The sequence below is a fragment of the Algoriphagus machipongonensis genome (assembly GCF_000166275.1).
Classification (GTDB): Bacteria; Bacteroidota; Bacteroidia; order Cytophagales; family Cyclobacteriaceae; genus Algoriphagus; species Algoriphagus machipongonensis.
Map to the genome: position 1 here is coordinate 1 of NZ_CM001023.1, position 57,671 is coordinate 57,671.

Here is a 57,671-nt window from a genome sequence, read left to right on the forward strand (position 1 = left end):
ACCGTAATCGTATAGTTCAGGGTCGCCGGTGCACTGATGCTCGTCGGATCAACCGTCTTGGTGATGTCGATCGCAGCACTCTGTGTGATCGTCGTAGTCGCACTCGCCTCATCCTGTTCCGTCTCGTTGCTGTTCACAAACGCCGTGTTCACAATGTCGTCTCCAGCGTCAATATCATCCTGGTCGGCATCATAGCTCGCATAGTATACCCATGTCTCATCCAGATCCAACTCCCCGTCGTTGTCCGTATCACCGTTATCCAATACCAGCGGAGTCACTCCGTCTGTGAATGGATCGGTTACCACCACGCCGGTCAAGCTTACGTTGCCCTCGTTGGTTACCGTAATCGTATAGTTCAGGGTCGCCGGTGCACTGATGCTCGTCGGATCAACCGTCTTGGTGATGTCGATCGCAGCACTCTGTGTGATCGTCGTAGTCGCACTCGCCTCATCCTGTTCCGTCTCGTTGCTGTTCACAAACGCCGTGTTCACAATGTCGTCTCCAGCGTCAATATCATCCTGGTCGGCATCATAGCTCGCATAGTATACCCATGTCTCATCCAGATCCAACTCCCCGTCGTTGTCCGTATCACCGTTATCCAATACCAGCGGAGTCACTCCGTCTGTGAATGGATCGGTTACCACCACGCCGGTCAAGCTTACGTTGCCCTCGTTGGTTACCGTAATCGTATAGTTCAGGGTCGCCGGTGCACTGATGCTCGTCGGATCAACCGTCTTGGTGATGTCGATCGCAGCACTCTGTGTGATCGTCGTAGTCGCACTCGCCTCATCCTGTTCCGTCTCGTTGCTGTTCACAAACGCCGTGTTCACAATGTCGTCTCCAGCGTCAATATCATCCTGGTCGGCATCATAGCTCGCATAGTATACCCATGTCTCATCCAGATCCAACTCCCCGTCGTTGTCCGTATCACCGTTATCCAATACCAGCGGAGTCACTCCGTCTGTGAATGGATCGGTTACCACCACGCCGGTCAAGCTTACGTTGCCCTCGTTGGTTACCGTAATCGTATAGTTCAGGGTCGCCGGTGCACTGATGCTCGTCGGATCAACTGTCTTGGTGATGTTCAATACTGGATTTTGAGGTAAATTAACAGTCTCGCTATCCGTATCAATTTCAGATTCATCTGAATCAGCTGTTGCAGTATTGTCTACTTGACCCGTGTTGATATCATCTTGAGTCACCGCATAAGTTGCAGTATAAATCCATGTTTCTCCAACTTCTAAAATATCATCATCTCCCGTATCTCCACTCACATAATCAATACTTGAAAGCCCTGGAAGGGGATCTGTTACAGTAATAGTTGTCAAGCTTACATCTCCTCCATTACTTACTTCAAATGTGTAAGTAATGGTCTCCCCTACGTTGGCATAAGTATCATTGTTCTCATCATTGAAAACACCCGTTTTAATAATCTCAATAACTGGATCTTGACAAATAGGGACAATAGTTGGGTTATCATTGTCAGTTGCTGAACCCGAAAGGTCTTCAACTGTATGCCCGTTTGCCACACCACTTACGGTAGCTTGGTTTTCAACTTGTCCATTTTGAATATCTGTTGCGGTAATAGCATAGGAAGCTTCGTAAACCCAAGTTTCACCAACCGATAAAATATCATTCACATCCCCATCGCCATCATCAGTTCTTGTTAATGAAACAATTGGGTTTGGAGCTTCAAAAAGTGGATCTGTAATCTGAATATTAGAAAGATCATAAGTTCCATTATTAGTGACAGTAAAACTGTAGTTAATTGTTGGGTTAGTAGTTGGATCCAAGCAATTATCCGGGCTAAGTACATTTGTATACTCTTTCACTAAAGCAATACTACACTGAGCCACATTCACGGTAACTTGAGCCATACCACTTTCGCATTCAGTTCCGTCGATTCTCGTTTGAGTAATATAATAAGTATAAGTATCTGCTGTCGCTGTTGAAATTGTCGGTGCTACTGCTAATGGAAGCATATTTTCATCATACCAAGTGATTTCGTAGTCAGAAGAAATAGGCACCACAGATAATAATTGATCTCCAGAGTCTACACAATAATCAAATGATGCAGGTGAAGGCATTGGAGAAGGATCAGGCTTAATAATTAAAACATCTATAGTTTCAGAACAAGTTTCACCATCAGTTACCAAAACGGTATATGTTCCTGCGGATAAACCTGTCTGATCTTCAGCATCAGTAACTAATCCAGATCCATCTAATGTGGACCATTGAAAAGTATAATTGCCATCACCGCCAGAAACAGTTATATCAATCGAACCTGTATTGGAATCAGTACAATCATCATCAACTTTATTTGAAACAACTATTTCTATTGACTCATTAAGGACAACTGTTTTCTCCAATGATTTTGTAATTCCTTCACTTTCCACTTCCAAAGTAACAGAATATGAACCTGCCTGAGTAAAGTCAATATTTTGAGGATCTGAAACAGAGGACGTTGCTGGATTACCATTTGTAAACGTCCATGTATAAGTATAGTCGGCAGGATCTCCACCTGTTGTTAAATCAATAAAATCAACTGTGAAATCATCACAGTTGGTTACGAAATCAAAGTTAGCTACCAAAGGAGTTCTAACTAAGAGTCCTGGCTGTGTATAATAACACTGTGAATTCCTTAATATCGCAGAACAAGACCCATCACCTGCATTTCCAGTGGTCCATGTCATGTAGATATTTTTGATTTCAATTTTATCTCCATAAGTCCAATTGAAATCAGATATTTTGTAAAATAGTCCAGTTTGGTTTGGAACATTTTGACCTGAAAATAAACAAAGAGCATTTGTAGGCACTTGCGGAACATCATTTACAACCACATCGTACTGAAGGTACAGGTTATAAGCATTGCTAGAACTACCTCCGAATTTTACCCAAATCTCTCCTTCAACATTATCACCAATGTTATAGTTTACGTTATAGGGGTCTAAAATATTCCCATCAGTATCCCTAAACTCTACATCCGAAATGGTCACATTATTCTGCGGACAGCCCGGAGGACTATTTGGATCGATGTTAATTGGATAGGTTCCGACAATTTGGGAATAAACCGTCTGACCCGTCACGAAAAATAAAAGGAACATCAAACCAGTAGCTAAAAATCTTTTTACACTTTGGTAAGCTTTCCCCTTTTCGAAAAATCCACTCTTATGTGGTCGGGCCTTGAATTGACAATTGGATAAAGTGTCCATATCGTATTTATTTAAAATTTTTCGAGTTCGTAAAACTTTCGTCGATAATTACTTTTTTAATTTTTAATTGGACTTTAAAAGATTTTTTAAAAATCATCTGGTACAAATCCAATATAAAATATCACTTAGATTTCTAGCCTTCTGCCTTCAGCAAGCCTTGGACATACGCTTATCAATCCTTAATTGCAGTAAAAATACATTTTTTTGCTTTTCATATCCAAATAAAGTTGGAAAAAAGTTTTTACGTAATGCAATTTTTTATTTATGAAATCAATTTTAAAGTATTTAAAAGTGATTTATAGCGGTTTGAAATGCTAAATGAAGTGCATAAAAATCATTTAAAGGCACTTATTGATATCTGTCAAAAAATATTTCATGAATACTCCTTTTTGAACTTAAAAATTTATCTTCTCACCAGATTTTATGAGAAATCTTTCATATCCCCCTTTTTACACCCTTAAGTCCTTCGTACAAACACCAATAAATAAGCTGACGCAGTGGATACTCCTGATTTAATAAACAAGACCTTTCTAGCCCAAAATAAAACCGCCCTATCATGGCGGAACTCTACTACAGACCAAAGAATTGAACGCCTAAAAAAAATCAAAACCTGGGTACTTGAAAATGAAAAAAAGATTCAAGATGCGCTATTTGAGGATTTCAAAAAACCAGCAGCTGAAACAACCTTAAGCGAAATTTACCCACTAACCTCAGAAATCAATCATGTAATAAAAAACCTGGCAACTTGGGTAAAACCAAAAAAAGTGCCCAGCACCCTGGCAATGGCTGGCACAAAATCTAAAATCTATTATGAGCCAAAAGGGGTTTCCCTCATTATTAGCCCATGGAATTACCCTTTCAATCTAGCCATTGGCCCACTGATTTCAGCTTTGGCAGCAGGGTGTACAGCTATAATTAAACCTTCTGAACTTACTCCACATACTTCGGGACTAATTAAAAGTATGATAGCAGAGCTTTTTGAAAGTTCAGAAGTGGCCGTATTTACGGGAGATGTAGAGGTTTCCAAAAACCTTTTAAAATTTCCTTTTGACCACATTTTCTTTACGGGTAGCCCTACAGTAGGTAAGATAGTTATGGAAGCGGCCTCCAAAAATCTCAGCTCCATTACACTTGAACTCGGAGGAAAATCTCCCACAATTATTCATGATTCAGCTGACTTAAAAGATGCGGCTGAAAAAATTATCAAAGGAAAATTTATCAATTGCGGGCAGACTTGTATCGCTCCGGATTATGTTTTGGTTCAAAATCAAGTCAAAGAGGAATTGATGATGGAAATGAAAGTAGCCATTCAGAAAATGTATGATCCGGAATATAAAGGGATTGAGCATTCTAAAGATTTGGCAAGAATTATCAATCAAAAAAACCACATAAGGCTGGAACAGTTAATCCAAGATGCGATTGAAAAAGGAGCAAAATTTGAATTTGGAGGAAACATCACTCCTGAAACTCTTTATATAGAGCCAACCATCCTTTCTAACCTAAATGAAAATATGGACTTGATGAACGAGGAGATTTTTGGTCCTATCCTGCCTATTTTAACCTATGAGGATATCCAAGAGGCCATTGACCTGATCAATTCTAAACCAAAACCTTTAGCACTTTATTATTTTGGTAAGGATGATGAGACTACAAACAAAGTAATTTCAGATACCAGTTCAGGTAATGCTGTAATAAACGATTGTGTATTACACTACCTTCATAAAAATCTACCTTTTGGAGGTGTAAATAATAGTGGTATTGGAAAAGCTCATGGACATTATGGATTCCTTGCTTTTTCAAATGAAAAAGGGGTTCTTAGACAACGAGTTGGTTTTAACAATTCAAGTATGATTAAACCTCCTTATGGGATCAAGGTTAATAAAATCATCTCCTCACTTATCAAATGGTTATGAAAAATCGATTTTTTAAATTTAATCTTGCCCTAATAATTCTAGGAGCAACCTTTTTATATTCCTGTAATTCTGACCCAGAAAGCCCCAGATTAGACCCTCTTCAGGCCATAGATCTAATAGATGAATCCTACGGGGAATCTTCTTCCAATACCATGGATGTTTTTCTACCAGCGGGCAGATCTGAAACTGAGACATCTTTAATAATCTATATTCATGGTGGAGCCTGGATATCAGGAGACAAAAGCGAGTTTTTAGAATTCAAACCCGTCATGGAAAACTCATTTCCAGAGTATGCATTTATATCTATTAACTACCGATTACTCAATCTTTCATCCGGGGATGGGAAATTTCCCGATCAAGAAAATGATGTTATTGAAGCGATTGAGTATGTTCTTTCTAAAACCAAGGAATGGAATATTTCGGATCAGATAATACTAGCTGGGGCAAGTGCTGGTGGTCATTTAGCTTTGCTTCATAGCTACAAACATCAAGAAATTGGAGATATTCAAGCTGTCTTCGCCTTATTTCCCCCCACAGATCTTAGTAGTTTATATGATTTTAACTCCGTAACCAAACAGGGTTTAGAGGTATTATTAAGTGGTACACCAGACTCGCAAACTGCAGCATACATGGAGTCAAGCCCAATCGAATATGTGAGTTCTAACTCAATCCCAACTATCTTTTTTCATGGAACTGAAGATACTGTAGTACCCATTTCACAAAGTGATATGCTGTCAAACAAATTAGAAATTGCAGGAGTCCCTTTTTATTATGAGTCTATTCCTGGAGAAGGGCATGGATTTAAAAACTCAGTTTACCCTGTAATTATTCAAAAAGCGGCAGACTTTATTAATGAAGAGCTATAAAAAAACCCTGCATATGCAGGGTTACCATTTTCAGACTTTTTCTAGTCCCGTAGACTGTGCCCTCGATTTGATGGCGTTTACTACTTTTTCGGAAGGTTGAAGCTTGATTTGATCTAATTGCTCTATTGTGCTCAGCATCTCCACATATTCTTGCATCAGTGACTCATCACTATGCAAGGCCTGCACTAAAAGCTCTTGCTCATCCTCCGTCATTTCCTGATAGATATATCGTATCAGGTCATTTGGGGTAAATAATTTTATCATAGGCAACATTAAGGTGTTTCATTTTCTTTCTTAAGTGGATTAAAGCATATCGCATTCTTCCTAATGCAGTATTGATGCTAACTCCTGTTTTATCTGCGATCTCCTGAAAACTCATGTCCATATAATGCCTCATGATCAGGACTTGCTTTTGATTCTCAGGTAATTCATCAATAAGCTTTTTTACCAACTCTATCGTTTCATCCCTCATTTGTCGATCCTCAACCGTATCCTCAGCAAAATTCAATGAATTGAAAATATTCGATCCATCTTCCATTCGGATGGTCGGATATCTTTTTGCTTTTCTGAAATGGTCAATCGCCAAATTATGAGCAATTCGCATTACCCAAGGTTGAAATTTCCCCTCCTCATTGTATTTGTCAGATTGTAACGTATTTACAACTTTGACAAATACCTCTTGTAAAAGGTCTTCAGAAATTGCCTGATCCTTCACAATCAGGAATATCGTTGTGAATAATTTATTCTGGTATCGATCTACTAATAGATCAAAGGCAGCATCGCTCCCATTTCTGTATTGAGCTATCAACTCGCTGTCTTTTGGACCTCTTCTATTACGCATTTTAAGTTGGTTTATGAAAAACGTAGAAGTCTATACCATAGTATGATTTATAGTGAAACAAATTGAAATAGCTTTAAAAATATAATTTCAATTCTATCCTTGCAAAGAAAATCTTTGTTTTCCAGAAGCAAAAAAAGAGGAAATTAAGGAATCCAAATATTATTTTGAATAACTAGCAAATAACACTCTTTTTAAAAACATTTATTGAAATTGGAACAAACATTAAATCAATGACTATGCCAAAAAATGTTAAATTTTGAAACTAATATTAAGGAATTTAAACAATCTCAGTCAGGAGAATTACAGTCCTTTGATTACCTTCGTGATTGCATAAAAAAATTGATTGAAAATGGAATTAAGCGGAAAAATTATCCAAGTATTACCTGAAGTTGGGGGAAATTCCAGAAATGGAAATGCATGGAGAAAACAGGAATATATACTGGAAACTGGAGGAAACTATCCTAAAAAAGTATGTCTATCTCTATGGGGAGACAAAATAGACCAATTTGGAATGCAGGTTGGAGAAGAAGTAACCTTAGGAGTAGATGTAGAGAGTAGGGAATACAATGGAAGATGGTACACAGATGTACGAGCTTATAAAGTAGATAGAACTGGCGCTCAAAATCAGGCCCCATCTACTAATTCAATGCCTGAAGTAAGTAGCTTTCATTCTGACAGCGAAGAAGACACTTTACCCTTTTAAAAATTAGGAATCATGTGGGATGACTTTGATGACGATTCGTCCTGGGATGAAGAAGATGATGATGGTCTTGACCATGAACAAAAAAGGATTTATGGACATCCTTTAATGAAAAAGGCTCAAGACATTGTCAGGTTGACTCATGCATTAGTGGGCAGTCTGGACGAAGCAAGGAAAGAACTGTATGGGGGAATTATGATGGAAGATGCAACCATGATGACCTCCAAGTTTGCAGGCGCTGAATCTTGTGAAGATTACGTGCAAAAAATGGAAAATGCGGTCATTATGAAGGTGCATGCCAAAAGTCTTCGAAGTATGTCTTATCAACTGGCGGTAGAATCGACTCATGCTGAAGAGCATCTTCAACTTTTGCGAGACGCAATTGAGGATTATCGAAAATTATTTGTGACTTGGATCAACGGCTTTGACAGTTCTGAAAAAATGGATGATGGCTGGGGAATCTTTACCGGTTAAATTTTCCCTCCACCAAATTTAAAACCCATCCAGGCTCCACCTAACATCAAAATAAGGGTAATCACCAGCAAGAGAATGAGAATATTCAATGGAATCTCCCATTTTTCTCCTCCCACGGTAAATCGAATTGGTTTTTTCCAGTTCATATGATATAGTATAGGCTGTCTCCTATTAGTGTTGTGACACATTGAGTGTCCCGACAAAGTACTTGATCGAAATGTTTCTTATTTCGTTTTATTAGGCCTTCGCTATACGCGACTCACGTCGCTCCTCTGCTCAGGCTGACAAATTTGAGACTTTTGAGACAGCCTCTTTTATTTTTTCAAAATTTCTTTCCAGCCTTTCTCTTCAATTTGACTTGCAGATTTTTCTACTTTCTCTCGCAAGCTACTCTTGAACTCATCCATTTTTTTGCCTACTTCCTGATCAAAGGCCCCAACCATAGAGGCTGCTAAAATCCCAGCATTCTTGCCACCGTTTAAAGCGACTGTAGCAACAGGAATACCTGAAGGCATTTGTAATATAGATAAGATACTGTCCCATCCATCTATGGAATTTGAACTCAAAATCGGAACTCCTATTACAGGTAAACTGGTCAAAGAAGCAACCATCCCAGGTAAATGGGCAGCTCCACCCGCTCCAGCAACAATCACTTTAATCCCTCTTTCCCGAGCACTACCCGCATAATCTATCATTCGCTGAGGAGTTCTATGTGCTGAAACCACTGTCAGTTCATAGCCTACACCAAGTTCTTCTAAAAATTGAGCCGCTTCCGCCATTATTGGCAAATCAGACTGGCTTCCCATGATTATTCCTACAGATGGTTTCATTAAATAGATTTTATTTTAATAATGCCTTTTACTTTCATCGCTTTTTCCTTCAGTTTGGTAATATCATCATCCAGAACCGTAACATGCCCCATTTTCCGAAAAGGCTTAGTCAATTTTTTACCATACATATGAATGTATACGCCTTTTTCTGAAATCGCCACTTCCTGACCTTCGACTACAGCAGGTCCAGTAAAACCTTCCTCACCCAATAAATTGATCATGGCGGCAGGGCATCTTAAATCGGGATTCCCAAGTGGCCAATTCATGACCGACCTTAAATGTTGCTCAAACTGCGAAGTAAAATTTGCTTCAATGGTATGATGCCCAGAATTGTGGGGTCTTGGCGCGATTTCATTTACTAAAACCTCACCCTCTTTGGTCACAAACATTTCTACTGCTAAGATCCCAACCATTCCCAACTTCAAAATGACATCTTTGGCTATTTCCTTTGCCTTTTCCTCCACATCAGAAGCTATCTCTGCCGGGGCAAATAGAAACTCTACCAAATTTGCTGTAGGATGAAATGCACATTCTACAGCTGGATAAACTGTCAGGTCTCCCGCTTCATTTCTGGCTACGGTGACCGCAATTTCCTTCTCGAAGTCGATTAATTTTTCAAGTAAACCTGGAGCATCAAAAGCATTTTCTAGATCTTCCTCACTTTTGAGGATCTGAACTCCCCTACCATCATAGCCTTCTTTTCCTAATTTATTGACTGCAGGAAGGAATCCTTTATTGTGGATAACTTCTTCCTTATTTTCTGTCAAAATAAATTCTGCTGTAGGAATTCCCTGTTCCTTATAGAATTGCTTTTGCTCTCTTTTATCTTGAATAAGCTTTAAAATATCAGGTTGTGGATAAACCTTCTTCCCCTCTAGCTCCAATTTTTTAAGCGCCTCAGCATTAACACTTTCTATTTCAACAGTCAATACATCACAATTCTGTCCAAAAGCATAAACCGTGTCAAAATCCTTCAAGGAGCCTACCGTAAACTCTTGACATAAATCCTTACATGGGGCATTTGGATCGGGATCCAAAATGTGGATATCTTGATTGTAATTAATTGCAGATTGAATAAGCATTCTGCCTAACTGTCCTCCACCGAGGACTCCTAATATGGGGGAATGTGATGTTGACTTCATAGCAAAATTTGATGCACAAAAATAGGACAATCTAAGCGAAGGAAAAACCTTTTAGGATTCTTGGAATCTGATGCCCATCAACTCCATTAATTTATGGGCATTAAAACTAGGGCATGGACCCGATTTCAATTTGTAGTCAAAGTTGATAGTTTCATCCAAAACTTCGGAATGAAAACTTAGGTTTACCACACTAGAAAGTTTCTCTTCTAAATCAGCAAGCTCAATATCATGGGTACTCACTATCCCCAAACCTTGTGTCTTGGCCACTTGTTTTATTAAGGCTTCACTTCCCGCCACTCGATCCACGGTATTGGTTCCTTTTAATATTTCATCCAATAAAAAGAAAATCCGCTCATTTTTCTCCAGTCGCTCAATTAACTGATGGATTCTACTTAACTCTGCGTAAAAGGAACTCACACTCTCTCCGAGGTTATCGGTATTCCGCATACTGGTATAAAGGTTAAAATCCCCCATAACAAATTCCTTGGCAAATGGTCTTAAGCCGATATTAGCCATCACACAATTGATTCCAACAGTCCGCATAAAAGTGGTTTTCCCACTCATATTTGCTCCGGTAAGCAAGACAAAGCGATTTTCTTCTCCAAGCTTAAAATCATTTGGCACTGCTTTTTCGGGTAGGAGAAGAGGATGAGCCATCTCTTGGCCAGATATCATTGTCTCCTCTTTCCAAACTAATTCTCCCTTACTCCCTATTTCCTGTTCGAAGGCTCCCAACGAAATTAAAACTTCCCAATCCTCTAAAATCTGTGGAATTTCAGATAAATCCTCTCCATGCATATTTATCCAAGATTGGAGTTTGGAGACTATGAATAAATCTGTCCAAAAAAGAAGGTTAAAAGGAATATAGAGGAGATTGATCCTGTTATCAATCACATTCCCCAATCGATCAAGACTTCTGAAAAGCTTAGAAGCACTTCCTTCTTTGCTCAAAATTACTTTTTGCTTTTCCTGTAATAGAGGGGATACAAACTTCTTCTTTTCTATCTCGAAGAGCCAATTAGTAATAGCCTTTAACTGGTTTCTAGAAGGAAGCAATTCTGAGGCTGCTTTCAACTCTTTGAAAACTAATCCCAAGGGAATCATTCCTATCAATATCCAAACTCCTATTATTGCCGAAGGTAATACTCCTATTCCCACAGCCACAAAAAGGCCTAAACCAAGGACAGGTCCTAAATAGGCAAGAATAGAAATGAATAATGGGGTAGTTTTTTTCTGTTTTAAAAAAGATTGCCAACCTGCTGTAGGCTTTTCATTAGTGTAGAAAGCTATACCTATACTCTCCATGGCTTTAAGAAAATCCTCATCTTCACTTAACTCATCACTCGCTTCTTGATATTGCTTGGCTTTAATCTGATCGAACTTAGCTTTCATCAAATCAGCCAACTTATCTTTTGCCCCTTGAGAAATGGTATGATTTAAAAGTTGAAATAAAGAGTGTTCTCCAAAAAGATCTAAATCGTTGGCAAAGGGATGAGTTTTTTCAAGGTATTCTGCTCCTGGGTCTATTCCATGAAGCTCTCGAAGTTTTCTCTTTGCTTCTAGCTCCTGTAATTTCTCTAAAGCTAAATAAATTGATTCCTGACTTTTAAGGTGGTTATACTTTTGTATTGAAATCACAAAAAAACCTGTAATTGCTATTAGGGGAAGTGCCCAAAATATTGTCTGGGAAAATGTCAACACAAAACAAATTACTATTCCTATGAAAAGCATCAACCTAACTAAAGACAAACTACCTGCCTTTGATTTTATCTCACTTTTCTTTGCTGATATATTTTCAGTCCCAAAATCAAATCCTGCCATGCGCAAAGATAGCAGAAGCCCTCATGCCTTAAAACAAAAAAATCTGTCGAGCTTTGATATTGTCCATCATTGAAACAAAAAGAACTCGGTCAATTTTACTAAATTGATGAAATCATGAAAAATTCAAAACCCAAAAAAAGCAAAAGCCCCAAAGAAGAAGTTCCAAATGAATGGGATTTGAGTCAGGGAATGGGGATTTTTCCGGAGGATGTTTCATTTACACAAAACATAGGCTGCGTGGGAGGAAAAGGCAAACCAAAAGATGAAAAACCCGCCAACAACAAAGAATAATCCCGATTACTCCTTCATAAATTAGCTCCAGTAGTAAACTAGGCATGATTTTTAGAGTCTAACCAAATATCTATTTTTAATTCCAAACCTTATCCACACATGAAATACACACTTAAAAACGTTACATTTTTGATGCTGGCTATGCTTGCAGTCATTGGATTCTCCTGCAGTTCGGATGATAATGATAAGGATCCAGTAGAGGCGGATACATCAATTGTTGTTGATGTGTCTGAAGTCAACCAAAAATTTGAAGACCTAGATAATTTAACCTTGGCAATTCTGGAAAATTCTGGTTTAGGAGCAAGAAAAACCACTTCATTTTCCGGAGATTTTTGCGCTACAACAGAGTTTGACTACCAAGATGATCAAAAAACAATCATCGTTGATTTTGGAGATGGCTGCGTGAGTCCAAATGGCATTTCTAGAAAAGGTAAAATCAAGTTGGTTTATTCTGGCAGTTTATTGATTCCTGGAGCAACTATCGTCACCACTTTTGAAGGCTATGAAGTAAATGGCTATAAAGTAGAAGGAACAAGAACTTTGACGAATGTTGGCTTAAATATCATCACACAAACTGTCACGATAGCAGTTAAGGTAGAAAATGGAAAAATCACCTGGCCTGATGGCGGAGTCGTATCAATCAATTCTGACCAGGAGAGAGTTATTGTTTTGGAAGATACTGGTTACGATGCTACAATCTCTGGCACTTTATCTGGAACATCTAAAGATGGGAGTCCTTTTTCAGCCACCATTACTGACAATTTAAAAATCACTCAAAGTTGTGTTGAATCAGGAGTTTATAATCCAATCAGTGGCCTCATTGATTTTACCTATAAAAATGTAAAAATGACATTGGACTATGGTACTGGTGACTGTGATAAAAAAGCCACAGTAACTTACCCCGGAGGAGTGAAGGAAATCAACTTTGATTAACTGATTCATACATTTTCTTAAAAACGGCTATCTTTCGAGATAGCCGTTTTTTGTTATGGAAAAGAAAAATATTGAAGGATTCGATCATATCAGATACCAAAGACCTAGTGTTTCGAAGGAGGATTTATTAGTCAAATCAAAGGAATTTTTTGAAATGATGGATCAACGAAGGACTGTCCGTGAATTTGACAAAAAGGAGATTCCTGTAGAGGTATTAGAAAATATCATACAAACAGCTAGTACAGCCCCTTCAGGTGCTCATAAACAACCTTGGACCTTTTGCTTAATTTCTAATCCTGAAATCAAGAAAAAAATAAGACTCGCCGCCGAAGAAGAAGAGAAAGTGAGCTACGGAGGCAGGATGAGTGATACTTGGAAAGACGATCTCAAGCCTTTAGGTACCAATTGGGAAAAGCCATTTTTGGAGGAAGCTCCTTACTTAATTGTCGTATTCAAGCAGTCCTATGGAATGGAAAATGGTAAAAAAGTGCAGCACTATTATGTCAACGAATCGGTAGGAATAGCTTGTGGATTTTTAATTGCAGCAATTCATGAAGCTGGTTTAGTAGCTGTGACTCACACTCCTAGCCCGATGAATTTTTTAAGCAAAATATTGGATCGCCCTTCTCATGAGAAACCCTATTTGCTGGTTCCTGTTGGATATCCAAAAGAGGAAACTTATGTGCCGAATATCAGCAGAAAAGAACTGAGTGAAGTATTGATTAAATATTAAAAAAGGCCTTCACAATAATATAGCTATCGGGAAGGCCTCTATTAATCTAAAATCCTAAATACCTAGGAGTTAACTTGGGCTATCTGTTTTCTGAGGGATTTGATGAACCACTCTCTGAGGGAATGGAATCTCAATGCCATTTTTCTCAAACTCAGTGTTAATAGCTTCCATTCCCGCAAAATACATGGGCCACATATCGGCTGATTTTGCCCAGACTCTGACCACTATATCCAAAGAGCTATCTCCGAAATTATTTAAAGCCACAAATGGAGCTGGATCTTTTAATGCTCTTGGGTCATTCTCAAAAATATTTAAAATGATTTCTTTGGCTTGTTTGATGTTAGTGCCATAGGCTACCCCAACTTTTAATTCCGCTCTTCTAGTTTCCTGAGTACTCATGTTGATAATATCAGAATTAGCAAGATTACCATTTGGAATAATCACTTCTTGATTATCAAAAGTCATCAAGTGAGTATATAACACCTGAACTCTATTAACAATACCTGTATGACCTTGAGCAACAACAACATGCCCAACTTTGAATGGTTTAAATGCTAAAATCAAAAGCCCCCCTGCAAAATTGGAAAGAGACCCCTGAAGTGCTAAACCAATAGCCAAACCAGCGGCACCAAATACAGCTAAAAACGAACTGCCCGGTACGCCTAAAATCATAAGCACACCAACGAACAGAATAAAGTATAAAAGGATCTTAGAAAAACTGTTTAGAAATTCATTTAGTGAAGGGGTGTCATCCCGTCTCTCTAAGGTTTTTGCAATCGTATTTAAGACTTTCTTAACAATAGCCCTACCTATAAAGTAAAAGATTAATGCGCCTAAAATTCTTAAAGCTACTTCTACAGCTAGGCTTATGCCTTCTGCATAAAGAGCGTCAGTGGTTTCTTGAGAGATTCCGAATTGTTCCATAGTTGATAGTTTTTGGTTGATTATTTACTTAAATAAAATATTTACTTGCCAGCGAAAAGCCCAATGCCAGCTTATGTTAAACTTATCGATTCCTGCAGACCGAAGGATTCTTTCCCAGTCTGATTTAGAAAAACTCCTTAAAACAGATAATGATGCATCGTGTTGCACCATTTTAGACTTACTGAATACTCTTGTGAGAAATTTGATGCTATAAAATGCGAACCAATGCCTATGAAGGTCATTGATCACAATTCCAAGGCGGGATTTAGCTCTGAGAGATTCTAAAAGTCCGATTAATTCTCTATCAGTAAAATGATGTGTAAAGAGCGTGCAAGTAGAAATATCTACTTTTTCTTCGGAAAATTCTTCATTAAAAACATTCTGAACTCTCCAGGTGACTTTGGGTACGTCAGCTAATCTAACCCGTGCCAAGTCAATAATGTTCCTATTGGCATCGATTCCTATAAATTTAATTGCTTTTTTTTGATCTACTGCCCATTTCTGCATTACTTTAATCATATCACCACCTCCACAGCCAATATCTGCTATAGTATAGGAGCTTTGTGGATGGCTTTTGAAAATCTTTGAAAGCCCATTGGTAGTCACATAATTTCCTCCAAGCCAACGATTTATCGTTTTGAGTTCTCGCAAGGTTTGGGTAAGTTCTTCCCCTGAGCAATCAAGGTCATCCATCAATTCTTTTTCCTCACTTCGCTTGGCAAATAGACTCATCTCTTATCCAATAATAGGGTTTCTAGGGTCAGTCCGGGACCAAATCCCATTGCCAAAATCTTACCCTGAATTTTAATGTCATTCATCATTCTATGCAAAACAAAGAGAATAGTACTGGAAGACATATTTCCAAATTCAGATAACACCGCCAACGCATGTTCATTAGCTGAATCAGGCAGCTGGAAAGCTTCTTTGACCTTTTCCAATATTTGCTTGCCTCCTGGGTGAATGGCGAAATGTTTTAATGAGGATAAATGGTACCTGTTTTCGAATTTTTCCAATAATTGCTGAATCCCCTTATCAAGCAATGAGGGTATATACTTACTCAGACGCATTTCAAATCCAAAATCACCAATTCCCCAAGCCATATCAGATTCTCCTTCCCTAATCACATTGCTTTGGTATCCTTGCAGCCTCATTCCTTGATCTGAATTCATTACTAAAGCTGCTGCTGCTCCATCGCCAAATAACGAGTTCGCAAGCACATTATCCTCCGTATATTCTTTTTGAAAATGCAGGGTACAGAGTTCTACGGAAACCAAAAGCACCCTTGATTCGGGCTCTGCCAAAAGTATTTTGTCCGCCAATTTTAAACCAGTAAAAGCTGCATAGCATCCCATAAAATGCACGCAATATCGTTCAACAGAATCATCTAAACCTAAACGCTCCATAAGTTGTAATTCTACTCCAGGAGCCATCATCCCAGTACAGGAGACCAAGATCAAATGGGTAACTTCCGATGTCTCAATTTTAGGTTTTGATAGGCATCTTCTGGCTGCAGCTTCACATAAATCGACTGCAGTCTTGCTAAAGACATCCATTCTGGCTTTAGTCCCCGGAAAAGGTTCGAAATTCTTACTTTTCGGAAAAAAGGTGAATTCAGATGAATCAGATTTTTCAAAATCATCCAATACACTATAACGTGAGTTTATCCCTGATTTGCGGTATAAAAAACTTAGCTTTCGAGATTCAACCTCATCTAATTGATGAGCTTTTTGCATAAAGCCAGCTATGGTAGATTGCTCGATAGGCTCTCCTGGATTTGCCAGGCCAATACTCACGATACTGCTCGTCATAAATTGATTTTTCTAAAAGTGATTAGTGATTCAACCTGAAAGACAATGCATTGTTTTTGCAAAATAATTTAATCTCTCAAGTTAACAGATTATATATCACTTAGAATAAAGTTAACTTGTATAGCCTCAAAAGAAAGGAATACTTATACCCATTTACGAAATGATTAGCCAATCCAGCCTTAAGCACCTTCGAATTCCCTTTTCTTTTTTCCTTTTTCCGGTATTCTTGTTTGCTCTGGCTTTCACTCCAAACCTGAATGGATCACGCTTATTATGGGTTTTTATAGCACTTCACCTTTTCCTTTACCCTTCAAGCAATGGCTATAACAGTTACTTTGATAAAGATGAAGAAAGTATAGGGGGGTTAAAGCATCCTCCAAAAGTAACTTCAGACCTTTATTGGCTATCATTAGTCTTTTTTATGATTGCCATAGCCATTGGCTGGACGATCAATTTTAGCATTGCAATAATGATTCTTGTCTATGGATTAGTCAGTATGGCTTATTCGCATCCCATTATACGGATCAAAAAATACCCTTGGCTGAGTTGGTTTATTGCTGGACTATTTCAAGGTTATTTCACTTTCGCGATTGCGTACGCAGGAGTCAGTAATTTAAACTATGAGGTGTTATTTAAGCCGCATGTTTATATCCCTGGTTTATTGACAAGTTTGATGCTTTGGGCAACCTACCCATTAACACAGGTATACCAGCATGGAGAGGATTCTCGTCGTGGAGATCGCACCCTAAGTTTGCTTCTTGGAATCAAAGGAACCTTCCTTTTTTCTTCAATTTTCCTTTTACTGACAGGTCTGGGATACGTCTGGTTTTTTATCAATAGAAATCAAGAAGAATCCATGTGGTTATTTTTAGTGGCGATGGCTCCCGTAATGATCTACTTTTTTGTTTGGTTTAATTTCGTTCGGGTCAATTCTGAAAAATATGCCAGTTATTCTTGGGTCATGGGTATGAATCTAGTTGCTGCTTGCATGCTGAATATTTTCTTCATCTATTACTTTTTTGAAAATACTCAAATTCATCAGGCTCTAGGTTACTAAATGACTTTCCCATGAGTTTGACGAATGATCAGCTTCGCAAAACCTGGGAGCTTAGAAATCAAAGTCTGGGCAAAGCCAGAGGCGCTTTGATTTCCAAAAAGGCGTTGAGTATTCCTACCTACCCAGAGCCTTCTTTCAAACTTTGATTTCCAGACTTTTTCGTAACTTTTTTCCACTCCTTCTCTACTTTTCCCTTCCAGTATGGCTTCCGCTGCAAGTTTCCCGGAATGAATGGCCATAGCCATCCCATTGCCACAGAGAGGGGTGATTAACCCTGCGGAATCACCAGCCATGAGAATATGATTTTCTACAGGCTGCTTTTTTTCAAAATTTATCTCATTGATTACTTCAGGTTTTTCCAACAGAAACTCACTTTCGGTAAATAATTTCTTCAGGTGTGGGTTTTTCCATAACACTTCTTTTTCCATGGCTTCCAAAGAACCAAAATGCCTCAAAGCTTCCCTTTTCCCTAAATAGCAAAGATTTCCTTTCCCCTCTTCAATAGCATTAAGGCCGCAATAACCTCCTTCAAAATTATGTAGGACGACCGCACTGGAGTCAAATTCCGTTTTTATATGGTACTTCACTCCAATGTAAGGGCTTCGTTTTTCAATAAATGGTCGTTGAAGGGTTTTATCAAGCTTTGATCTTTTTCCAAATGCCCCAATGACGTAATCTGCTCGGTATTCTTCTCCAGTTCTAAGCCCAACATGAAATTGATTTTCAGAGGTATCAAAGGTTAATTTTTCTACAGTTGCTCCAGTTTGTGAAGAAGCTCCCATTTCTTTTACTCGCTGAAAGAGGTAAGCATCCAAGACAAACCTGCTGATTCCAAAGCCTCCTAAGCCTAAAGGAACTTTTGCTGTATTCCCAGAGGTATCCGAGAATAGAAAGTGAGTCATTCTTGGTAGATCATAAACTGTTGGCAATAGCTCTTCTCTCATGAGAAATTCATATACCTCGTTTGAAACATACTCTCCACAAACCCGATGAAAAGGGTAATTTTTCTTTTCGATCAACAGTACCTTTTTGCCTCCTTTCGCAAGCAAAAAACTAGCTACCAAACCGGCCAGTCCACCTCCCACAATGATTACTTCGTACTTATCCACTTCTGATTGCCTTTGATTCGTTCAATATACCGTTTATCAAAAATGGAAAATCCTTTCCAATCCATTCAAGAAATTCACGGTTTAATTATTTCTTACACAAAATCATAAAAATGAGAAATACCCTACCCAAATTACTGAAGAGACTAACAATGGTTTTCGCTGTAATGGGAGTCATGATGTATTCTACAGATTCTTTTGCACAGAAAAAAAAGAAAAAGAAGAATGCAAAAAAGGAAGCCTCAGCACCTGCAGCAAAACCATCAAATGGCAGCAAAGATTCTGGCCCAAAGCCATATAGTGAGGTCATTACTTCCAAAGCCAAGTCTAAAGATGGTTTGTTTAAAGTACACCAGATCGAAAACAAATACTTTTATGAAATCCCTGATTCTTTATTGAATCGTGATATGCTCATGGTGACTACCATCGCCAAAACAGCAGATGGAATTGGTTACGGTGGTGAGCGTACCAACACGCTTATGCTTAAATGGGAGAAATACAATGATGAGATTCATCTTAAGATTTCTTCTGTAAACAACTTTGCAGCTGATTCATTGCCGATTGCATTGGCCGTAAAAAACTCCAACTTGGAGCCATTGCTGCAGAAGTTTGATATCAAATCAAACAAAACCGATTCTACTGGAATCGTCATTGAGGTGACAGATCTTTTTGCCAAAGACGTACAAGCTATTGGTCTACCAAAAGGACAGAGAACTCGCTATAAAGTGACTCGTCTAGACACGGATAGATCTTATATCGATCATATCAACACTTACCCGATCAATATTGAGTCGAGATACGTGATGACTTATTTGGCAAACGATCCTCCATCCAATAGCTCTACAGGCTCAATCACTCTTGAGATGAATTCCTCAATGCTTCTTCTTCCAAAAGAGCCAATGAAGCAAAGACTAAGCGATCAACGAGTAGGTTGGTTTAGCAGATCTATTGTGGATTATGGTTCGGATGCTCAAAAGGCGCAAAGACGTTCTTTCCTTGATAGATGGAGACTAGAAGTAAAGGATGAGGACATCGAAAAGTTTAAGGCGGGTGAATTAGTGGAGCCTAAAAAGCAAATTGTTTATTACATCGACCCTGCAACTCCTAAACAATGGGTTCCTTACCTGATCGCTGGTGTTGAAGATTGGCAGGCTGCATTCGAAGAAGCAGGATTCAAGAATGCAATTGTTGCTAAACTAGCTCCAACTCCAGAAGAAGATCCAGATTGGAGTCCAGAAGATGCACGCTATTCTGTGATCCGTTATTTCGCTTCAGATATTCAAAATGCCTATGGACCTCACGTATCTGATCCAAGATCAGGAGAAATCCTAGAATCTGATATCGGATGGTATCATAATGTAATGAACCTATTGAGAAACTGGTTCTTTATTCAAACTGCCGCGATCAACCCAGACGCAAGAAGCGTACAGTTCAAAGATGAAGTGATGGGTAGATTGGTAAGATTTGTATCTTCTCACGAAGTGGGACATACCCTTGGTCTTCCTCATAACTTTGCCTCATCTCATGCATATCCTGTAGAGAAGCTAAGAGATGCGGCATTTACTGCAGAAATGGGAACGGCTCCATCTATTATGGATTATGCAAGATTCAACTACATTGCCCAGCCAGGTGATGAGGGAGTAAGCCTGATGCCAAATATTGGTCCTTATGATAAATATGCTGTTGCATGGGGATACAGACCCATTCTAGATGCTGATACTCCTGAAGATGAATTGATGACCTTAGACGAGTGGATTATGGAAAAGCAAGACGATCCTGTTTACCGATATGGTCGTCAAGGAAATAGCTATGACCCAACTGCTCAAAGCGAAGACTTAGGAGATAACTCCATGAAAGCTTCAGAATATGGTATTGCCAACTTGAAAAGAATTATTCCAAACTTAATGGAATGGACTGCTGAGGAAGACAAGCCTTATAAGAATTTCGAAGATTTGGAAGAAATGTATGGGCAAGTGGTTACTCAGTATAACCGCTACATGGGGCATGTGAAAACCAATGTTGGTGGTGTTGCTGAAGTTTATCGAGCTTCAGGGCAAGAAGAGCCAGTTTATACTCACACTTCTAAAGATATCCAGAAGTCTGCTGTTGATTTCTTAAATGCTGAGCTTTTCGCTACTCCTGAGTGGTTAATGCAAGATGAAATTTTTGCAAGAACTCAAGATTTCGGTGCTCTTGAAAGAATCCGTAGCGTTCAGGCAAATACACTAAACGCAGTACTTGATTTAGGAAGATTGGGTAGAGTGATTGAAAATGAAGCATTAAACGGTGACGAAGCTTATAAAATCACAGAGCTATTTGATGATCTAAGAAAAGGTATTTGGACTGAGCTTCCTGGAGGTAGAACTATTGATGTTCACAGAAGAGCTTTGCAAAGAGCCCACATTGAGCGTTTAGAATATCTTATGACAAGTGATGGACCAAACATTCCAGCAGCTTACAGAAGCTATTATGGGCCTCAAATCAATGCTTCTCAGTCAGACATCAGACCTATGGCAAGAGGAGAACTAAAAACCATACAAAGAAATATTAATTCAGCGATCTCAAGAACTTCTGATAGAATGTCCAAGTTGCATTTAGAAGATTTATCTGCAAGAATCGAAAATATATTAGATCCGAAATAATTTGGGTTAAATATCAAATAATAAAGAGGCTCCCGATTGGGAGCCTCTTTCGTTTTATAGCATCAATATTTTCTTGTAATTTAGCATGATTAATACTTGTTATGATAAACCCACACTCCATATTACAAAGTCATAAACTGCGAATTACCGATTGCAGGCTGGAAATCATTCGTGAATTTTTAGACAAGCAGGTGGCATTGGCACATTCTGATCTGGAAGAGTCACTGGACAACCAGTTTGACAGGGTCACGATTTATAGGACGCTGAAAACTTTCGTTGATAAGGATGTAATACACAAAGTACTTGACGATACCGGAGGGGCCAAATATGCTCTATGCTCGCATGATGAAGACCAAGAGCATAGCCATGAGCATGTTCACTTCAAATGTGAGGTTTGTGGAGAGACAACTTGCTTAGAGGATATCATATTACCTCAAGTTAAACTTCCTGCAGGTTTCCAGAAAAATGAAATGAGTTTATTGGTACAGGGTATCTGCGAAAAATGCCATTAAAAATCCACGGGCTCAGGTCTTGCTCCTTGAGGGACATCTGAGGGCCAGATGACACCCGGAGGCAAATCAATTTTAGGCGGAGTTAAATTTTCTACTCCCCCATCTCCTTCATCTCCGTTGCTGTCTCGCCTTTTTAAGGAGTTGCGAGTTAAGGTGGCTACAAAGTAAATTAGAACTACATAAGCCAACCCGCAGAGCACCAGATCTATTACTAAACTACTCATCATGGCCAAAAATTTTAATTAATATAAACCAATACACATTTTAAATCAATGCCTTGGTCAAATTGTTTAGAAGAAAACCTGTGTTTATGATTTTAATCGGCTTGTTTAATCCCTCGGATACTAGGATATTTGCGAGCTGAAAATAAAAGTGATGATAGTAAAGACGAAAAAATACAAGCTGGAAACAGGCACTTACATTAAAATGGGCTTAGTACATATCCTTAAAGAACAATGGTGGGTAATTCCAATTGCCTTAGCCATCATGTGTGGATATTTTTGGATTCCTTCTATTTGGTGGATTATAGGCGCATTGATCGCATATGGCCTATATGTGCTTTTCTGGGCAATACAATTTACGGGAGTAACTCAAATGGAGCAGAACAAAGCCATCTTCGAAAAATTAGGCTATGAAATCGACAGTAGGCAGATTCTGATGAAAATAAATTCCAAGCAAGGAATGCCGATCCAGTGGAACATGGTAAAAAAAGCAGAGGTTAAAAATGATGCTTTTGTACTCTACCTTTCCAAAGCGCAATTTATCCATTTACCTTTCCGTATTTTTAACTCGGATAACGAGCGAAAGTTTATGGAGACGATTTTGAAGAGAAAAGAATTGGTTAAGTAAGAATCCCTATTCGGAGTTCATATTATCTTTAAATAGAAAATGCCCCAAGAAATTGATTTCTTGGGGCATTTATTTTTGGATAGAAATTCTTTTTCAAGCCAATTGGCAAGTAGAATGTTAAGTATTCTGATATCTCTGATTTTTGATATCTCTGATTTTTTGAATTAATGTCATTGAATAAGGAACCTCATTTCTTATCAGTTTTTTTAAATTAAAATATTTGTCATCCAACCAAACCCCTAGATAAGGGAGCTTCAAATTGGACAGTAATACTGATTGCGTTTTTTCAGGAATCCTGATTTCATAATCCGGCAATCGAGCCAGTTTTTGATTAAAGTCACCATATAATTGATGAAGATTTTCTTGGGTTTCTTCTGACAATTCATTCAATGATGAAGTCCTTTTTATGGGTTTTGGAAAGTCGGAAATTCGTTTTTTTGGAATTTCTAGAAAATCAAAAAGGGGCTCAAGAGAATCAAAAATCTTGTCATACTTGACAAAAAATGTTGGACAATTCAGATAGTCCTCATACCAGTTAAAAAAGTGTTTCTCAAATTTGAATCGGTCCACCCCTTCAGCGGCATAATCACTGAGCTTCATTTCTAGAGAAATGGGATTTGTTCTCCATTTTTCCAATTTCAATAACTTAACAGAATGCATATGATGAAAATCTCTCCGAAAAAGAGAAACTGTTGCCAGCTCTGGATTACCATATATATAAACGCACTTTAATTCTTTATTTGTACTTAAAGGGGGGACTGGCAAATGTTTTAGGCCATCATCATCATCTGGATGATTCGTATTACGATATTTCTTGAGCCAATTAATCAGAAAAGTAGTTCCTACCCCACCATAAGAGGAAACTATTACTTCTATATCTTTTGAGATAGTCATATTTAAATTTTGATACAGAAAAAGTGAAAACAGAGATAGTTGTTTCTATCTCTTATTGCAATCTATCTATAAGGTGGTTTCTCGTGAGGAATTAATCATTTAGGCTTTAGTGATTAAAACAACCTGAAAACCAGAGAGTAAACTATACAGTTGATTTTATCTCCTTAAAATAATATGTATTTCATGGAGTTTGGGTCCACAATATATAATCTCTTTTAAAAATTTTCTGCATATAAGTTATGCTCCTAATATCTTAGTTTACCTGAAAATATCTCAATGAATCTAATTATCTCTTTATTTTATTTCATTGGCTATAAACTCTGAAATAATACTTCCCAGAGCTTGGTAACCTTTTTCCTGGTAATGAACGTCGTCGTTTCCTTTTCCAAACTCCTGATGAATTTTTCTCGATTTTTTATAAATATCATTAACAATAACTGAATGTTTTTTCATGATTTTTTTTGCTGCCTTATTGTACTTTATTCCATCTTTTTGAAACCTTCCAGCTTCATTTTCTGGCACATAGCTTGTCGTCACAAAAATCAATTTGGCATCAGTTTTTGATTTTAAAATCCCTACTAAGGAATCAAGATTTGATGAATAGTCCTCCAAAGAATAAGTGATCGTACCATAAATTTTATCTCGATTACCCTGAACTTTGGAACCCGGGTGTCGATAGCATAAATCCCATAATCCCCAATTGAATTGTATGATATCCCAGTTTTCATCCCCAATCCACTCTTCTATTTTATTTAAACCTGTTCCAGTATGCTGCGCATTACCTGGATTATGAAAAACGGAAGCTTTTGAACCCAATTCCTCTTGGACAAATGGCGTATATCCAATTGAAATAGAATCTCCAATAATTAAAACCTTCGGCTTTTCTTGATTATCTCTTGGGAGAAAAGCAAAAAACAAACTGGCAATAAATGCGATACTTTTTAAAAATGACATGTTTTAAATTCTATTCTGGATTTAATCGAAATGAACTTGAACTTTTTTTGAGTTACAGTCTGAATGCCGAATAAATTACCCCCAATGGAGATTTGCCATTCCTTTGGGGGTTAATTATTTCAATTATCACTATTTGAGTTTCTCTAAGATGACCTCTATTGCTTTATCCAGTTGATTTTGATTGCCCTCTAATCGGTCAACGAAGTTCTCTTCGACTCTGATATCAGGAGATACTCCTTCCTTTTCAAGATTCCTGCCATCCAAAGTGTAACAGCCCCAAGATGGAAGTCTATAAAAAGAACCATCTACCAAGCCTTGTCCGGAAGTAAATATGATCCAGCGATAGGTTTCGGTTCCCACAATTGTCCCAAGCCCAAGTTCCTTAAATCCCTGAGCCGTCATCTCGGCATCGGAAAGAGATTGCTCATTGATCAACAAAACAATCGGCTTATCCGCAGGTGAAAAGTTTGGCTGGTTGGTCAAAGCACCGTCTCTGTATTTCCACTGCAAATAGCTTCTTTGGCTCAAAAACTGAAGGACAGGATCATGCACATTTCCTCCCGTATTATAGCGAAGATCCAAGATCAAGCCTTCACGATTTCCTTTATTTGACACCATGTATTCCAAGAAATGTTGAAGCTCACCACCACCCATATTTTTCATATGTACATAAGAAATTTTATCTCCAGTTTTCTCGTCCACATAGGCTTCATTGGTATCCATCCATTCATCATATAGCCAGGTTTTCATCGCAAAATAGGAGGTAGGATGAACTTTCACTTTTACTTCTTCACCCCCTCGATCAAAAGTCAATTCCAGTTCATTTTCTATAGATGGACCTGTAAAATAGATTTCCCTGTTTTTAGACTTATCCACATTTTTCCCATTCACAGAAATTAATACATCTCCAGGTTTAACAGGGCTAGAACTTAAATCAAGCGGACTGTCTTTTGCAACTTTATCCACAGTATATGGAGAATCATTTTCAAAGATTATCCCAGTTTCCATAGATCTTGTTCCCAAATAAATCTTTTGCTCCTCACCACTAGAATTAAACCCATAATGTGAAGTATTCAGCTCACCCAACATATCATTAAAAATTTGAGCTAAGTTAGCTCTGCTGCGTATAAAGGGCAAAAATTCAGCATAGCGATCTCTCAATTCCTGCCAATTTTCACCATGAAAATCTCCATCGTAAAAATTTTGTTCCATTCCTGCCCATGCCTCAAAATACATCTGTTCAAACTCTTCTTTGAGGTTTTTTGAAAAGTTTTCCACAAGTTTAATTTCCTCTATCTTATTACTATTCGGATCAAACGTATTGACTTTTCCACTGGCTAACAGGTATAGGTTTTCCTTATTTTCCAAGATCATAAATCCTCCTATTCGTTGATCTCCCACCTTTTCTGTCTTAGGTCTTTCAAAATCTTCATAAGTAGTTTTCCACATTTTCGGAGTACCCTCATCATGGTTGGAAGTATATAAAACTATAGTCTTTCCTTCAGCCTGATAAACGTATGGAGAAGACTGCTGTCCAAAGGACGGACCTACTAATTCAAGCCTATCCATAAAGTCTCCCTCTTCCACTTTTACTTCCACTTTTTTCTCTTCTTTTTCTTTATCACCTTCCTTTTTTTCGGCAAAAAGTTCATCCACTTGATCTGAAACAAATAGATCATCAAACTTCTCCAGTTTCATTCTATAAATATGGGCATCCGTTGTCCCATAGGGATAACTAGGATTTGTTCTGTCGGTCACAAAATAGATATACTTGCCATCAGGAGACCATACTGGATTGGTTTCAGTGACCAAAGTCTTCGTAAGGTTTATGGTCTTTTTACTTGGTCGATGATAAATCATTACTTCTCTCTCAAAATTCCTGATAGGTGAGAAAACTATGTATTGATCATCCGGAGAAAAATATGGATTTGGAGTATAAAGCCCCCATAACTCATCCTCAACTAGAGTAGAACTTTCGAGCGTCTCTAAATTAATTTCACGGACTTCATTTCTTCCGCTCATATACACCCCTAATGTTCTATCTCCATTCAAAACTAAATTCCGGTTTTTGTCTTTATCTTCTGTCAGTTGCTTCTCTTCACCCGGGTTTTCGGCTGATATGGTAAATAAATTATGATATCCTTTGACCGTCCTGGTATAGATTAAGGTCTTATTATCTGCCAACCACTTCACCTCTTCCACAGCTTCTTTGGCTTCAGTAGGGATCTTCTTGATAAATTTCCCTTTGATATCGGAGATAAATAATACCCCTCTTGAAACAAAAGCCATTTTTTTACCATCAGGAGAAACATCAAAATAACTGACATTGCCCGCTACTTCTCTAGAGATATCTTTTCCTAGGGTTTGATTTTGGTAAAGGGAAAATTGAGGCTTAGAAGTTTGTCCAGTAGCTACATCATAAACATGGATTTGGTAATCTTTCTGAAAAACCACCTTTGCTCCATTTGCGCTAACTTTTGGCCATAAAATAGAGCTTGGGAAATCAGTTAATTGAGTTTTTTCTTCCCCTTCAAAAGTATAGAGATTATATTCTCCATTGGCCTCATCAGACATGAAATAAACCTTACCATTTTGGTCAATCGTGGCACCAAAATCCTTCCCTTCATAGTCAGTATACTGCTTATAGGCTTTCGAACTTGGATCATACGATTTGATATCAGGGTTATACTCTCCTTTATACCGCTTACGATTAGCGAACCTTTTGCTTTCCCAGCTTTCATTAAAAAATATCTCCCCGGTAGTAGGGCTGATCACGGTATTATGTACTGTATTAAAATAATGAGGAAAGAGCCTTTTTGGCGTAGCACCGGTTATTTGAATTTCAAATGTGGTGTAAGAATTATACCTGCTTGATGTAAAGTAAATTGTACTGCTATCCCAACTCCATGATTCTACCTCATCTGTAGCCTCATGAAAGGTCAATTGCTGAATTTCACCACCATTCAATGGCATGATAAAAACATCCTTATTGCCATACTGCTCTGCGGTAAAGGCAAGCCATTTTCCATCTGGTGATACTGCTGGCTTAGTTTCTTCCCCCTCCATTGCAGTGATACGAGCTGCCGGCCCTCCCGACACTGGCACTTTCCATAAGTCTCCCTCATAGCTGAAAATAATAACATCCCCGTCTGGAGTCAGGGTAGGCTCAGAGGCAAAATAAGGAGATTCCATTGTCTGTGCATTTGCAAAAAACACAGACAATACCAATAAACAAGTAATGTATAGTTTTCTCATTCTGTGGTGGTTTAAGTATTATTCTACTAAAGTTAAAAAAGCCTATTCAATAAAAAAGCCTATCCAGGGGATAGGCTTTTACTGTGTATTTTAAGGGTTAATTACATTGGAGGCATAATCACAGTGTCAATCACATGAACTACGCCATTGTCAGCTTCTATATCAGCCGCAGTTACGGTCGCATTGTTAATCATTGCTTTACCGTCTTTTAAGGTAACTTTTACAGAACTTCCTTCTACTGTTTTAGCCATTTGACCATTTTTCAGATCTGATGACATTACTTTACCAGGTACCACATGATACGTAAGGATTTTCACCAGTTTTGCTTTGTTTTCAGGCTTTAACAAGCTTTCAACAGTTCCTTCTGGAAGCTTTGCAAAAGCATCATTTGTAGGAGCAAAGACCGTAAATGGGCCGTCCCCTTTTAAAACATCTACTAAATCTCCAGCTTTAACTGCAGCAACTAGTGTAGTAAGGAAATCCTGAGAGATTGCCAGGTCAACAATGTCTGCGTCTACTTTAGTCTCGTGAACTGATGTAGGTTTTATTGTAAATGAAGATGCTATAATAATAACTGTAAGCATCAATACTGTTCCTAATTTTTTCATAATAGTTAGTTGATTTGGATTAGTTTAATTTGTAATCATAGGAACACATCAGGTAAGTAATTGTTTATCAATTTTTTACAATCGGTAGTATTACCATCATTAAATCAATTTTTAAGGGATGAAGTATGGTTAGCAGGAAATTATCGATATTTAAGCATGCAAATCAGACTGATCGCTATAGGCAAAACTGATAATAAGTCCATTCAATCTTTAATTGATGAATACAGCAAACGCCTTAACTTTTATATCAAATTTGATTTTGAGGTAATCCCTGATCTAAAAAACACCAAATCACTTTCCGAGACCATACAGAAAGAAAAAGAGGGAGAGTTAATCTTAAAAAAGCTGACCCCATCGGATGAACTGATTTTATTAGATGAAAGAGGTAAAAGCTACAGCTCAATTGATTTTTCTCAGTTTTTACAGAAAAAAATGAATGCGGGTTTAAAGCAATTGATTTTTGTAATTGGAGGACCTTATGGTTTTTCCGAAGCGGTATATGCCAGGGCAAATGGTAAGCTGTCTATCTCGAAAATGACCTTTTCCCATCAGATGATTCGACCCTTTTTTGTTGAGCAACTTTACAGAGGCTTTACGATTCTACGAAACGAACCTTACCACCACGAATAACTTTTCTCTTAACACTAAAAATTCTTAGTGAAATACTAAAAATCAGCCCTTTAACATTTCTTCAATGTTAAGAATTAGTGTAATATTGGGAGTAATGTTACCAAATTGTTAACTTTACCTATTATCATTAACATATACTTCATGTAAGATGAACCGGTTCTTGTGCATATTTTCCATTTTCATATGTATTTGCTTTCCAGCATTTACACAGGAAGCTATGCCTGCTCTAGAGGAATTGCACTTTGAAACTGACCTAGAAAGACAAATCTGGGAGAATGATAAAAATGATCCCCTTCAACTTTTTAAAGCCATTCACGCAGAAAATATTGAAAATGATAAATGGCATGAATTAGTAGCTGATCTCGACAAGAAAAGAGCTAAGACGAATAATGAGTATAATTTACTCCGAAGTATTTTCGAGAAATCTCATAAATATTTATTGAAAAACTACGTTCAGCATTCCACTTTCAATCAAATGCTAGAAACGGGAGATTTTGATTGTGTAAGTGGTTCAGCCACCTTAGGGATTCTTTTAGAGCGATATGGATTTGATTTTGATATCGTAGAAACAGATTACCATGTATTCATAATGGTTAATCTTGATGGTGAAAACCTAATTCTAGAAAGTACCCTTCCAATCGGAGGACTTATCACTAAATCTTCTGAGGTAAAGAAATATTTAGACAGTTATAACCCAAAAGAATTTGCCCAATTAACCTCTCTTACGCAAAGATTGGGAAGCCCAGACATTGATTTTTCAGAACATGCGATTTTCAGAAAAGTCTCCTTAGTTGAATTGGCAGGACTGCAATATTACAATGATGCGATCTCCCACTTCAATGAACAATCCTTTGGGCTAGCTTCAAAACAATTAAGTAAAGCCCTTCTACTATATGAATCCGAAAGGATCAAAGCGCTTAGAGAATTAGCCATTGAACAGGCTTACAAAGTCTATGGCTACGATCTAAAATAAAAATGACTCCTCAAACCTGAGAAGTCTTACTCCTATTTATTTACAATCAACCCAAATGTTCTAGTGGAATTACCATTTCCAGTAAAACGAAAAATGCCCTACTCATCATAGGGCATTTTTTCTTTATTGATCTTAATGATGTTGGTGTCCATCTGGGCCATGAACGTGACCATGTTCTATTTCTTCAGGCTGAGCTTCTCTTAAGAGAATCACTCTACCATCAAATTGCAAATCATATCCTGCCAAAGGTGGATTAAAATCCATATGAACGCCCATGTAATCTATTTTGGTTATTTCACCTTTGATCTGATTGCCTTTATCATCTTGCATGGGGATCACCGCTCCTACCCTCAAAAGGTCATTATTCTTCTTCCCTTTCTCTTTGAAATTTGCTTTGGGGATAATGGTTTGACGTTCCTCATAATAGTCACCATAGGCATTCTCAAAGTCTATAAAGACTGAAAACTCATCTCCAACAGTTTTACCCGCTAAAGCCTCTTCAAATTTGGGAAAAACTGCACCTGTCCCAAATAAAAATAAGAAAGGCTTATCCTCCGGAACTTCCTCGTAAGGTGTCATCCCAGTTTCTCCATCATCTACTTTGAGTTTGTAGGCTATCCCTACCACTTTTTCCTTTTCTACTATCATTATTTATTGAGATTAACGGAACATATAGGCAACTCCGATATTGGCAACGAAATTTTTACGGTCATATCCCGGCACAAAATATTGGTCAGGACTATTCTCCAAATACCATTTATAATTCAGCGTATTGACATATTGCATTTTGGCACTTAGAAGCAAATCTCCCAATCTCCAATCCCCCACCAAAGAAGGTACTAGGTCCACATACTTATTTCTCCAGTCTTTGGAAGCTTCGTACCGATAGTAGTAAAAATCATTGTTATAAACGATTCGCTCCATTTGGAAGCCTAATCGATTCATTTTATTAACCCAAGCAAATTCTACAAATATCACATTGCTGGCAGGCCCATTTCCTGCTCCAAGTACCTGACCATTGTGTGTATACCCATCTCTGACATAATCATGAATGTACCAAGTTTTAAGATCTCTGATATCCTCTCTGATGGTTTGTCCGGTCTGCGTCATTTCTGAGCTGATCTGGAAATAATGCCCAGGCTTCTTCAAGCTCATTAAATGAGAGAATCCAAATGTAAATGCTCTTCCAGATTCCGGTTCAATCATAAAATCACTAAGTCTGGTGCTATTTCCATTGGTTCCATATTCTCCATAGAATTCAAAATGACCTGCAGGGCTCAGCCATCTGAAAAATCCAGAGCTAAGTTGCTGTCTTTTGTCACGAATGGGGTCTAGGATGTTCTCTGGACCTTTTCTACCATTAAAGACAGGAAGGATATCTCCTACTGTAGACACATCTTTACGGTACATATGGTTTACCGAGCCATAACCAAGGAATAAACCCGGAACCCATTTTGGTTGATAGGTAAATACTAATCCAGAAAGGTATCTGTTACTATCTTCTGGTTTAGGAATATGAACAGGATTACCTTGAATCATGTAATCACTTTGAGGAGGTAAATATCCACTAGACTTCAAAAATCCAGCGATAAACTGTGCCTCAAAGGATCCGATTTTAGTTTCAATGGGTTTACGTGTATTCGCTGTAAAATGAAGGAATCCAGGGGCATTATTGCCCATCAAAATTGAATTTCTTCTGCCAGGGCCCCACCATAGATTTTCTGTTGATAGACCAAATGAAACATCCTCAAGGTTGTATCTAAAGCTGGACTGACCAGGATAAATTTGATTATATCCCGAATCACCAAAACGTTCCGGCATATCTATCCTATTCATATATTCATAATAGAATAATATGGTTGCTTGATGCTCGATTGGAAATCCTTTATAATCCTTATTCTGAGCAAGTAGAACTTCAGGCTGAAATTGAAAGCTGAAATTTCCGTATTCAGCATATATTCCAGGGCTTAAAATAGCTTGAAATCCTCTATTGGGAATAAAAGCTCCGTCATTTACACCAAAAGCATAAGTAGAATTAAATTGAGTTTTAACTACTCCTGGGAGCAAGAGAAATTTTCCTTTATTATCCTTTCCGAAATATTGGTGAACTCTGGATATATCTGTATCCACTACTGAATCGTCCAAATCGAACCCATTTTCAATTCCAAAAGCCTCAGTTGGATAAATTGGTCGAATCATAAAAGAACTGCTGGAATCCACATTTCCTAAAAGCTGGGCTCTTCTGATATATTGATCCAGCAAAGGCATTCCAATTGGCACTGTTTGAGCTATGGCAAGTGAAGACCAAAATAACAGCCCAAAAGTCAAGATGATAAATCTGTTGGTATTAATACTTTTCATCAGGGCTTAATTTAATGTAAGAGCTGTAATTTCCACTTTGGCTAAGGACCAGGATTCGTCACATATTGGATCCGGCGAATTATCCGCTGTTAAATCAGAATTCACATAGATTCTAACATTGGGGTTGCTATGCTCTACGATTTTAGAGATGCTATATTTTGTACTATAATTATTACTCGCTCCAAAAAGGCAAAGTCCAGGTAAGTTGGTTTGAATAGCACCTGATTTAGGAGTGTTTTGGCGAAAATATCCGTCTGGATAGGATTGATATAGACAGTAGGTGGAAACACAGGGTGAATTCGAGAAAGTCGTGCGAAAAACCTCTTGGTTATCTATTCCGAAAAACCAATAATCTGGGCCTCCTTCTCCATCATCAGGATTTCCATCCCAACTATCATGAACGATGATTTCCAAGGTAACTTTTAACAGATTATGAGATGGCATATCGCTTACATTCACCGCAATTTCTTCATTATGGTAATATCCTGCGACAGTATCATCTTCAAAAATAAACAATCTCCCATTCTCAAATCCAGCCAAATTCAAATCAGAAAAATCATTGGAGTAAACAACAGATTCAGCTTCTAAAGTATCAGTGCAAGATGAAAGAAAACCCAGGAAGATTAAGGATGGGAATATAACCCAACCCTTTAACCAAGTTCGAAATGTCATGAATAATAGTTTGCAGTTAAAAACTTATGCCACAAAGAAACAAAAAACCAGCCAAATGAGGATTACTCAATCTTTCCTAATTTTCTAAGGCATAGCAATAAGTAATCTTTATTTTTGAGAAAATTTAGATATCTACTTATGGGCAATTTCACCATTGTTGCAGGAGCTAGACCGAATTTCATGAAAATCGCCCCGATTATTCATGAAATTCAAAAATTGCAGAAAGAAAAATCTGGAGTAAGTTTTCGACTTATCCACACAGGACAGCATTATGATAAAAAAATGTCCGGGGATTTCTTTGAGCAATTAGATATACCTCAGCCCCACGCCAATCTAGGTGCCGGAGGAGGTACTCAAGCGGAGCAAACTGCTGCAATCATGGTAGCTTTTGAAAAAGAGCTCATGGAAAATCGTCCAGATTTAGTCCTAGTTGTGGGAGATGTCACCAGCACCCTTTCCTGCTCCATTGCCGCAAAAAAACTTCAAATCGATGTAGCCCATGTAGAAGGAGGTATTCGTTCCGGCGATTTAGGTATGCCAGAAGAGATCAACAGAATGGTAACTGACTCCATCACAGACCACTTTTTTACTACTTCAGAAATTGCCAATCAGAACTTAAGAAACTCAGGGTTTTCAGAGGATAAAATCCATTTTGTAGGCAATACAATGATTGATACCCTTTTGGCACAAATGCCAAAATTTCAAAAACCAGAAGGTGCTATTTTCGACCAATTGGAAGCTGGAAACTACTTCGTCATGACCATGCACAGGCCAGCTAATGTGGATCAGGAGCATAAGTTAAAAGCCATGATTGATGCCATTCTGGATGGCACGAAAGGATTACCAATCATCTTTCCTGTTCACCCCAGAACTGCCAAAAATCTTCAGGCAATCGGTATTGAAGCTCCAAATCTAAATATGGTAGAACCATTGGGTTATTTGGAGTTCAATTATTTGGTGAAAAACGCAAAAGGAGTCATTACAGATTCTGGAGGGATTACAGAGGAGGCTTCAGTGATGAATGTACCTTGCATCACGCTTCGGGATAATACCGAAAGGCCAGAGACCATCGATCTCGGCACCAATGAATTGGTAGGAACCAATCCAGAAAAATTAAAGCCCTACCTCGATAAAATCATGAGTGGCGATTGGAAGAAATATAAAGGAATCCCTCTTTGGGATGGAAAAACCGCCGAAAGAATCGTTAAAATCCTTGAAGATAAATACCCTTCGGTAAAATGATAGATCGCGTTAAAGAACTGGTAAATCAACTTCAACTCCTACCCCATCCTGAGGGAGGGTATTATAAGGAGACTTACCGTTCTTCACAAAGCGTTAATACAGAGCCAGGTCCAAGAAACCTATGCACAGTTATCTACTTCTTATTGACTTCGGAAAACATCTCAAAGTTTCATCGCATCAAAAGTGATGAGCACTGGTTTTGGCATGAAGGAGATTCTTTAACTATTCACTTACTGAGTGAAAAAGGGCATGAAAAAATTTGTTTGGGACCCGTGGACTCCCTTGGGAACTTCCCTCAGCAAGTTGTCAAAGCGAATACAATATTCGGAAGCACGGTTGATACCAAAGACAGCTATGCCTTAGTTTCCTGTGTAGTAGCCCCCGGGTTTGATTTTGAGGATTTTGAATTATTTGATGCTGACACTCTTTTGAAAAGTTTTCCTGAAAATGAGCCTATCATCAAGCGATTGACTTGATTATTAATCCATTATTAGAAATTTGATTACAGCTTAAAAACAAGAAAAGGGCTCCAATTGGAGCCCTCATCATTTCATTGTGGTGATGTTTCTTAGAATGAGAAACCTACTCTCATTGTAATTTTTGTTCCAGGAGACAATCTTGTGAAGATTTGATCCTGCGCCTCGTAAGACTTAAATACCATTTCTTTTTTGTCATTCAATAGGTTCTGAACACCGATTCCTGCTTGAATACGCTCATCAGCTCCAAAAGTCTTATTTAAGTTCAAATTTAAGCTATGGAATGGTACAGTATAAGTATCTGTTCTGTTACCAAATCCTACATAATTCAAGGTTGAACCTTGTACGTTATAAAATAGTCCCGCTTCTAAACCATTCACGAAAGACTGGTAGCTCAAACCTGTATTGATAATATAAGGAGCTTGACCGGCCATATCTCTTGTGTCTTTGATTTCCTGTCCTTCTCTAGCTGTCAATACTCTAGATCTGTATTCTGACTCAGACATTTTAATCTGAGACTTAGTCACAGTCACATTCGTATTCCAGTTGAAGTTTTCAAGCTTTGGAGCAATGAATTTCAAAGACTTTCTGAATTCAAATTCCAGACCTGCTACTGAACCATTACCAACGTTTCTTGGCTGGAAAGTACCTGGATCAGAAAGGAACTGAACCATTTCGATTGGCTTATCAAATGATTTGTAGAATGCACTTACAGAGAACATTTGACCTCTGTCTTGGAAAGCTTCCCATCTTAAGTCAAAGTTGTTGATTCTTGTAGAAACCAAGTTTCCATCCCAAAGAACTTCTGATCCACCGTTTGTAGTTTCTGGATAAAGACCACCAATAAATGTTCTACCCGTAATAGGATCCAAAATCTCCGCATAAGACAATTCTTTGAAAGAAGGTCTAGCAATCGTTCTGGAAGCCGAGAATCTCAAGTTTTGCTTTTCAGCCAGGTTGTAGATCAAGTTTACGGTAGGGAAGAAATCTAAATCATCCAACATGGTAACCAAATCATAGTCGATTGTACCTGTCTGGTTGGTTCCAGTATAGTATTGATTGAATTTCTCCACTCTCAAACCTACGATCGCTTTTAGATTGCTAGCTGGATTTGCTTCTAAAGAAGCGTATCCACCCATATTCGTTGCGATAGACTCGTATTTATTAGGGTTGATCGGAATAAAATCCGCATTATATCGTACTCCATTTCTATTGTCTGCAGAGAATAAATTCTCATCCAAAAGAATCTCATTTGGGTCTCCATTTAACTCGGTATCCCCTGTGGCAAACTGGAAGCTTTGGATATCGAAATCTCTGTATTTGAATACATAGTTTCCGCCAAATTTCAACTTAGAGTCTCTTTGGAAAAGAGAAAGGTTTCTTGTCAAGTCAAGCTTACCTACCATACTATACTCTTCTAGGTTTCTCCAGATTCTTGCTGGCAATCCAACTTCAGTAGAAACTGTATTTTCAGGAACTCTGAATCTTGTAAATCTGATGTCTGGATCCTGGATTGTAGATCTTGTAGGGGCCAATTTCCAATTTACTTCCCAGTTTCTTCCATTGAAGTAATGAGTACCTCCAAGCATGATGCTACTCAAAGCTCTTTGGCTATACTCAAGGTTATACTGCTTTGCAGTAAAGTTTGCTCCCAAGTTAGTGTTGACAAAGTCAAATTCCCCTGCTTTGGACTCACCATTTTGCAAGTGCATCAAGTTTAGCTTGTACTTGGAATTGTCTGTTTTCAAAGCAATTCCAGCCAAACCACCCAGCAAGACATTGTTCACACCATAATCACCTTTTTGTCTTTCAAGTGCTTCCAACTCAGTAGCGCTAGCCTCTCTTGGCTTTGCAAAAAGGTTAAACTCAGCATCCTGGTAGAATTCGGTCTCATTTTTATAAGTAAAGGCAAAGTTGTATCCCCAAGTAGCTTTAGATCTTGCGATTTGATTTCCCAAGGAGAAACTCAAGCCCATATCCATTAAGCTGTTGGATCTATAACCTCCAAGTGTCTTATTAAAATCACCTAAAATCTGCTGATATTCCAACCCTTTTGGTCCATTTGGATTTCCGATTGCATCTCCATATTGAGGGATATCAGTTCTACCATCTGTTGGAATTGCACGAGTTCCATCATCAAATCCCAAAAAGTCTGTAGACCCACCATCGTACTTCAAGTAATTTGAATTAAAGTGCATAGATGGGTTAATACCTCCACTAAGGCTTAATTTCATAGATTCTTCTTCAGGGAAGTCTTTGGTTTCGATATCCACAACTCCACCTGTGAAATCAGCCGGAAGATCAGCTGTAAATGACTTTGATACGATAATATTATCGATCACATTCGTTGGGAAAATATCCATCTGGATAGAGTTTCTATCTGGATCCAATCCAGGGATATCCACACCATTCAATACGGTTTTGGTATATCGGTCTCCCAAACCACGAACGTAGATATATTTTCCACCTTCAATAGATACACCTGTCACTCGCTTGACAGCAGAAGCCGCATCTCCATCACCAATTTGACGGAATGCACTGGCTGAAATACCATCCATCAGGTTGGCAGCATTTCTTTTTACAGACATCAAGGCTGACTCTGTAGTTCTGATCGCCGCTGCGGCAATAGTTACGGTCTCCAATTCTGAAGCTTCTTCAGCCATGGAGATTTCATTTAATACATTAACTGCTCCAGACTTCACCTCTACTCCAGTTAATTCAACTGTCGAATAAGAGATATAAGAAATGGAGATTGAATAAGTACCTGGCTCAACTTGAATTTCGAATTTTCCATCGAAATCAGTCACTGCCCCAGTTGAAGTTTCTTTAACAAGTACTGATACTCCAAAGAGTGGTTCACCAGAACCTTCTTCAAAGATTGTCCCACGAATGGTTCCTTTCTGCGCAAAAGCGAATCCTGCAAATATCTGGGCCAAAACCAGAATAACAAGAACAAGAATGGTTCGTGACATGAACGAGTTTGTAGCTTTATTTTTCATACAGCAATTAGATATTATCTTGATTTAGAAGAGGGAAGAAAGTCACCTTGCAAGCTCTTTCTTCCCTTTTCTAAGAGTTTTGTTTGATATTAGAAATCAGCTAGTTCTCCAGCTACTTCAGCCCAAGACCAAGCAGTAAATACTGATTTGTCAGCTCCAACAGTGTTAGCACCGGCAGCAACTGCAGTAGCATAATCAACTGTTCCAGCTTTGAATACTGTTTCTAGATCTACGCCTTCAGCAAGAGTAGCTTCAAGGTTCATGAACTTTAAAGACCCATCAGCGAAAGTTGCCAAAGTCTTGTCACCGCTAAGTGAAAGATCACCTCTACCATCAGTAGTAGTAGGATCTGCAAATCCGAAGAAGTAAATGTTTTCGAAAGTACCTCTAGCTCCATCTCTGAAGTCTCCAAATTCTGAAACATCATTTCCTTTGATAGAACCATTCTTTAAAGTATGACCAGCATTATAAGATCCTTCAGGACCGTCGATTTCAAGCGCGTGGTCAGTCTCACCTCCAGTGATCACGATGAAGTTATCTAGCGTACCAGCCCAAGCTTGGTCAGTATCCAAAGCATCATCTCCAGCATTCCAGATGAGAGCATTCTTAACGTTTACAGTTCCACCAAACCATTCGATACCATCATCTTGATTTCCAATAACTTCAACATTTTCGATTACAGTTTGAGAACCAACGCCTCCTAAAGTCAATCCGTTGATTTCGTTTCCTTCACCGATATTAGCGCCACCATGACGGATAGAGATATACTTCAATACACCGGAGTTGTCTTCATCATCAGAACCACCGTAAAGTCCATTAGTATCGGATGGTGGAATACCTTCAATTTGAATTTCTGTAACATCACCAGCAAAAGACCCTTTTGCATTACCGAGGACGATTAATCCTCCCCAAAGACCTGATAGGTTTGGTTCCAAGTTTGGAGATACAATTTGTCCTGGTTCGATTTCATCGGCTACAGTCGTAAAAATAATCGGAGAAGATGCTGTTCCCTGCGCATCAATTTTAGCTCCTCTTGCAATGATTAATGCAGTTGCATTTGATCCAGTACCAACTTCACCTTTTACAACAACTCCTGGCTGAATTGTAAGCGTGTTTCCAGAAGTAACTGAAATTCTTCCTCCTAGGATGTAAGTCTTTCCTGTCTCCCAAGTAGTATTTGAAGAGATGTTTGAAGTAACCAATACATCATCATTTTCTTCTGGCCCTGGGTTTGGGGTAGGTTTGTCATTTCCTTCTATACAGCTTGTGAATCCGATCACAATTGCTGCAAAAGCGAAGAATAAAGAGTTTAACTTTTTCATTGAGTTATTTAATTGAATTGTGGTTTTGTCAACTTTGATGATGCAAAACTGCTCCAATTAATCAGCTCAAAAGAATTTTTCGAATTATGCTTTTTTTAAAAAAATGAACCCGAATTAATATTCAATTAATAATTCTAGCATAAAAAAAGGCTTCCTATGCAGGAAGCCCAGATAAACAGGTTCTAGTATTATTAAATTGTTACCGACTTATTAATCGGCACCTTTTCCATTAGTATTTTTATAAGGTCTCTTGTATTTATCCCATCAGCTTCTGCTTCATAATTCAGGATAATTCTATGGTTTAAGACATCTTCAGCAATTTCCTTAATATCCTCTGGCAACACATAATCTCTCCCGTCCATAAAGGCAACCGCCTTGGAAGCAAGGTTTAAATTGATACTGGCTCGAGGAGATACCCCAAACATGATATACTTGGCTTCATTATGTAACCCGTACTCTTTAGGGAATCGCGTAGCAAAAACCAGTTCAATGATATAATTTTCTAGAGGCTCAGCTATTTTCACTGCATTGATCTGACTGCGAATGTCAAAAACATCCTGTTTAGACAAGACCGCATTAACTTCATCGCTAAATGACATATTTGCCATTCTACGCATGACCTCCATCTCATCTGCTTTGCTTGGATAGTCTATATGAACCTTCATCATAAATCTATCAACCTGTGCTTCTGGTAGAGGATAAGTTCCTTCCTGATCTACTGGGTTCTGAGTAGCCAAAACCAAAAAAGGTCTGTCCAACTGGAAAGTAGTCTCACCAATAGTCACCTGCTTTTCTTGCATGGCTTCCAATAATGCGGACTGCACTTTTGCTGGAGACCGGTTGACCTCATCAGCAAGAATCAAATTGGAAAATATAGGACCTTTCTTTACTTCAAAGTCTCCAGAATGCTGATTATAGATCATCGTACCGATCAAATCAGCCGGAAGCAAATCCGGGGTAAATTGAATTCTATTAAAATCCAGGTGTAAAACTTTGGCAAGTGTGTTTACCGTCAAGGTTTTTGCCAAACCTGGTACACCTTCTAATAATATATGTCCATTAGTAAATAAGCCTATCAATAAGCGATTGACCATACGGTCTTGGCCTACGACTACCTTTTTTACTTCCTGTATTACTTCTTGAATTTTTTCCTGATGCATGGATAAGGATTTTATAACTCTGCTACGGGACTAAAATAACGTAAAAAGTCCCAAAGGACAATCTTAAATCTTAGAAGCGGTAAAGCCTCGTGTGGAAAGGAAATTTAGGATTTTTTAAGACCTTTTGGGTCTTTTCTGAAAATTCTTTGCTGACTCTTTAAAGCCGGTCAGTCCTAGCTGATGATATACAGTCTCTCGATCGAGCTCCTGAACCTCTCCCACTTTAAATCCTATAATATTGATTTTCTCCATGGATTTCCTTGCCAATCGAAGTGTTGGAAAGCCTACAGCAGCGGTCATTTTTCTGACCTGCCTGTTTTTCCCTTCAATCAAGGTCAACTCAATCCAGCTGTCTGGAACATTTTTTCTATAACGGATCGGAGGATCTCTATCAGGCAACTCTGGGGATTCAGAAAGTAACTTTGCTATAGAGGGCTTTGTCAAATACTCTTTACCATCCACTTTTATTTTAACTCCATTTCCCAAAGCTTTTAAGGATTCTGGTGTTGGAATCCCCTCCACTTGGGCCCAATAGGTGCGTTGATGCCCAAAACTTGGGTTCAGCAAATGGTGATTGAGCCATTTATCGTCTGTAATCAGTAATAGTCCTTCGGAGTCTTTATCCAATCTACCGACAGGATATACCTCTTTTGGAAAATCAAAAAGAGAGGCCAACGTCTGCCCCTCTCCTGAAAATTGACTCAACACCCCAAAGGGCTTATAAATGATAAAGTATCGTGACAATATTTTCGGATCTTAACTTCCGCAACCAATGCAATCAATGCTGGAATCCATAGGTTTCACACCATTCAATTTCATTTCTAAATTGTGAATTTGATCTCTTACTTCCATGTCTGCAAACATGTCTCCAGTAAGCTTGCTTTTCAAATCTGAAATTTGATCTTGTAACTCTTTCTGTTGTACTTCGCTCATAAAAATTCTCTTTTAAGGGTTAAAGTGATGTTCTAAAATAGCGAAGAGAGAGTGAAAAGTTCCTCCCTTCTAATAGATTTTTTTGGCAAAAATGGTTCCAAAAGAAAATCAATCACTTAAGAAGTGAAAAAAATCCAAAATGATTTCAAGTGCTTCAAGACTTTTGCTAAATAAAGTATAGTTATATTAACTATTAAATTGTTTAATTTTAGAGATTTTAGGCTTATGAATGACCCTGGCACATTTTCTCAGATTTATATCCAAATTATTTTTGCCGTAAAAAACCGGAATACTCTAATATCAAAAATCTGGGAAGAAGAATTGTATAAATATATTTCCGGGATCATTACCAATAAAGATCAAAAACTCATTGCAATAAATGGCATGGAAGATCATATTCATATATTAATTGGAATGAGGGCGTCGTGTAGGCTATCAGATTTAGTCCGAGAAATAAAAAAATCATCTACAAATTGGATTAATGAAAGAGGCTTTGCACAGAAAAGTTTTAGATGGCAAGCTGGTTTTGGAGCCTTTTCCTACACACAATCTTCTCTACCAAACATCATCTCCTATATAGAAAACCAAAAGAAACATCATCAAAAGAAAAGTTTTAGAGAGGAATACATTTCATTTTTAAAGCATTATGAAATTAAATTCAAAGATGAATATCTTTTTGAATGGATAGAATAGAACCCAACCGATTATTATTCGACCCCGATGGGGTCAGATCTTTTTTATAATCAATTATTCTATAAAGATTTGATCCCTTCAGGATTAAAATCGAATTCTTTTTTGACTTCAAATTAGATCTCAGAGAGATCAGATATTTATAGCATTTGGTTTGAAGATCAAAATTCGACCCCTAAGGGGTCGAACACCATCGTGAATATTTAATCCTATATTCATTCGATCCCTTCGGGATCAAGACCAGTTGATGATTTTGTTTAAAAACTAGATCGAAGGGAAATCAATGCATTTCGAAAATTGGCTGGTTGTAATTCTAAATTCCCGGAGAGATCAAATGTCAAAAAAAATGATCTAAACCTATCAACTGACTCGGTAAAAGTCAGGGCTCATTATTAATATCTTATCCTTTGACCATTCGATCCCTTCGGGATCAATACCAATTCATGATTTTGTTTAAAAATTTGATCAATCGGAAATCAATGCATCTCGTGAATCGGCTGGTTGTAATTCTAAATTCCCGGAGAGATCAAATGTCATAAAACATGATCTAAACCTGTCACCTGACTCGGTAAAAGTCAGGGCTCACTATTAATATCTTAACCTTTGATCATTCGATCCCTTCGGGATCAAGACCAATTCATGATTTGTTTAAAAATTTGATCAATGGGAAATCAATGCATTTCGAAAATTGGCTGGACGTTATTATAAGATCTCGGAGAGATCAAATGTCTATAAAACAGGATCTAAACCTATCACCTGACCCCGTCGGGGTCACATCTTATTTTCAAAAAATTACTTTTATGTGTATACCTCATTTATATTGGCGGATCCATTTTGAAAATGGATTTGTAACTTTGAATCTAATATTTAATAATTTCGATTTAATTAATGTCAATAAACCAACTGACATCCTTCCGTCAAGAACTACATCAATCCCCCGAAATAGCAGGAGAAGAAGAAAAAACTGCATCCAAAATCCTTTCTTTCATTTCAAAATTAAACCCAGATGAAATCATTGAAAATCTTGGGGGATCGGGTCTGGCATTTATTTTTAAAGGAAAATATCCCGGTCCACGAACCCTCTTCAGGGCTGAGCTGGATGCACTACCTATCCAGGAAACCGGCAATCCTTCCTACAAAAGTACAGTAGATGGCAAGGCTCATTTGTGCGGGCATGATGGTCATATGACCATTATATGTGGATTAGGAGAAAAAATTGCAGAAAAGAGGCCAGAAAAAGGTGAAGTAATTCTACTCTTCCAACCTGCAGAGGAAACCGGAGAAGGAGCCCGACGGATTATGGACGATCCTTCTTATGAAAAAATCAAACCTGATTTCGCTTTTGCTCTTCACAATCTCCCTGGGTTTCCACTTCACCAAATTGTTATCAGAAAAGGAACTTTCGCAGCTGGAAGTACAGGAATGACCATTAGGCTGACTGGCAAAACCTCCCATGCAGCCCATCCGGATGCAGGGATCAATCCTGCTTTTGCGATCGCTCAATTAATTCAGACACTTCCAAAATTCCCGGATCAGCTCAACGGTTTTGCTTTGGTCACTGTCATCCACTCCGAAATCGGTAGTCTTGCATTTGGAACTAGTGCTGGAAAAGGAAGTCTGAGTTTAACGATTCGGGCTTTTGATCAGGAAGAGTTGGATTCCTTGCTAGAAAAAATTGAGAAGGAAGTGGAAAGAGTAGCCACCCATGAGGGGTTAAAATTTGAGATCAGTTATTTAGAAGCATTTGCTGTCTCCAAAAATGATTCGAATGCAGCAGAAATCGCTGAAACTGCGGTGGAAGATCTTGGAATGGACATTTCACAAAAAGCAGAACCATTCCGCTGGTCAGAGGATTTTGGTTTGTTCAGTCAAACTTGTCCTTCCTATTTATTTGGATTGGGATCTGGCGAAAAATGTCCACAACTGCACGAACCCACCTATGATTTTCCTGATGAGTTGATAGAAACTGGGGTCAAGGTTTTTGAGAAGATTGCAAGAAAAATCAATTCATAAAAAAAGCCGACTCTCGTCGGCTTTTCAATTATAAGTCTGAATAGTTTGTCGGATATAATAACCTCGTGTCGTTTCGGGAAACGGTATTTTGGTATTCCGGCAGATCTTTCATTCCAGCCCAGTCAGGATCAGCTCTAAACTGGTTCCAATGCTCATCTCTGATCTCCATATTTTCATGGGTAGTCATGTACATCAAATTCGGCATATTGGCGCCAGCAATCGTCTCTCCATAGAAAATAGGACTGCAATTCAACTTCTCAAAAATATCCATCTCCCCTGAATTAAACATCTTTACCTTCTGCCGATATAGCTGTTCAGTAGCAGCTTCATAGCTACGTAATTCATACACTCTTTCATTCTTAGGATTGGTCAAATTTGACTCTGCAAACTTTGGATGCTCGGACATCCCACGTAAAATCGAAGTTTCTATTCTTTTATAAGGAGGATTGTCAAATGCTGCATGGATATATGCATCTCCGTCTTTTAAATATGTCTGATCTTTTAACAGCTTTCCTTCGAATGCTTCAAATTCACTCAAGGATTTAAACGGAATGAAAACATATACTTTTTGACCAGCATCGGGTTGCGAAGCTATTGGTTTAAACACACCGACTTTTGCCACCCCATGGCGATGGGCAGCTGGAATAAATGCTTTTTCCAGATAGCTATCCAGCATGGCTTCTTGCTCGGGAGTTTCAATATGATAGGTTTTAAGCTCATAAATGTCTCTCTTTTGAGCCATCAAGCTTGAGCTGAACATTAAGCAAAGTGCGAGAAGTCCTAAAGACAATGTTTTAAATTGTTTCATTTTCTAGGTTTTAGGTTATGAATGGGTAACTAGAGTCTAATCTAAGGTAAACTTCTTATTGAAGTGTCCTGTTTGTGGAATTCTAAGAGAAATTTAAGAATCCAGCTTACATTCTCACCTTAACCAAAAAATGAAAAACCTATCTAACAAACCATGTCTTCAGAATTGGAAGAGCCTATTAATTGAAAGAAAAATCATAAACTAAACCAACACTTGCAAAATGGATGTAGGCAAAATTATAAACCTGATCAACATCAGCTCCGCCTTCGATTAGTCTATAGCCTGCTTTGAGCTGAAGGCCTGGTTTCCATACCGGATACTGAATTCCTGCGAAAATATCCTCTGCCCTCCCTTGAGGACCTACTAAAGCATCACCTTTAAGCACTAAAGAAAGTTTGTCTTTTGGAGTATAATTCAGATTAAAGCTAACTAATGGCACAAAACCCAAGTCTGTATCCTCTGCCTGCAACTCACCTTGCGTAAGTGCAATGCGAGCATCCCTAGCCAAAATGGTAGCTCCCAAATCCAAGATCCATTGATCATTGTCCACTAAGCGATATCTATAACTGGCCCGATAGGTATTAAACTGATAGGTACCATCAATTCCTTCTCCAGAAAATAGGATTTCGGCGAAATTAATTTCCTCAAGCTGTGAATCCTGATACCCAATCTGCAAGGGTGCTGCGGTCAATTCAATGGTATGCTTATCATTAATCAGGTAACTCATTTCCAGTCTAAAAAAAGCAGTTGGCTGGGTTTTGAAATCATCCTGCAGGGAAAAAAGCGTTCCTGCATTAGAATCTCCATTAGGGACTCGAACGTCATTATACTGCGAAAAAGCCGCTCCTGACTCCAAATTGAGTCGAAATTGGGATTTGACCAAATGAGGTGAAGTGAGAAATAAAATCAAAAATAAAATTCTAAGTTGAAGCTTTTCCATTTCCTTCTTTTTCAGTTTTTAGATGTAGGATTTGAATAGACTCAATAATAAGTGCAAAGCTCTCTCCAAAAATTAGGAGTTAAGCAAACACAGGAAAACAAAAGCCGGTCAGAGCAGGCATTGTAGATAAGGAAGAGGAATATTTGAATAGTAGTGCCGGAGATTTCTATGGAATAAGAAAAGGACCTATTCCGCTAACAGAATTTGGATAAAGGAAGTATTTATGAAGGTTAAAAATATTCGGATCTTGTTTCGAGTTTATCAAGCTTTAGGTGCTTGAATTCATTCTTCCTTTGTATTTTTCAGCATGGAATTAAAAGAATTTTTCAATTGGATAAGTCAATTCATTTGTCAAAATCCATTTTGGTCAATTATTGGAGCAGTTTTTACTCCAACTGCCTTAATTCAGCTAAGAAAATTTTACCTAGAATATTTTTCAAAGATAAAAATCGAAATTATTAAGGTTTCAATTCTTTCAAGGTCAGCAAATTATAATGTACCTAGAGACAAGGTTTACTTTAGTGTTGAATCAACTGTTAAGAAAAAAACCAGAAAAACCATTCATTTAGAAAGAATAGAATGTAGAATCATTACTGACTCTATTAAAACAAATTGGTATGAAGATAATTGGGCACCAAGAAAAATAGATCTTATAAACAACAGAACAGTTTCTTTGGGCTGTAATTTTTTGGAATTACCTAATTACAACATTTACCAATTTGAAGTTCGGATTAAAGAAGATGGAACAAATAAGTATTGGTCAAAAAAATCAAAAAAATATATTCTTGAGGGCTCTCAATTGATTGAATCAAACTAAATATGAATATGGTTTTTAAGGCTTTGATAATTCAAGCTGTTCATTTTTTTTAATTGGAATGCTAGAACAAAGAACAATTGATTTAGCAGTTAAAATTTCTTCGTCTCCTTCCGGGCTATAAGCCCTAAAACAAAAAAAGCCGACTCTCGCCGGCTTTTCTAGTATTTGTTCAAAATCTTAGTTGTTCTTTGCTCTCTTCATTGGGTTGCTTCCAGTAGAAGTTCCTCTTGCAGCTCCGGAATTTTTATACAACTCAAATCGGGTCGGCTGGTATTGTCTTGGCCAGTAGTTACTGCTCTCGTCGATATCAGCTGTTTCTCTGAATGGATCCAAGACGATTTGCTTCACCTCTTTTTCCTTGGCAAATACCTTCGTCACTTCTGTTTCATTCATTCTCCAGATTTCTGCAGGGATTCTATCAATTTCTGTAGTTCCATCTGTATACTGCCATTCCAGAATAATCGGCATCACCAATCCACCCACGTTTTTGAAGTTGATTTCATAAAAATTCATATTCGAATTCAACAACTCCTTCTCTTCTGGAGAAAGGCTCGCCATGAAATTCTTATAAGCTTCCTCGTCTGAAGGAGTTACCTCAAATGGATTGTAGGTCGTATAGAAATCTCTGGTAGCAGGGTCTGCTTCGATCACTGTCTCAGGAACATCTTTCATGTTTGCCGTTTTAGAAACATTTGTTTCCTCATATTCTGCTGCTGCTTTTGCATCTGCAGCTCTCTCGGCAGGAGTTCGCTGATCTAACTTATACCAAGCGACATTTTCAATGGAGATATCCACGGGCTCAGTACCATAGAACCATCCTCTCCAGAACCAATCCAAATCCACTGCTGAAGCATCTTCCAAGGTTCTGAATAAATCGTCCGGAGTAGGGTGCTTAAACATCCATCTCCTTGCATATTCTTTGAAAGCATAATCGAATAGCTCACGGCCCATCACAGTCTCTCTCAGGATGTTCAAGGCAGTTGCAGGCTTTGCATAAGCATTTGGACCGAACTGTACAATGTTTTCAGAGTTGGTCATGATCGGCTCCAAGGTGTTTTTCTCGCTTCTCATGTAAGGAACGATTTTATGAGCTGGACCTCTTCTGGAAGGGAAATTACGATCCCACTCCTGCTCAGCCATGTATTGCATAAAGGTATTCAAGCCTTCATCCATCCAAGTCCACTGACGTTCGTCAGAGTTAACAATCATCGGGAAGAAGTTGTGTCCCACTTCGTGGATAATCACTCCGATCATTCCGTTTTTCACCGCTTCAGAATAAGTACCATCCGAATCAGGACGACCATAGTTGAAACAGATCATTGGATACTCCATTCCATTCGCAGCCTCCACGGAGATCGCTGTTGGATAAGGGTAATCGAAGGTATGGCTGGAGTAAGATTTGATGGTATGAGCCACTACGCGAGTAGAATATTGACCCCAAAGTGGATTGGCTTCCTTGCCATAATAAGACATCGCCATCACATCTTTTCCGCCTTGCTTCACAGCCATGGCATCCCAGATAAACTTACGGGAAGAAGTCCAGGCAAAATCTCTTACATTCTCAGCTTTGAACTTCCAGGTCTTCTTCTCAGTGGATTTTCCTTTTTCCAATTCCGTAGCTTCTTCTTGCGTTCTGATCACGACAGGAGCATCATAAGTCTGCTTTGCTTTGTTCCATCGATCCAATTCTGTAGAGGAAAGCACCTGGTTTGGGTTTTGTAACACGCCCGTTGCTCCAACCATATGGTCCGCAGGAACGGTAATATTCACTTCGTAATTTCCAAATACCAAAGCAAACTCTCCTCTACCTAGGAATTGCTTGTTTTGCCATCCTTCGAAATCCGAGTAAACGGCCATTCTTGGGAACCACTCAGCCATGGTGTACAGGTAGTTTCCATCTTCTTCGAAATATTCATAACCCGGACGACCCGAGATATATCCTACTCTATTCGTGATATTGAAAGACCAGTCCACACCGAAAGTAAATGAATCACCAGCTTTCAGAGGAGTTGGCAAATCAATTCTCATCATGGTATTATTCACTGTCACTGGAAGTGGATTTCCTTTGGCATCTTTTACTTCCAAAACTTTATAGCCATAGTCCTCATTTGCCCAGATAATCCCTTGAAGGGAACGAAGCGTCATTCCCCTATTGATGGAACTTTCAGCAACCTTAGGTGACTGAGAATCCGCTCCACGCTGGTTTTCCTCCAACTGTACCCATAGGTAGGTGAGTTGGTCAGGTGAATTATTGATGTAAGTGACTTTTTCAGATCCTTTGATGGATTGGTTTTCGTCATCCAATTCCACATTGATCACATAGTTTGCTTGCTGCTGCCAATACATATGGCCAGGAGCTCCAGATGCGGTTCTGTACACGTTGGGTGTGCGAAGCATTGGCCCTAGCTGCTCAAAGCGCTCCGCATGGTTTTGCTCAGATCTATTTTGAGCAAAAACACTGGTCACGCTCAACAGAGCTAAGGAAGCTATTAATCCTAATTTATTCATATTCATTGTGGGTAGTTATTTTACCAAAATTTCATTTCTAACATCAGCATGAGGGCAATGCCGAATACAAAGGAAGAGACTATCAATGTCCATTCCTTTCGGGATACTTTGGACATTTCCACCATGATAGAAGTCAATAGCAAAAATGCCGTTACGATTACGATTTGCCCAAGCTCCAGACCTAAATTAAATGCCAATAGCGGCTTCCAAATGGAGATCTCCCTTCCCAATAAACTCCTCAAATAATTGGAAAAGCCGAGCCCATGGATCAGTCCAAAGAACAAGGCGAAAATGTAATTTATTGTGACGCCTTTTCCTGAAGCTGGTTTAGGTCTTACCAAGCTAATAAATGAGGTAATGGCAATCGTAACTGGAATTAGGAATTCAATCAATTCGGTATTTACTTGAATTACCTTGAAAGTGGCCAAAGCCAAAGTCAGTGAATGACCAATTGTAAATGCAGTAACCAAGACAAGAATTTTTCTCCAGTCTCTAGGAATGAAAACCGCACAAAGGGCCAATACAAATAAGATGTGATCGTAACCTTGAATGTCCAAAATATGTTGAACACCCAAACGAAAATATAATTGAAAGGAATCCATAGGGTAGAATACTTCTTATGAAGTAAATTAGCGGCAATTATACAGGATTATTCCCACAAAAGACAAAAGACTATTACCAAATGCAACATCTTTACATATGCCTGATTTCTTGGGGATGGTTGGCTTTCACTCATCCATTTTTTATCAGTCTGACAGAAATCAGATACAATGAGAATAGCCAAAAGTTAGAAATTGCTCAAAAAATCTTTTGGGATGATCTGGAGCTTTCTATGGAGGAATATTTAGGAACCCATGTGGATGTTTTGAACAGCAGCAACAAAGATCAGCTGGACGAACAATTCCAAAAATATTTGCTGGATCATCAAAATATCAAGGTGAATGGCAAGGAAATTGAACTTTCTATTATTGGTTACGAAATTGAGGAAGAGGCTTTTTGGTTTTACCTGGAGTCGGCCCAAACTCCCTTTGAAAACTCCATTGAGGTGGAAAATTCTATCCTCATCGCCGAGCATGAAACCCAGCAAAATATTGTGCAGATCTATGTTGACGGCAAGAGTCCCAAAAGTTTGCTTTTGAGGAAAGGTCATGAAAAAGAAATCCTCCAGTTTTAAAAGAAGATTTTCTTCATACTAATTCCTCGATTTCTTCGTGTTTGAATATATACCAAGAAATAGCAATCCCTTTGATTCGAGTTTATCTAACCCTAGTATCTCTTTGTTTACCTTCTCTACTATTTGCCCAAAACTGGTCTGAAAAAGACTATGAAAGATATACGATTGCCGAATTTTACGAATTAGATGCTATTTATCAGCCCATCGACTTCGAACACATCGACAGGCCTCTTCTCCATGCAGCCATCTTTTACGTTACCAACGAAATGAGGCAAAAACGCAGATTGCCTTTGTTCAAACATTTGCCTACGGCAGAAAAAGTGGCTAAAGACCATGCAGACGATATGGTGAAATATGATTTTTACTCCCATTACAGTAAGGTGCCTGGTAAAAAATTTCTAACCGACCGCATGAAACTGGAGGGAATGGATCCTTATTGCTATGCTGAGAATATAAGTTCCAGTAATGGACTTCAATATGAATATGGTCGTAGGGTAAATCCTCCAGGCCCGAAAGGAGTTTTTACCTATGCTTCCAGATCAAGAAAGGAAGAGATTGTGCCTCATACCTATATTTCATTTGCTAGGTCTGTTTTGATTCTCTGGATGAATTCTCGAACTCATAAAAACAATATTATTAGTACCTGCTACCAGTACCTGGGATGCGCGGCTGCTTACTATGGAGATGACACTTTTTATGACATGCCTAACTTCATAAGCGTACAGTGTTTCAGTAGCGAACAAAAGTGAATTTCTATGATTTTAGTCGTTAATCCTGAAATATTACCGATAAGAAATCTGATTCACCTAAAATCATAAAAGATGCGTTCTTCCTAACCTTCTTTCCCTATTTCAGTATCTAATTGAGCAATGACACAGTTTTGTCTTGCAACTCATACGGAGAGTAAGGCTTTTCTTAAGTTTAGTTGATACCTATCGTCATTGTATAAGAGGCTCCAAGGAATTGGAGTCTCTTTTTTTATTCACTTTTTTCTCTCTTGGATCTCTAGATAACATTAAAACAAAAAAATCCGGCCTTTCGACCGGATTTTAAAAACACTTGATAAAACAGGTATTGGATTAATAACCTGGGTTTTGCTCTATAGGAGCGGTATTATTTGTTTGTAATTCAGCCAATGGAATTGGCCATACAAATAGGTTACTTGTATAAGGAATCGCGTGATCAGTAGGGATCGGCGCTGCACCCGTATAGAAATCAATGCTGGTAATAGATCTAGATGTAGCCTTCAAAGGAACACCAGCCATTTTACCCTCACCGGATAATCTGTGGATATCTGGCCATCTTCTACCTTCTGCCAAGAATTCAATTCTTCTTTCGTTCCAGATTGCAGTTAAAACACCATCTTCATTACCTAAACCAGCAACTGTATATGCAGGAACAGATGCAGGCAAAGCTCGGCTTCTTACAGTGTTCAATAGCGTTACAGCTACATCTAATTTACCCGTTCTTGCATTTGCTTCTGCAGCATTTAATACTACTTCAGCAAATCTTAAGATGACGTTAGGATCTGTGTAAGTGGTAGCATCTTGATATTTATCTGTGAAGACACCAGTAGCACTGCTTGTCGTCATGGTAGTTCTTCTCAAATCATCCTTATTCCAGAAATCAGAAGTCCAGATGATAGGGCTGATTTTCACCAAACCTCTTGCTCCCAAATCAGGGTTACCATACATAGAAGGTAAAGCTCCGTTAACACCTGGGTTTGCTTCTGCAGAATTGACAAAAGAGAAGATGTTATCAGTACTCGCGCCACCTCTAAATGGAGTTGCAGGATTTGCAGTCACCTCATACTTAGAAGTAAGTTTGTTGTATTCTGTCAATACACCTGCCCAATCACCCATATGTAATTTTATTCTTGATTTCAAGGCAATCACAGCACCTTTATTAGCTCTGAAGGTTCCACCTTCTGGCAAGAATCCTTCAGCAGCATCCAAATCAGCTAATAATTGAGTGTAATCTTCTGCAACAGTAGTTCTACCTACAGCTTCTCCTTCAGGAACTTTCGTCACATCATCGATACCGAATGTTCTATAAGGAATACCCATAGAAGAAGGATCATCAGAGTAAGGTCTAGCAAAGTGAACCAATAGTTCATGGTGAGCCAAAGCTCTTAAGAAAAGCATTTCTCCTTTGTATTCGTTACCCTGCTCAGAAGTCAAAACACCATTTGCAACAGACTCATCCAAGTTGTCCAAAATGATATTTAAGCGGTTGATCATTCTATAAAGAGAGATCCACATTCCTGAGTTGTTAGCAGAGTTAGGGCTATAAGAGCCTACATAAGTAATTTCATAGAACAACTGATCGTTGTACATATCTTCACCTCGCATATCCCCTTGCTCCACGTTGGCAGCACCAAAAGGATACCCCCTTTGTACAGCGCCTCCGTAGAATCCTCTTTGTGCAGATTCATAAACCCCAAGAACTGCTGACTCTACTCTCGCAGCGGTAGTAAACGCTTCAGAGTCAGGAATCAAGTTAGCTGGAGTCAATTCTGTTACATCACAAGCACTGGTAAATCCTGCTACAGCAAGGGCTACCAGGCCCATTTTGATATTTTTTATTGTGAATTTTTTCATAGTAATTCTTCTTTTTCGGTTTAATAATTAGAAACCTACGTTCAGGCCAAGAGTGTATGTACGAATGATTGGAGCTACGTTCCAATCCACACCGAAGCTCAACTGACCTGAGTACGAGTTAGATTCTGGATCCAATCCAGAGTAACCAGTGAAAATAAATGGATTCTGTACTTGTGCGAAGAATCTAGCATTGGAGATCGCTCCTTTAAATGCAGTTTGTAAAGCTGAAGTAGGTACAGTGTAACCCACCACGATATTTTGGATTTTTACAAAGTCTCCTTTCTCAACGAATCTAGAGTTAGAAGCAGAGTTTTGCCACATGTTTTGATCCTGACCTGAGTATAGCTTTGGAACGTCTGTTTCCTGACCACTTTCAGTCCATCTGTTTAGGATGCTTGCGTGGTTATTGGAGAAACCTTGACCCAAAAGACCTCTTACTGATTCGTTCATGATGTAGTTACCACCAGAGAATCTTGTAAAGATTTCAGCGTCAAAGTTGCCAAACTTAAAGTTGTTTGACCATCCACCTTGCCACTTAGGTAGCGTGTTGCCCAAGTACTCTTGAGTTGGTGCAGAACCTGTTACAGAAACATCTCCAGGATTTGCTGGATCGTAAGCTTTGTATCCAAGATTACCTGGTGACAAGTTGTATTGAACGATCACATCACCGGACACATACATAGGGTTTCCGTTTGCTGAGTTTACACCAGCCCACTCGTATCCATAAAGCTGTGCAATTGGATTACCTACTTCCGTTCTGTTGTAAGTACCAGTTAATGGAGAAATCAATTCATTCACTTCGTTTTTGATGAAAGTGATGTTGAAGTCAGTATCCCAAGAGAATTTTCCTCTGTTGATTACATTTGCGTAAGCTCTAAATTCCAAACCAGAGTTGGTCATAGAACCGATGTTTTGGCTGATGTTGTTTCCTGGAACACCTAGAGAAAGTGCTGTTGGGGCATCCAAAATCAAACCATCAATGTCATTTTTGAAGTAGTCAGCAGCGATTGTTACACGACCGATTGTCATGTCCAAACCAACGTTGAATTTCTTTGAAGTTTCCCACTGAAGGTTATTATTTGCTATAGCAGCATATCCGATACCTGCTCCAGCTCCACCCAAAACTGGGCTATATCCACCGTAAGCGGCGAAAGTTCCGATTTCAGTGTTACCAACTTCCGCATAAGACGCTCTTACTTTAAAGTCAGAAATCAATCCAGAGTTGAAGAATGCTTCGTCAGAAACTCTCCATCCTACTGATCCACCGAAGAACGTACCTCTTTGATTTTCAATAGCCAAGTCAGAAATACCATCGTTTCTCAAAGTGAAAGAAGCTAGGTATTTTCCTTTGTAGCTATAGTTGAATCTACCGAAGTAAGAATCGAAACCTCTTTCAGAATAAGATCCTCCAGAGAATTGGTTGTTATAAGAACCAGAGATAATGTTGTTCAATCTATAGAAGTTATCAGAGATATCAGTTCCTGAAGCATTAAAGCCATATAATTTGGTGAATTGATATTCTAAACCTGCAGTGACGTTCAAGTTATGATCATCACCAATTACAGTCTGATAATTCAAAGTGTTTTGCCAGTTCCAACGGAATGCTGGATTGTAAGCCATATAAACTGAACCATTGGAACTTCTTCCGTCACCATGTCTAGGATCAAGGGATTGGAAGTCATCGTTCATAGTCAAGTCAATACCAATTTGAGTTCTTGCAGTCAAACCAGTAAATAAGTCTACCTCACCGTAAGCATTACCAATTACTCGGTGTGTACGGCTTCTGTAAAGGTTATTGTCAAGGACAAAACCGATGTTAGGAATGTTGTTATCAGGACCGGCAAGGTTAGCACCAAAACCAGTGGTAGCACCATTGGCTGTAACGTTGTATCCATCAAATGCAGCATTTTCCTCATCATAGATAGGAACGTTTGGCAATGAACGAGTGGCATTGTAAATCGCACCAGAAAGTGAGTTTGCGCCGTTGTTCAAGCCGAAAATTTCTGTGTAAGAATAAGAAAGAGAAGTTCCAACTCTTACTGCTTTAGAAATATTGTGATCCACATTCGCTCTGAAAGAATATCTACTCAATTCATTAGGTCTTACAGGAGATTCCTGATCAGTATAACCCAAAGAGAAAAAATACTTGGTAGCCTCAGATCCACCTGCGATAGAAAGGTTATGCTGCTGAGCAAATCCTTTTCTAAAAATCAAATCTTGCCAATCTGTGTTAACACCAGGATTTGCTAGAGAAGACTGATTTGCATTCGATCTTTTTTCGTTTGCAATAGTCACCCACTCATCACCTGTCAATAAGTCAAATCTGTCAACTTCCTCGTTGAAACCCATGGAAGTGCTATAAGAAACTTTTGCTTTACCGGTAGAACCTCTTTTGGTTGTGATCAAGATCACACCGTTTGCAGCTCTTGAACCATAAATAGCAGAAGCAGATCCATCTTTCAATACTTCGAATGAAGCAATGTCAGCTGGGTTAATGTTTGATAATGGGTTCGCAGCATTGACAGCAGAACGGTCATTGCTTACCACTGGCACACCATCGATCACGATCAATGGACTTGCACTAGAGGAAATTGAGTTTACCCCACGGATTCTGATGATCGGTGCAGCACCCAAAATACCAGATGGAGTCGTGATTTGCACCCCTGGTGCTCTACCTGCTAATTGTGATTCGAAAGAAGGGGAAACCAAGTTCTCAATAGACTTGCTATCAATAGAAGTTACAGAACCAGTAATTTCTCTTCTCTCTTGTGTACCGTATCCAACTACTACAACCTCGTTCAGAACTTTAACATCTAAATCCATGACCACATCGATCACGCTATTAGAACCGATAGGCATTTCTTTGGTAAGATATCCTACAAAACTGAACACCAAAGCATTTGCTTCACTTGGTACTTCGATGGAATAAGTTCCATCAATATCTGTAATTGTTCCTTGCGTGGTTCCTTTGATTACCACACTTGCTCCTGGCACTCCATCGGGCTCCTCGGATGAAGTTACCCTACCAGTGATTGTTTTGCTTTGCGCCAAAACTGACATCACTGTCAGAAGGGTAAACGCCAAGCCTAATAAAACTTTCTTCATAGGTTGATTATTTAGTTTATTTAACTATCGTGCGGCGAATATCAATTGAAATTTTGATTTCAAAAAAAACTAAAACCTGCCTTCATTGCTCTTAAAAGGCAATTAAATATGGCAATTCGAAGAAAAACTTTTTTTTTAAGAGGTTGGGATTTTATTGTAATCGTTTTCGATATAAAACATCAATTAAAAAGTTAAAAGGTGTATTTAAATTTTGATTTTTTGGGTATAAAATCCTTTTTAAATCGTTTTTCAAAAAAATCAAATAGTTCTAAAAATTGTTTAGTTATCACTTCTCAATATAAAATTTCTTCGAAATGAAATTTTATCTAAAAATTCCCAATTTAATTCTGAGATTTATTTCCATATCCTGATTTTTAACAAAACATTATATTGTTATTTTAACTTTTTTCGGAATTAAATAATTTATTACTTTTTTTTATAAATGGCTCCTTTTTTTCAGATTCTACACCAAAAATCCAATTTATATAAATTTTTAACCCCTGAATTCCATTTTCGAACAAATTTCCCACCTTCCATTTTGCCTTATCAACAGAAAAAGATGGTTTACAACGAATTTTTCGGAAATTGTTTTCGATTCCAATACTTTAATAATATTTGGTATAGGATGTTTCTTTAAATCTTTAAAAGCCACTGTCATATGAGGATGATAATTTCTATCGCTAAGCTCATCGACTAACTTCAGCTCTCGCTTACAAAAAGTTTTTAACTCACTTTGAAAATGGTATAAATCTTTCCCCGCTTCTACGTTTAGGTAAACGACACGATCTCCAAAAGTCTTAACTCCTCCTATGACCATTTCCATGGTGTCGTAATTTTGAACAAAATCCTTTAATCGACCGATAAGAACATTTTCCTTTTGTTCATTGTAACTAAAAGGCATCTTTACAGTAATATGTGCGGGAGACTTCAGCGCATACTTTATATTAAACTCCTCTTTTAAAAGTAGCTTCAATTCAGTCACTTGATCCTGGAGTTTTCCTTCCGGAACAAGCGCCAAAAAATATTTTTGATATCTAGCCATCACTCAAATTTACCTTGAATTGCTTTGTAATGCTTAAAATCAAAAAAACTATTCGCTTTCCTCATTCAAAGCCTTAAATTGAACATTATAAACACCCAATAACTATGAAATATTTTTCTAAGGCCATGATTGGCCTCGATCTGACTGAGATGGATGATATTTTAATTGAGAAAACGATCGTTTTCTTAAAATTCCTCGGGATCGATAAATGTTACTTTGTTCATGTAGCCAAAGACTTAGCCATTCCTCAAGAAATTTTAGATAATTATCCAGATCTATTAGCTCCAGGAGATGAGTCTTTAGAGGCTATGATTAAAGATAAACTCACCCATCATCAGTTTCCTGAAAACATGGAGATGGAAGTTTTTTGTGAAGAAGGAGACCATCCTTTAGACACATTCTTGAGATGGGCCAAGATCAAAGATGTGGATCTTATCATCATGGGTAGAAAAGAAACTTTAGATGGAAGTGGTTCCTTAGCAAAAGGTATTGCTAAAAAAGCTCCTTGCTCCATCTTGATGCTTCAGGAAAAAAGAGCTCCTGGACTTCCTAAGAAAATCATGATCCCAACGGATTTTTCTGAACATAACCATATGATCTATTCATTTGGAGAACGAATCTCTGATGAGCTTCACGCAGAATTACTTCCAGTACATATGTATACGGTACCCCATGGCTATTCCAAAACCGGTAAAAGCTTTGAGGAGTTTGCCGAAATCATGAAAGAAAATGCCAAGAAAGACTTTCAGAAATTTGTCAGTAGACATAACCACCCCGAACTAGAGTGCCATTGTGTGCTAAATGATAACCAGGGGGATGGTAAGGTCTTACTGGATGAAGC

Annotated in this window: 51 protein-coding genes and 1 pseudogene (1 of these 52 running past the window's edge); 21 read left to right on the forward strand and 31 right to left on the reverse strand. The window is 38.3% G+C overall.

All coding sequences use genetic code 11. From position 1 onward, the window contains the following. Window positions 1–164: 164 nt before the first annotated feature. Window positions 165–3,212: pseudogene (locus ALPR1_RS20875) on the reverse strand (DUF7507 domain-containing protein); the annotation flags it as partial. 497 nt (window positions 3,213–3,709) lie between these two features. Between ALPR1_RS20875 and ALPR1_RS00010 the strand changes: the two are divergent. Further along, window positions 3,710–5,125 (forward strand): aldehyde dehydrogenase family protein, encoded by a 1,416-nt coding sequence (locus ALPR1_RS00010; protein WP_008197500.1) that lies wholly within the window; start codon window positions 3,710–3,712, stop codon window positions 5,123–5,125. Beyond that, window positions 5,122–5,991: an alpha/beta hydrolase gene (locus ALPR1_RS00015; RefSeq protein WP_008197501.1), complete on the forward strand. Its 870-nt coding sequence runs from the start codon at window positions 5,122–5,124 to the stop codon at window positions 5,989–5,991. Before ALPR1_RS00010 ends, ALPR1_RS00015 begins: the two co-directional genes overlap by 4 nt. 30 nt (window positions 5,992–6,021) lie before the next feature. Here the strand turns inward: ALPR1_RS00015 and ALPR1_RS00020 are convergent, their stop codons facing one another. After that, window positions 6,022–6,255, reverse strand: a complete 234-nt coding sequence (locus ALPR1_RS00020) for a hypothetical protein (RefSeq protein ID WP_040303062.1) — start codon at window positions 6,253–6,255, stop codon at window positions 6,022–6,024. Continuing rightward, window positions 6,230–6,832, reverse strand: a complete 603-nt coding sequence (locus ALPR1_RS00025) for an RNA polymerase sigma factor (RefSeq protein WP_008197502.1) — start codon at window positions 6,830–6,832, stop codon at window positions 6,230–6,232. Before ALPR1_RS00025 ends, ALPR1_RS00020 begins: the two co-directional genes overlap by 26 nt. A 349-nt stretch (window positions 6,833–7,181) precedes the next feature. Between ALPR1_RS00025 and ALPR1_RS00030 the strand changes: the two genes are divergently transcribed. After that, window positions 7,182–7,535 (forward strand): DUF3127 domain-containing protein, encoded by a 354-nt coding sequence (locus tag ALPR1_RS00030; protein ID WP_008197503.1) that lies wholly within the window; start codon window positions 7,182–7,184, stop codon window positions 7,533–7,535. Between the two features lie 12 nt (window positions 7,536–7,547). Beyond that, entirely contained in the window at window positions 7,548–8,006 is a 459-nt protein-coding gene (locus tag ALPR1_RS00035; RefSeq protein WP_008197504.1) for a hypothetical protein, read from the forward strand. Here ALPR1_RS00035 and ALPR1_RS20905 read toward each other — a convergent pair. From ALPR1_RS20905 to ALPR1_RS00055, 4 genes are all read right to left on the reverse strand, one after another. Further along, window positions 8,003–8,152, reverse strand: coding sequence for a hypothetical protein (locus tag ALPR1_RS20905; RefSeq protein ID WP_008197505.1), 150 nt, complete (start codon window positions 8,150–8,152; stop codon window positions 8,003–8,005). The two genes, ALPR1_RS00035 and ALPR1_RS20905, sit on opposite strands and share 4 nt — an antisense overlap. A gap of 168 nt (window positions 8,153–8,320) precedes the next feature. Then, on the reverse strand, window positions 8,321–8,836 hold the full coding sequence (gene purE / locus ALPR1_RS00045) for a 5-(carboxyamino)imidazole ribonucleotide mutase (RefSeq protein WP_008197506.1): 516 nt from the start codon (window positions 8,834–8,836) through the stop codon (window positions 8,321–8,323). Next, window positions 8,836–9,978 carry a 5-(carboxyamino)imidazole ribonucleotide synthase gene (locus ALPR1_RS00050; RefSeq protein WP_008197507.1) on the reverse strand — a complete coding sequence of 381 codons (1,143 nt, stop codon included), beginning with the start codon at window positions 9,976–9,978 and terminating at the stop codon, window positions 8,836–8,838. The genes purE and ALPR1_RS00050 overlap by 1 nt, the downstream gene beginning before the upstream one ends. A gap of 51 nt (window positions 9,979–10,029) precedes the next feature. Further along, window positions 10,030–11,799 (reverse strand): MutS-related protein, encoded by a 1,770-nt coding sequence (locus tag ALPR1_RS00055; protein ID WP_008197508.1) that lies wholly within the window; start codon window positions 11,797–11,799, stop codon window positions 10,030–10,032. A 114-nt stretch (window positions 11,800–11,913) separates the two neighbouring features. On the opposite strand from ALPR1_RS00055, the gene ALPR1_RS20910 reads away from it, so the two are divergent. The 3 genes from ALPR1_RS20910 to ALPR1_RS00065 all read left to right on the forward strand — a co-directional run bounded on the left by ALPR1_RS20910 (window position 11,914) and on the right by ALPR1_RS00065 (window position 13,756). Further along, window positions 11,914–12,090, forward strand: a complete 177-nt coding sequence (locus ALPR1_RS20910; protein ID WP_008197509.1) for a hypothetical protein — start codon at window positions 11,914–11,916, stop codon at window positions 12,088–12,090. A 99-nt stretch (window positions 12,091–12,189) separates the two neighbouring features. After that, complete coding sequence (locus ALPR1_RS00060) at window positions 12,190–13,023, forward strand: hypothetical protein (protein ID WP_008197510.1); 834 nt, start codon at window positions 12,190–12,192, stop codon at window positions 13,021–13,023. Between the two features lie 55 nt (window positions 13,024–13,078). Next, window positions 13,079–13,756, forward strand: a complete 678-nt coding sequence (locus ALPR1_RS00065; protein WP_008197511.1) for a nitroreductase family protein — start codon at window positions 13,079–13,081, stop codon at window positions 13,754–13,756. Between the two features lie 69 nt (window positions 13,757–13,825). Here ALPR1_RS00065 and ALPR1_RS00070 read toward each other — a convergent pair whose 3' ends face one another. Genes ALPR1_RS00070 through ALPR1_RS00080 form a run of 3 tightly spaced genes read right to left on the reverse strand, consistent with a single transcriptional unit; the run spans window position 13,826 to window position 16,488 of the window. Next, on the reverse strand, window positions 13,826–14,680 hold the full coding sequence (locus ALPR1_RS00070) for a mechanosensitive ion channel family protein (RefSeq protein ID WP_008197512.1): 855 nt from the start codon (window positions 14,678–14,680) through the stop codon (window positions 13,826–13,828). Window positions 14,681–14,704: 24 nt separating this feature from the next. Continuing rightward, a complete protein-coding gene (locus ALPR1_RS00075) occupies window positions 14,705–15,412 on the reverse strand; it encodes a methyltransferase domain-containing protein (RefSeq protein ID WP_008197513.1) in 708 nt (235 codons plus the stop codon). After that, a complete protein-coding gene (locus ALPR1_RS00080; protein ID WP_008197514.1) occupies window positions 15,409–16,488 on the reverse strand; it encodes a type III polyketide synthase in 1,080 nt (359 codons plus the stop codon). Before ALPR1_RS00080 ends, ALPR1_RS00075 begins: the two co-directional genes overlap by 4 nt. Before the next feature lie 160 nt (window positions 16,489–16,648). On the opposite strand from ALPR1_RS00080, the gene ALPR1_RS00085 reads away from it, so the two are divergent. After that, on the forward strand, window positions 16,649–17,545 hold the full coding sequence (locus ALPR1_RS00085) for a UbiA family prenyltransferase (RefSeq protein ID WP_008197516.1): 897 nt from the start codon (window positions 16,649–16,651) through the stop codon (window positions 17,543–17,545). Here ALPR1_RS00085 and ALPR1_RS00090 read toward each other — a convergent pair. After that, the gene (locus tag ALPR1_RS00090) at window positions 17,542–18,654 is read right to left on the reverse strand and encodes an NAD(P)/FAD-dependent oxidoreductase (protein ID WP_008197518.1); all 1,113 of its coding nucleotides are present in this window, start codon (window positions 18,652–18,654) and stop codon (window positions 17,542–17,544) included. The two genes, ALPR1_RS00085 and ALPR1_RS00090, sit on opposite strands and share 4 nt — an antisense overlap. Window positions 18,655–18,764: 110 nt before the next feature. On the opposite strand from ALPR1_RS00090, the gene ALPR1_RS00095 reads away from it, so the two are divergent. Together ALPR1_RS00095 and ALPR1_RS00100 are read left to right on the forward strand one after the other, a co-directional pair. Beyond that, window positions 18,765–21,293: a zinc-dependent metalloprotease gene (locus tag ALPR1_RS00095; RefSeq protein ID WP_040302389.1), complete on the forward strand. Its 2,529-nt coding sequence runs from the start codon at window positions 18,765–18,767 to the stop codon at window positions 21,291–21,293. Between the two features lie 101 nt (window positions 21,294–21,394). Further along, entirely contained in the window at window positions 21,395–21,805 is a 411-nt protein-coding gene (locus ALPR1_RS00100; protein WP_008197521.1) for a Fur family transcriptional regulator, read from the forward strand. Here ALPR1_RS00100 and ALPR1_RS00105 read toward each other — a convergent pair. Beyond that, a complete protein-coding gene (locus tag ALPR1_RS00105; protein WP_040303065.1) occupies window positions 21,802–22,029 on the reverse strand; it encodes a hypothetical protein in 228 nt (75 codons plus the stop codon). The two genes, ALPR1_RS00100 and ALPR1_RS00105, sit on opposite strands and share 4 nt — an antisense overlap. Window positions 22,030–22,180: 151 nt before the next feature. Between ALPR1_RS00105 and ALPR1_RS00110 the strand changes: the two genes are divergently transcribed. Continuing rightward, window positions 22,181–22,654, forward strand: a complete 474-nt coding sequence (locus ALPR1_RS00110; RefSeq protein ID WP_008197526.1) for a YcxB family protein — start codon at window positions 22,181–22,183, stop codon at window positions 22,652–22,654. Window positions 22,655–22,771: 117 nt separating this feature from the next. Here the strand turns inward: ALPR1_RS00110 and ALPR1_RS00115 are convergent, their stop codons facing one another. From ALPR1_RS00115 to ALPR1_RS00130, 4 genes are all read right to left on the reverse strand, one after another. After that, window positions 22,772–23,548, reverse strand: a complete 777-nt coding sequence (locus tag ALPR1_RS00115; protein ID WP_008197528.1) for a hypothetical protein — start codon at window positions 23,546–23,548, stop codon at window positions 22,772–22,774. A 294-nt stretch (window positions 23,549–23,842) separates the two neighbouring features. Further along, window positions 23,843–24,502 (reverse strand): SGNH/GDSL hydrolase family protein, encoded by a 660-nt coding sequence (locus ALPR1_RS00120; protein WP_008197530.1) that lies wholly within the window; start codon window positions 24,500–24,502, stop codon window positions 23,843–23,845. A 129-nt stretch (window positions 24,503–24,631) separates the two neighbouring features. Then, a complete protein-coding gene (locus ALPR1_RS00125; protein ID WP_008197532.1) occupies window positions 24,632–27,757 on the reverse strand; it encodes a S41 family peptidase in 3,126 nt (1,041 codons plus the stop codon). Between the two features lie 101 nt (window positions 27,758–27,858). Then, window positions 27,859–28,365, reverse strand: a complete 507-nt coding sequence (locus ALPR1_RS00130; protein WP_008197534.1) for a fasciclin domain-containing protein — start codon at window positions 28,363–28,365, stop codon at window positions 27,859–27,861. A 156-nt stretch (window positions 28,366–28,521) separates the two neighbouring features. On the opposite strand from ALPR1_RS00130, the gene rlmH reads away from it, so the two are divergent. Next, window positions 28,522–28,995, forward strand: coding sequence for a 23S rRNA (pseudouridine(1915)-N(3))-methyltransferase RlmH (gene rlmH / locus ALPR1_RS00135; RefSeq protein WP_008197535.1), 474 nt, complete (start codon window positions 28,522–28,524; stop codon window positions 28,993–28,995). Between the two features lie 217 nt (window positions 28,996–29,212). Beyond that, window positions 29,213–29,968: a hypothetical protein gene (locus ALPR1_RS00140; RefSeq protein ID WP_008197537.1), complete on the forward strand. Its 756-nt coding sequence runs from the start codon at window positions 29,213–29,215 to the stop codon at window positions 29,966–29,968. 132 nt (window positions 29,969–30,100) lie between these two features. Here ALPR1_RS00140 and ALPR1_RS00145 read toward each other — a convergent pair whose 3' ends face one another. From ALPR1_RS00145 to ALPR1_RS00155, 3 genes are read right to left on the reverse strand one after another with little or no spacing between them, the layout of a single operon-like run. After that, on the reverse strand, window positions 30,101–30,616 hold the full coding sequence (locus tag ALPR1_RS00145; protein ID WP_008197538.1) for an FKBP-type peptidyl-prolyl cis-trans isomerase: 516 nt from the start codon (window positions 30,614–30,616) through the stop codon (window positions 30,101–30,103). A gap of 12 nt (window positions 30,617–30,628) precedes the next feature. Beyond that, window positions 30,629–32,329: a capsule assembly Wzi family protein gene (locus ALPR1_RS00150; protein ID WP_008197540.1), complete on the reverse strand. Its 1,701-nt coding sequence runs from the start codon at window positions 32,327–32,329 to the stop codon at window positions 30,629–30,631. Window positions 32,330–32,335: 6 nt separating this feature from the next. Next, window positions 32,336–33,001 carry a hypothetical protein gene (locus ALPR1_RS00155; protein ID WP_008197542.1) on the reverse strand — a complete coding sequence of 222 codons (666 nt, stop codon included), beginning with the start codon at window positions 32,999–33,001 and terminating at the stop codon, window positions 32,336–32,338. Between the two features lie 138 nt (window positions 33,002–33,139). Here ALPR1_RS00155 and wecB point away from each other — a divergent pair, with 138 nt between their 5' ends. Both wecB and ALPR1_RS00165 read left to right on the forward strand, forming a co-directional pair. Continuing rightward, window positions 33,140–34,243: a non-hydrolyzing UDP-N-acetylglucosamine 2-epimerase gene (wecB, locus tag ALPR1_RS00160; protein ID WP_008197543.1), complete on the forward strand. Its 1,104-nt coding sequence runs from the start codon at window positions 33,140–33,142 to the stop codon at window positions 34,241–34,243. Then, the gene (locus tag ALPR1_RS00165) at window positions 34,240–34,719 is read left to right on the forward strand and encodes a cupin domain-containing protein (protein ID WP_008197545.1); all 480 of its coding nucleotides are present in this window, start codon (window positions 34,240–34,242) and stop codon (window positions 34,717–34,719) included. The genes wecB and ALPR1_RS00165 overlap by 4 nt, the downstream gene beginning before the upstream one ends. Before the next feature lie 92 nt (window positions 34,720–34,811). Here ALPR1_RS00165 and ALPR1_RS00170 read toward each other — a convergent pair whose 3' ends face one another. From ALPR1_RS00170 to ALPR1_RS20915, 5 genes are all read right to left on the reverse strand, one after another. Continuing rightward, window positions 34,812–37,691 carry a TonB-dependent receptor domain-containing protein gene (locus tag ALPR1_RS00170; protein WP_008197547.1) on the reverse strand — a complete coding sequence of 960 codons (2,880 nt, stop codon included), beginning with the start codon at window positions 37,689–37,691 and terminating at the stop codon, window positions 34,812–34,814. Between the two features lie 116 nt (window positions 37,692–37,807). Continuing rightward, window positions 37,808–39,040, reverse strand: a complete 1,233-nt coding sequence (locus ALPR1_RS00175; protein WP_040303068.1) for a hypothetical protein — start codon at window positions 39,038–39,040, stop codon at window positions 37,808–37,810. A gap of 191 nt (window positions 39,041–39,231) precedes the next feature. Continuing rightward, on the reverse strand, window positions 39,232–40,200 hold the full coding sequence (locus ALPR1_RS00180; RefSeq protein ID WP_008197552.1) for an AAA family ATPase: 969 nt from the start codon (window positions 40,198–40,200) through the stop codon (window positions 39,232–39,234). A gap of 114 nt (window positions 40,201–40,314) precedes the next feature. Further along, on the reverse strand, window positions 40,315–40,944 hold the full coding sequence (locus ALPR1_RS00185; RefSeq protein WP_008197554.1) for a pseudouridine synthase: 630 nt from the start codon (window positions 40,942–40,944) through the stop codon (window positions 40,315–40,317). 12 nt (window positions 40,945–40,956) lie between these two features. Next, window positions 40,957–41,133 (reverse strand): hypothetical protein, encoded by a 177-nt coding sequence (locus ALPR1_RS20915; RefSeq protein WP_008197556.1) that lies wholly within the window; start codon window positions 41,131–41,133, stop codon window positions 40,957–40,959. A gap of 225 nt (window positions 41,134–41,358) precedes the next feature. Between ALPR1_RS20915 and tnpA the strand changes: the two genes are divergently transcribed. Next, window positions 41,359–41,826, forward strand: coding sequence for an IS200/IS605 family transposase (gene tnpA / locus ALPR1_RS00190; RefSeq protein WP_008197558.1), 468 nt, complete (start codon window positions 41,359–41,361; stop codon window positions 41,824–41,826). An 885-nt stretch (window positions 41,827–42,711) separates the two neighbouring features. After that, window positions 42,712–43,836, forward strand: a complete 1,125-nt coding sequence (locus ALPR1_RS00195; protein WP_008197559.1) for an amidohydrolase — start codon at window positions 42,712–42,714, stop codon at window positions 43,834–43,836. Window positions 43,837–43,864: 28 nt separating this feature from the next. On the opposite strand, the gene ALPR1_RS00200 is transcribed toward ALPR1_RS00195, so the two are convergent. Together ALPR1_RS00200 and ALPR1_RS00205 are read right to left on the reverse strand one after the other, a co-directional pair. Further along, window positions 43,865–44,644, reverse strand: a complete 780-nt coding sequence (locus tag ALPR1_RS00200) for an NIPSNAP family protein (protein ID WP_008197560.1) — start codon at window positions 44,642–44,644, stop codon at window positions 43,865–43,867. Between the two features lie 178 nt (window positions 44,645–44,822). Beyond that, window positions 44,823–45,584 carry a hypothetical protein gene (locus ALPR1_RS00205; RefSeq protein WP_008197561.1) on the reverse strand — a complete coding sequence of 254 codons (762 nt, stop codon included), beginning with the start codon at window positions 45,582–45,584 and terminating at the stop codon, window positions 44,823–44,825. A gap of 307 nt (window positions 45,585–45,891) precedes the next feature. Here ALPR1_RS00205 and ALPR1_RS00210 point away from each other — a divergent pair, with 307 nt between their 5' ends. Continuing rightward, window positions 45,892–46,401, forward strand: a complete 510-nt coding sequence (locus ALPR1_RS00210; protein ID WP_008197562.1) for a hypothetical protein — start codon at window positions 45,892–45,894, stop codon at window positions 46,399–46,401. A gap of 177 nt (window positions 46,402–46,578) precedes the next feature. Here ALPR1_RS00210 and ALPR1_RS00215 read toward each other — a convergent pair whose 3' ends face one another. Continuing rightward, the gene (locus tag ALPR1_RS00215) at window positions 46,579–48,915 is read right to left on the reverse strand and encodes a M1 family metallopeptidase (RefSeq protein WP_008197563.1); all 2,337 of its coding nucleotides are present in this window, start codon (window positions 48,913–48,915) and stop codon (window positions 46,579–46,581) included. A 14-nt stretch (window positions 48,916–48,929) separates the two neighbouring features. Then, window positions 48,930–49,511, reverse strand: a complete 582-nt coding sequence (locus ALPR1_RS00220) for a HupE/UreJ family protein (protein WP_008197565.1) — start codon at window positions 49,509–49,511, stop codon at window positions 48,930–48,932. 80 nt (window positions 49,512–49,591) lie between these two features. Between ALPR1_RS00220 and ALPR1_RS00225 the strand changes: the two genes are divergently transcribed. Together ALPR1_RS00225 and ALPR1_RS00230 are read left to right on the forward strand one after the other, a co-directional pair. After that, a complete protein-coding gene (locus ALPR1_RS00225) occupies window positions 49,592–50,083 on the forward strand; it encodes a DUF6702 family protein (protein ID WP_008197567.1) in 492 nt (163 codons plus the stop codon). A gap of 41 nt (window positions 50,084–50,124) precedes the next feature. Then, complete coding sequence (locus ALPR1_RS00230) at window positions 50,125–50,832, forward strand: CAP domain-containing protein (protein ID WP_008197568.1); 708 nt, start codon at window positions 50,125–50,127, stop codon at window positions 50,830–50,832. A 330-nt stretch (window positions 50,833–51,162) separates the two neighbouring features. On the opposite strand, the gene ALPR1_RS00235 is transcribed toward ALPR1_RS00230, so the two are convergent. From ALPR1_RS00235 to ALPR1_RS00245, 3 genes are all read right to left on the reverse strand, one after another. Continuing rightward, window positions 51,163–52,683, reverse strand: a complete 1,521-nt coding sequence (locus ALPR1_RS00235) for a RagB/SusD family nutrient uptake outer membrane protein (RefSeq protein WP_008197571.1) — start codon at window positions 52,681–52,683, stop codon at window positions 51,163–51,165. Window positions 52,684–52,710: 27 nt separating this feature from the next. Then, window positions 52,711–55,788, reverse strand: coding sequence for a SusC/RagA family TonB-linked outer membrane protein (locus tag ALPR1_RS00240; RefSeq protein WP_008197573.1), 3,078 nt, complete (start codon window positions 55,786–55,788; stop codon window positions 52,711–52,713). Window positions 55,789–56,281: 493 nt separating this feature from the next. Further along, entirely contained in the window at window positions 56,282–56,830 is a 549-nt protein-coding gene (locus tag ALPR1_RS00245; protein WP_008197575.1) for a 2'-5' RNA ligase family protein, read from the reverse strand. A gap of 104 nt (window positions 56,831–56,934) precedes the next feature. Here ALPR1_RS00245 and ALPR1_RS00250 point away from each other — a divergent pair, with 104 nt between their 5' ends. Then, window positions 56,935–57,671, forward strand: the 5' portion of a protein-coding gene (locus ALPR1_RS00250) for a universal stress protein (RefSeq protein ID WP_008197577.1). The gene runs 178 nt beyond the window's last position; 737 of the gene's 915 nt are visible here — the first part of the coding sequence; its start codon is at window positions 56,935–56,937; its stop codon lies off the right edge, out of view.

Bases quoted from the DNA above. Each gene is read 5' to 3' on its own strand.
- ALPR1_RS00145 (WP_008197538.1), bottom strand. From the start codon at position 30,616: ATGATAGTAGAAAAGGAAAAAGTGGTAGGGATAGCCTACAAACTCAAA.
- ALPR1_RS00215 (WP_008197563.1), bottom strand. From the start codon at position 48,915: ATGAATATGAATAAATTAGGATTAATAGCTTCCTTAGCTCTGTTGAGC.
- ALPR1_RS00100 (WP_008197521.1), top strand. From the start codon at position 21,395: ATGATAAACCCACACTCCATATTACAAAGTCATAAACTGCGAATTACC.
- ALPR1_RS00085 (WP_008197516.1), top strand. From the start codon at position 16,649: ATGATTAGCCAATCCAGCCTTAAGCACCTTCGAATTCCCTTTTCTTTT.
- ALPR1_RS00195 (WP_008197559.1), top strand. From the start codon at position 42,712: ATGTCAATAAACCAACTGACATCCTTCCGTCAAGAACTACATCAATCC.
- ALPR1_RS00035 (WP_008197504.1), top strand. From the start codon at position 7,548: ATGTGGGATGACTTTGATGACGATTCGTCCTGGGATGAAGAAGATGAT.
- rlmH (WP_008197535.1), top strand. From the start codon at position 28,522: ATGCAAATCAGACTGATCGCTATAGGCAAAACTGATAATAAGTCCATT.
- ALPR1_RS00030 (WP_008197503.1), top strand. From the start codon at position 7,182: ATGGAATTAAGCGGAAAAATTATCCAAGTATTACCTGAAGTTGGGGGA.
- ALPR1_RS20910 (WP_008197509.1), top strand. From the start codon at position 11,914: ATGAAAAATTCAAAACCCAAAAAAAGCAAAAGCCCCAAAGAAGAAGTT.
- ALPR1_RS00070 (WP_008197512.1), bottom strand. From the start codon at position 14,680: ATGGAACAATTCGGAATCTCTCAAGAAACCACTGACGCTCTTTATGCA.
- ALPR1_RS00025 (WP_008197502.1), bottom strand. From the start codon at position 6,832: ATGCGTAATAGAAGAGGTCCAAAAGACAGCGAGTTGATAGCTCAATAC.
- ALPR1_RS00015 (WP_008197501.1), top strand. From the start codon at position 5,122: ATGAAAAATCGATTTTTTAAATTTAATCTTGCCCTAATAATTCTAGGA.
- ALPR1_RS00125 (WP_008197532.1), bottom strand. From the start codon at position 27,757: ATGAGAAAACTATACATTACTTGTTTATTGGTATTGTCTGTGTTTTTT.
- ALPR1_RS00220 (WP_008197565.1), bottom strand. From the start codon at position 49,511: ATGGATTCCTTTCAATTATATTTTCGTTTGGGTGTTCAACATATTTTG.
- ALPR1_RS00205 (WP_008197561.1), bottom strand. From the start codon at position 45,584: ATGGAAAAGCTTCAACTTAGAATTTTATTTTTGATTTTATTTCTCACT.
- ALPR1_RS00120 (WP_008197530.1), bottom strand. From the start codon at position 24,502: ATGTCATTTTTAAAAAGTATCGCATTTATTGCCAGTTTGTTTTTTGCT.
- ALPR1_RS00240 (WP_008197573.1), bottom strand. From the start codon at position 55,788: ATGAAGAAAGTTTTATTAGGCTTGGCGTTTACCCTTCTGACAGTGATG.
- ALPR1_RS00060 (WP_008197510.1), top strand. From the start codon at position 12,190: ATGAAATACACACTTAAAAACGTTACATTTTTGATGCTGGCTATGCTT.
- wecB (WP_008197543.1), top strand. From the start codon at position 33,140: ATGGGCAATTTCACCATTGTTGCAGGAGCTAGACCGAATTTCATGAAA.
- ALPR1_RS00050 (WP_008197507.1), bottom strand. From the start codon at position 9,978: ATGAAGTCAACATCACATTCCCCCATATTAGGAGTCCTCGGTGGAGGA.
- ALPR1_RS00095 (WP_040302389.1), top strand. From the start codon at position 18,765: ATGAGAAATACCCTACCCAAATTACTGAAGAGACTAACAATGGTTTTC.
- purE (WP_008197506.1), bottom strand. From the start codon at position 8,836: ATGAAACCATCTGTAGGAATAATCATGGGAAGCCAGTCTGATTTGCCA.
- ALPR1_RS00075 (WP_008197513.1), bottom strand. From the start codon at position 15,412: ATGAGTCTATTTGCCAAGCGAAGTGAGGAAAAAGAATTGATGGATGAC.
- ALPR1_RS00175 (WP_040303068.1), bottom strand. From the start codon at position 39,040: ATGAAAAAGTTAAACTCTTTATTCTTCGCTTTTGCAGCAATTGTGATC.
- ALPR1_RS00140 (WP_008197537.1), top strand. From the start codon at position 29,213: ATGCCTGCTCTAGAGGAATTGCACTTTGAAACTGACCTAGAAAGACAA.
- ALPR1_RS00105 (WP_040303065.1), bottom strand. From the start codon at position 22,029: ATGAGTAGTTTAGTAATAGATCTGGTGCTCTGCGGGTTGGCTTATGTA.
- ALPR1_RS00080 (WP_008197514.1), bottom strand. From the start codon at position 16,488: ATGACGAGCAGTATCGTGAGTATTGGCCTGGCAAATCCAGGAGAGCCT.
- ALPR1_RS00130 (WP_008197534.1), bottom strand. From the start codon at position 28,365: ATGAAAAAATTAGGAACAGTATTGATGCTTACAGTTATTATTATAGCA.
- ALPR1_RS00200 (WP_008197560.1), bottom strand. From the start codon at position 44,644: ATGAAACAATTTAAAACATTGTCTTTAGGACTTCTCGCACTTTGCTTA.
- ALPR1_RS00110 (WP_008197526.1), top strand. From the start codon at position 22,181: ATGATAGTAAAGACGAAAAAATACAAGCTGGAAACAGGCACTTACATT.
- ALPR1_RS20905 (WP_008197505.1), bottom strand. From the start codon at position 8,152: ATGAACTGGAAAAAACCAATTCGATTTACCGTGGGAGGAGAAAAATGG.
- ALPR1_RS00055 (WP_008197508.1), bottom strand. From the start codon at position 11,799: ATGGCAGGATTTGATTTTGGGACTGAAAATATATCAGCAAAGAAAAGT.
- ALPR1_RS00180 (WP_008197552.1), bottom strand. From the start codon at position 40,200: ATGCATCAGGAAAAAATTCAAGAAGTAATACAGGAAGTAAAAAAGGTA.
- ALPR1_RS00165 (WP_008197545.1), top strand. From the start codon at position 34,240: ATGATAGATCGCGTTAAAGAACTGGTAAATCAACTTCAACTCCTACCC.
- ALPR1_RS00065 (WP_008197511.1), top strand. From the start codon at position 13,079: ATGGAAAAGAAAAATATTGAAGGATTCGATCATATCAGATACCAAAGA.
- ALPR1_RS00115 (WP_008197528.1), bottom strand. From the start codon at position 23,548: ATGACTATCTCAAAAGATATAGAAGTAATAGTTTCCTCTTATGGTGGG.
- ALPR1_RS00020 (WP_040303062.1), bottom strand. From the start codon at position 6,255: ATGATAAAATTATTTACCCCAAATGACCTGATACGATATATCTATCAG.
- ALPR1_RS00235 (WP_008197571.1), bottom strand. From the start codon at position 52,683: ATGAAAAAATTCACAATAAAAAATATCAAAATGGGCCTGGTAGCCCTT.
- ALPR1_RS00225 (WP_008197567.1), top strand. From the start codon at position 49,592: ATGCAACATCTTTACATATGCCTGATTTCTTGGGGATGGTTGGCTTTC.
- ALPR1_RS00150 (WP_008197540.1), bottom strand. From the start codon at position 32,329: ATGAAAAGTATTAATACCAACAGATTTATCATCTTGACTTTTGGGCTG.
- ALPR1_RS20915 (WP_008197556.1), bottom strand. From the start codon at position 41,133: ATGAGCGAAGTACAACAGAAAGAGTTACAAGATCAAATTTCAGATTTG.
- ALPR1_RS00155 (WP_008197542.1), bottom strand. From the start codon at position 33,001: ATGACATTTCGAACTTGGTTAAAGGGTTGGGTTATATTCCCATCCTTA.
- tnpA (WP_008197558.1), top strand. From the start codon at position 41,359: ATGAATGACCCTGGCACATTTTCTCAGATTTATATCCAAATTATTTTT.
- ALPR1_RS00210 (WP_008197562.1), top strand. From the start codon at position 45,892: ATGGAATTAAAAGAATTTTTCAATTGGATAAGTCAATTCATTTGTCAA.
- ALPR1_RS00170 (WP_008197547.1), bottom strand. From the start codon at position 37,691: ATGTCACGAACCATTCTTGTTCTTGTTATTCTGGTTTTGGCCCAGATA.
- ALPR1_RS00245 (WP_008197575.1), bottom strand. From the start codon at position 56,830: ATGGCTAGATATCAAAAATATTTTTTGGCGCTTGTTCCGGAAGGAAAA.